This window comes from Streptomyces sp. NPDC048650 (genome assembly GCF_043199095.1).
Lineage (GTDB): Bacteria > Actinomycetota > Actinomycetes > Streptomycetales > Streptomycetaceae > Streptomyces.
Genome location: NZ_JBICVM010000007.1, coordinates 225446 through 281703 on the forward strand (window position 1 = coordinate 225446; position 56258 = coordinate 281703).

A 56258-nucleotide genomic window follows, 5' to 3' on the forward strand; every position below is an offset into this window, starting at 1 on the left:
GATCTTCGCGTAGCCGCCGGCGTTGCCCGAGGGGATCTCTTCGTACTTCACCTTGATGTCGCGGTGGGTGGCGTTGAAGGCCCGCACGGTCTGCTCGGTGCCCTTGGTCCAGCCCCAGTACGTGATCGTCACGGGCCCGCCGTCGCCGCCCGCTCCGTCGCCGCCGCCACCGCAGGCCGCGAGCAGGGCGAGGGCGGTGGCGGCGGCGACGGTCGCGACGGTGGTTCTGCTCCAACTGGGGCTCATGGCAAGGCTCCTGAGTGGACGGCCTGACAGGCGGAAGGGAAGCGCGAAGCGATGGCGGCGATCCTTGGGCCCGTCCTGATCGAAGTCAAGAGCGAATGACTGAATGATCGAAAAAAGAACAAACTAGGAGTGCTCACGACCCGTGGCCCCGGTGGCCTCGGTGGCCTCCACGGCCCCGGCCGCCCCGCAGGAAGCCCGTACCTGCAACCGAGGAAGCAGCGTCAGGTGCCGTCGCGGTGCCGACCCCGTCCCGCCCCCCGCGCCGCCGGCTCCCACCGGGCCCGATCCCCGGCCCAACCGCTCCAGCAGCAACTCGGCCGCCAGTCGCCCCACTTCGCGCTTGGGTGGGGCCACCGCCGTCAGCGGCGTGTCGGCCAGCGCCGCCACCTCGTCGTCGTACGCGATCAGGGCCAGCTCGCCCGGCACCCGTACGCCGAGCTCGGCCAGTCGCTGCACCAGCTGGATCGCGTCCACGTCGTTGTGCACCAGCGCCGCCGACGCCCGCCCCGAGGTCACCGCCGTCCACAGGGCCTGGACGCCGATCTCGAAGCCCTCCGGGTCGCGGTTGACCGGTGCGTCGATCACCGGGTGCGGCCGCTCCAGGCCCAGGGCGCACAGCGCCCGGTCGTAGCCGGCGCGCACCGCCAGCGCCGTCGGGCTGTCCGTACGCGCCACCAGCAGCGGCGCCGGATGGCCCTGCTCGACCAGGTGGCGCAGCGCCAGCAGCACCCCGTGGCCGTGGTCGGACGACACCCGGTCCAGTCCCGCCAGCGGGCCGCCCGGATCGGCCTCGCGCTCCAACAGGACGACGGGCACCGGGAGTTCGGCCAGCCAACCGCCGTGCTCCGCCGGGTCCGCGCGGCCCCGCCAGCCCGGCGCGACCAGCAGCCCCTCGGCACCGGCCGCCAGCAGCCCCTCGGCGCGCGCCCGGTCCTCCGCGGGCCGGTAGTCGGAGATCCGCAGCACCAGTCGCGCCCCGGCCCGCGCCGCCGCCTCGTGCGCGCCGTGGATGACCTCGGAGAAGTAGTACGTGGCCGACGGCGCGAGCAGCCCGATGACGGGGGCCGTGCCGCCGGCGGCCGGCTTCCCCGTGCGCGGCCGGGGCCACGACACCGACCCGTGCGCCCGGTCGACGAGCCCCTTGCGGGTCAGCGCCTCCACATCCCGCCGCACGGTCACCGGCGAGACCCCGAGCCGGGTGGCGAGGTCGGCGATGCGGGCCGTGCCGCTCTCCCGTACCAGGGCCAGTAGGCGGTCGTGGCGTTGCACTGCACTCTCGCGCACGGCGGCAGTCCCCCTCGCATGTGGCGGCCGGGCGGCCGGGCCTCCCGGATGGCCGCCGAGCCTAGATCAGCGGTCCGAAGTTCCTCCACCCCACCCGGTCGAACGCACAGCGATCGATCACTCGATCACTTGTGACGGCCGGTCGGTCTTGACGGTCGACCGCCCGCGGTTGAAGGATTCCCGCGTCGCCCGGCCGCCGCCCACTCCAGGGGGAGCCCATGCCCGACCCGAGCACCGGCCCCGACCCGAGCACCGACCCGGGGGCCGCCCGCGCCCCGTTCCCGCTGCCGGCCGAGGACCGCCGACGCAGCCCGTACACCGGCTGGACGCGCGCCCACTGGGAGGCCGCGGCCGACGCCCTGCTGCGCGCCACCGCCCCGTACGCCTCCCCGCGCCACGCCCTGATCGCCCTCCCCGGTGCCCGCCCCAGCTCCTCCGGCCCCCGCTCGGATGCGCTCGAAGGCTTCGCCCGCACCTTCCTGCTGGCCGCCCTGCGCACGGCGGGCAGCGCCGGACACGCCCCCGCCGCCCGCCTGGAACGCTATGCCGAGGGGCTCGTCGTGGGCACCGAAAACCCCACCACCGAGAGGGCGTTGAGCCGGCGGCGGCCCGACTCCTGGCCTCGTGTCGAGGCGGTCCGCCAGGCCCGCGTGGAAGCCGCCTCCATCGCCCTCGGGCTCCGGCTGACCCGCCCCTGGCTCTGGGACACCCTCGACGACCGGGCCCGCACCCGCCTCGTCGACTGGCTCCTCCCCGCGCTCACGCCGTCCCCCGTGGACAACAACTGGTGGCTCTTCGGCCTCACGGTCGGCGGCTTCCTCCTCGACGCCGGCATCGAGACCGCCCGCGCCCGCGCCGCCGTCGACCGCGCCCTGACCCGCATCGAGGACTGGTACGTGGGCGACGGCTGGTACTCCGACGGCGACAACCGCGCCTTCGACCACTACAACGCCTGGGCCCTGCACTTCTACCCCGTCCTGCACGCCCACCTCAGTGCCGACGAGGAGCTGCTGGCCGTCCACGGTCACCGTCTGCGGGCCCAACTCGACTCCTACACCCGCCTCTTCGACGCCAACGGCGCACCACTCGCCTTCGGCCGTTCCCTCACCTACCGGTTCGCCGCCACCGCGGCCCCCTGGCTGGGCGCGCTCACCGGCCACACCCCGCTCACCCCCGGCGCCACCCGCCGCCTGGCCTCCGGAACGCTGCGCCACTTCGTCGACCACGGCGCGGTGACCGAGGAAGGGCTGCTGCCCCTCGGCTGGTACGGCCCCTACACCCCGATGCTCCAGACCTACTCCGGCCCGGCCTCCCCCTACTGGGCGTCCAAGGGATTCCTCGGCCTGCTCCTGCCCCCCGGCCACCCGGTCTGGACGGACCCCGAGGAGCCCCTCCCCGCCGAGACCCGGAACGCGGCCACACCCCTGGGCCCCACCGGCCTGCTCCTCCACTCCACCGCGTCCGACGGCCTGGTACGGCTCCACAACCACGGCAGCAACTCCACCGGCACCGGCCCCGACCCGTACTACGCCCGCTACGCCTACTCCACCCGCACCGGCCCCACCGCAGACGGCCCCGAGGCCCTCCCCGACAACCACTTCGCGCTGCTCGTCGACGGTCGCCCCACCGCCCGCGGCCCCGCCACGGCGTGCGGCTCGGGCCCCGGCTGGGCCGCCTCCGCCCACACCCCACGTGACGCCGACGGCACCGAACTCCCGGGCATCCGCATCCTGTCCACCACCGCGGTCCACGGCCGCACCGAACTCCGCGCCCATCTGGTCACCGGCGCAGCTCCCGGCACCCCCGTACGCCAGACCGGCTGGGCCACCACCCCCGGCGGCCCCACCGCCCAACTCCATCCCGTCCACGGATTCGCCGGGCCACCCCGGGAAATCCCCACGGGCAGCAGCCCGTTCGGCCCCCGCACCCGCACCGCCGTCCTGGAGGGGACCGTCACCCGGGCCCCCCACGGCGCCCTGTTCCTCTCTCTGGCATCCCTCACCGGGGACCCCGACCCCGCCCCCGTCCACACCCAGGCCACCGCCACCGTCACGGACCACGCGGTCCACCTCACCTGGCACGCCGACGGCACCACCACCGTCCTCCCGCTCGCCCCGGGGAGCGAGCAGCCGCCGGGCCCCGGCGGCGGAGCCTGACAGACCGGCGCCGCCGCGGCCCCTCGACGGCCGGGTCCGAAGCCCCGCCGGGTCCGAAGCCCCGCCGGGCCCCGCCGGGCCCCGCGGGCTCGCGGGCTCACGGCACTAGCGCGGGCCGTACTTCCGCCCCGTGCGGGAGGTGAGTCCCCCCAGCACCCCACGGGGCGCCAGCTTCACGGCGCCCATGAGCGCCTTGTACCGCGGATCGGGAATGGACAGCGACTTCCCCCGCGTCAGATCCTTCATCGCCGCGCCCACCAACTTGTCCGCATCCAGCCACATCCAGTCGGGGATGCTCTCCGTCCCCATCCCGGCCCGCTGATGGAACTCGGTCCGGACGAACCCGGGACACAGCGCCATCAGCCGCACCCCGCTGCCCGCCAGATCCCGCGCCGCGCCCTGCGTGAACTGGACCACCCACGCCTTGCTCGCCCCATACGTCCCCCGCGGCACGAACGCCGCCACCGACGCCACATTGACCACCGCGCCCCGTCGCCGGTCACGCATCCCGCGCACCGCGGCCGAGGTCAGCCGGAGCACCGCCTCGCAGTGCACCTTCAGCATCGTCAGTTCGTCGGCCATCGGCACGTCGAGGTAGTCGCCCTTGTTGCCGAAGCCCGCGTTGTTCACCAGCACGTCCACCGGGTGCCGGGACTCTCCGAGCCGCGTCTCGACGGCCCCGATGCCCTCCTCGGTCGCCAGGTCGGCGACCAGCACCTCCGCCTCGATGCCGTGCCGGTCGTGCAGCTCGGTGGCCTGTTCGCGCAGCCGCTTCTCGTTGCGTGCCACCAGCACCAGGTTGTGGCCGTCGCTCGCGAGCCGTCGGGCGAACGCCGCCCCGATGCCCGCCGTCGCTCCCGTGATCAATGCAGTCGTCATACGGGCACGCTATCCGCCCCCGATGCGCCGCCCCCACCCCGGACGGATGCTCAATCGGCCACCCGCGCCGCCCGTTTCACCTGCTTCAGCGCCTTGGCCCGCGCCTCCGGATGCAGTGCCTCGCCCGCGTCCAGCAGCCGTGGCAGCAGCTCCGGCCGCGTCGTCAGCGCCCGGAACGTCAGGGCGACGGTCACCTCATGACCCGGCCGGTGCGCCACCCGCACCGCGTCCCCGGCGCGGATCTCGCCCGGTTCGAGCACCCGCAGATACGCGCCGGGCACCGCGGCCTGGGTGAAGCGCTTGATCCAGCCGTTCTCACCGAGCCACTCCTGGAACATCCGGCACGGAATGCGCGGCGAGGCCACCTCCAGCAGCAGCCGCGGCCCGACCCGCCAGCGTTCACCGATCAGGGCGCCGGTGACCTCGACGCCGGAGGTGGTGAGGTTCTCGCCGAAGGCGCCGTTGGCCAGGGTGCGGCCCAGCTCGCGCTCCCAGTCGTCCAGGTCCTCGCGGGCATAGGCGTAGACGGCCTGGTCGTCGCCGCCGTGATGGCGGACGTTGACGACCGCGTCCCCGGCGAGCCCGCTCCCGCCGACGCCCTTCGGCCCCGGGGCGTCGACCGCGACCGGGCCGTCGGCCGGCCGCTTGTCGATGCCGGTGGCGCCGGTGTGCGTGTGCGCCGACGGCCCGGGCCGTCCCACATTCACGGTCAGCAGCTGCATGTCGCGCTCCCTACGCCGCACCGTCCGTGGTCGACATCGTGACGCAAGGCCGTCCACGCGGCCACCGCGTCCCCCGTCGCCGCGACCCCGAACCGCCTGGCCGCACCCCAAAGACCGTGGCCGGTTTTTCGCACTCTCCCCAAGTCTCTCTTATGCTTGACTCATGATCGAGGCCCGCCATCTCCGCGTCCTGCGCGCCGTCGCCAGGACCGGCTCCTTCTCGGCCGCCGCCCGGGAACTCGGCTGCACCCAGCCCGCCGTCAGCCAGCAGATGAAGGCCCTGGAGCAGGCGGCCGGCACTCCCCTTCTGCTCCGTACGGGCCGTGAGACCCGGCTGACCCAGGCGGGCGACGCCCTGGTGCGGCACGCCGTCGGCATCCTGGCCGGGCTCACCGCCGCCGAGGAGGAGGTCGCGGCCATCGCGGGACTGCGGGCGGGGCGGGTGCGGCTGGTGTCGTTCCCGTCCGGGAGCTCGACGCTGGTCCCGAGTGCGCTGGCCAAGATGCGCGCCGCGCACCCCGGCACCCGGGTCTCCCTCGTCGAGGCCGAGCCGCCGCGCTCGATCGAGATGCTGCGCAACGGCGACTGCGAGATCGCGCTGGCCTTCCGATATCCGGAGGTGCGCGGCGCGGATCCGGCGGCCGGGGCGGAGTGGGACGACCTGGTCGTCCGGCCGATCCTCAAGGACCGGCTGATCGGGTTGGTGCCGGCCGGTCACCGGCTGGCCGGTGCCGAGGCGGCGGGCTTCGCCGAGCTGGCCGACGAACCGTGGATCGCGGGCTGCCCGCGCTGTCGCGGCCATCTCGTCGAGGTCTGCGAGTCGGCGGGCTTCACGCCCCGAATCGACTTCGCGACGGACGACTATCCGGCGGTGATCGGCCTGGTCGGCGCGGGCCTGGGGGTCGCCGCGCTGCCGGAGCTCACCTTGGCGTCGGTACGTCCCAAGGGGGCGGTGCGGGTGCGGATGGAGCCTGCCGTGCACCGGGAGATCGTCGCCCTCACGCTGCCGGATCTGGCGCGGGTGCCGGCGGTCGCGGCGATGCTCGATCAGCTGGTGGGCGCCGCGGGGGACGAGCGCTGACGCCGTGCGTGGGCCGACAGCGCGCAGGCGTGACGGCCACCGACGGGGCGTCGTACCGGGCCCGTCGGCTCATACAGGGGTGCCGGTTCTGTGCAGGAACGTTTCTCTGGACGTGCTCCGCCCCGGGTGATCAGGTACCGCCCATGCCTGCCCGGCCGGTCAGGGAGGTCGCGGGGATCAGCCGGTGACGGGCCCGGCCCATGAGCTCCTCGCGTTCGTCCTCGGTCAGTCCGCCCCAGACGCCGTAGGGCTCGCGGACCGCCAGAGCATGCGCCGCGCACTCGGCCCGTACCGGGCAGCGCATGCAGACCTCCTTCGCCGATGTCTCACGCGCGCTGCGGGCCGCTCCGCGCTCACCTTCGGGGTGGAAGAAGAGCGAACTGTCCACGCCGCGGCAGGCGGCGAGGAGCTGCCAGTCCCAGAGGTCTGCGTTCGGGCCCGGGAGGCGGGAGAAATCTGCCATTGCTTGTCCCCTCGAAGCGATGCTGATTCGGGCTCGGTGCTCAAGACCGTACATCTACTGTCTAAGTAGATGTAAATATGACTCATTGCGAATCTAGTCGCAGACTCCACGAAAATGGAAGCAAGAGAGCCAAATAGGGCATAGGGTGCACGCGCGGCTGCCGGTCGCACGGTGTGCCGTCTGCGTATCCGCCTCCTCACAGAGCGTGCTGAAGACGGTCATCGAAGCCGTAACTCTTTCGAGTGACCGTCGTTGAGTGTGCGGAGGCGATTGGCAGAGGTAGTCCTCGGGCAGGTGTCCGAGGGCCGTCAATCGCACAGGTGACGATACGTACCAGCCTGGAGGCTCAAGGTGACGCGCATCAGCTGCGGAGGGCGGTCATGACATCCGTCCTCGTCTGCGACGACTCCCCGCTTGCCCGAGAGGCGCTCCGACGGGCGGTTGCGACCGTGCCCGGCGTCGAGCGCGTGACGACCGCGGCCAACGGCGAGGAAGTCCTCCGCCGCTGGGGCGCCGATCGCTCGGACCTGATTCTGATGGACGTGCGGATGCCCGGACTCGGCGGTGTCGAGACCGTGCGCCGACTGCTGTCCGCCGACCCCGGCGCCCGGATCATCATGCTCACGGTGGCCGAGGACCTCGACGGTGTCGCGCTCGCGGTCGCCGCCGGTGCCCGCGGCTATCTGCACAAGGACGCCTCGCGCGCCGAACTGCGGGCGACGGTGACCCAGGCGCTGGCCGACCCGACGTGGCGGCTCGCCCCGCGCCGGCTGCGGTCCGCGGAGATGGGTGCCGCCCCGACGCTGACCGCCCGGGAGATCCAGGTGCTGGAGGGCATGAGTCACGGCCGCTCCAACGCGGAGATCGGGCGTGAGCTGTTTCTCTCCGAGGACACGGTCAAGACCCACGCCCGGCGCCTTTTCAAGAAACTCGGCGCCTCGGACCGCGCGCATGCGGTGGCGCTGGGTTTCCGCTGGGGACTGGTCCGTTAAGGCATTGTGACGTGCAGCGATGCGGGGGCGCGAAGATCCCCGCCCGCCCTGTGGCGGGCGGGGCGGCATGGTGCCCCGCAGCCCGCCGGCGTACGGCGGCGGCCCGTTTCGCGGCGCGGTGCCGCATCCTGGAGGTATGGAGTTCCTCGGGGACGGGTCGGTCGGGCACGAGGGGAGGGCGCAGGAGATGACAGCCGGCGCACCTGCCGCGCATAACGCTTCAGTGCACAAGTACGGCCCTGGTGCCGCGGACCGGGCGGCGTCAAGGCACCATGGACCGATGCGCGATGACGGGAATCAGGAGATCGGCGATCTCGTCGCACGCGCCGTCGAGGGTGATCAGCGGGCCACGCACGACCTTCTGGCCCATGTCCACCCCCTGGCCCTGCGCTACTGCCGTACCCGTCTGTCGCGGCTGCCGGGTGATGCCCGGCACTTCGTCGAGGACCTGGCACAGGAGGTCTGTGTCGCGGTGCTCTGCGCGCTGCCGCGCTACCGCGACACCGGCAAGCCCTTCGAGGCGTTCGTCTTCGCCATCGCCGGCCACAAGGTCGCCGATCTCCAGCGGGCCGCGATGCGGCATCCGGGCAGTACGGCCGTGCCGTCCGACGAGATGCCCGAGCAGCCGGACAACTCCCTGGGCCCCGAGGAGCGGGCGCTGCTGAGCAGCGACGCCGAGTGGGCCAAGAAGCTGCTGGCCAATCTGCCGGAGAACCAGCGTGAGCTGGTGCTGCTGCGGGTCGCCGTGGGCCTGACGGCCGAGGAGACCGGGCAGATGCTCGGGATGTCGCCCGGTGCGGTGCGCGTCGCCCAGCACCGGGCGCTGAGCAGGCTGCGGGCCCTCGCCGAGCAGTAGGGGTGCCCACTCGGCGCGACGCGTTGTCGCCGTAGAAACCCACAAGTGATGAGGCCCTCATCCGCCGTGGAATCTGCCACCTCTCCTGGCCGTTAGCATGGGAGTCCGCGCTGAGGCAAGAGCATTGGGGAAGGTGTCATGAGTGACAACGTCGACGGTATGCCCGCCAAATTCGCCATGCTCGGGCTGACATACGACGACGTCCTGCTGCTGCCCGGCGCATCGGAGGTGCTGCCGAACTCGGTGAGCACCGCCTCCCGGGTCTCGCGGAACGTCACGGTGAACATCCCGCTGCTGTCCGCCGCCATGGACAAGGTCACCGAGGCGCGGACGGCCATCGCCATGGCGCGTCAGGGCGGCGCCGGTGTGCTGCATCGGAACCTGTCCATCGAGGACCAGGCCAATCAGGTCGATCTGGTCAAGCGCTCCGAGTCCGGCATGGTCACCGACCCGATCACGGTCCGCCCGGACGCCACGCTCGCCGAGGCGGACGCGCTGTGTGCCAAGTTCCGTATCAGCGGTGTCCCGGTGACGGATGCGGCCGGCAAGCTGCTGGGCATCGTCACCAACCGCGACATGGCCTTCGAGATGGACCGCGGCCGTCAGGTCCGCGAGGTCATGACGCCGATGCCGCTGGTCACCGGCAAGGTCGGGATCTCCGGCGAGGACGCCATCGAGCTGCTGCGCCGCCACAAGATCGAGAAGCTGCCGCTGGTCGACGACGCGGGCGTGCTCAAGGGCCTGATCACCGTCAAGGACTTCGTCAAGGCGGAGAAGTACCCGAACGCCGCCAAGGACGCCGAGGGCCGGCTGGTCGTCGGTGCCGCGGTGGGTGTCGGCGACGCGGCGTACGACCGGGCGCAGGCGCTGGTCGAGGCCGGGGCGGACTTCCTCGTCATCGACAGCGCGCACGGCCACAGCCGCGGCATCCTCGACATGATCGCCAAGGTCAAGTCCAACGTCACCGTCGACGTGGTCGGCGGCAACGTCGCCACCCGCGACGGCGCGCAGGCGCTGATCGACGCGGGTGTGGACGGCATCAAGGTCGGTGTCGGCCCCGGCTCCATCTGCACCACGCGGGTCGTCGCCGGTGTCGGCGTGCCGCAGGTCACCGCGATCTACGAGGCCGCGCAGGCCGCGCACGCCGCGGGCGTACCGCTGATCGGCGACGGCGGACTGCAGTTCTCCGGCGACATCGCCAAGGCCATCGCGGCCGGTGCGGACACCGTCATGCTGGGCTCGCTGCTGGCCGGCTGCGAGGAGTCGCCGGGCGAGATGGTCTTCATCAACGGCAAGCAGTTCAAGTCGTACCGGGGCATGGGCTCGCTGGGTGCGATGCAGTCCCGCGGCCAGGCGCGTTCCTTCTCCAAGGACCGCTACTTCCAGGACAACGTCCTCTCCGAGGACAAGCTGGTCCCCGAGGGCATCGAGGGCCAGGTTCCCTACCGCGGCCCGCTGGCCTCGGTCGCGCACCAGCTCATCGGCGGCCTGCGCGCTTCCATGGGGTACGTCGGCTCGGCCGACATCCCCGAGCTCAAGGAGAAGGGCCGGTTCGTCCGGATCACCTCGGCGGGTCTGAAGGAGAGCCACCCGCACGACGTGCAGATGATCACCGAGGCGCCGAACTACGCGCGCGGCTGAGAGCGGCAAACGGGGGTTCTGACGGGACCCGCGACCGGGAGGTCGCGGGTCCCGTCGTGTCGGGGATACTGGGGGCGTAATCCGTATGGAAGGGCCTGACAGTGACTGAGATCGAGATCGGACGCGGCAAGCGCGGCCGCCGGGCGTATGCCTTCGACGACATTGCCGTCGTACCGAGTCGCCGCACCCGCGACCCGAAGGAGGTCTCGATCGCCTGGCAGATCGACGCCTACCGTTTCGAGCTGCCGTTCCTGGCGGCTCCGATGGACTCCGTGGTCTCCCCGCAGACCGCGATCCGCATCGGCGAGCTGGGCGGCCTGGGCGTCCTCAACCTCGAGGGTCTGTGGACCCGTTACGAGGACCCGGAGCCGCTGCTCGCGGAGATCGCGGAGCTGGACGGCGCCGCGGCCACCAAGCGGCTGCAGGAGATCTACGCCGCGCCGATCAAGGAAGAGCTGATCGGGCAGCGCATCAAGGAGGTGCGCGACTCGGGTGTCGTCACCGCCGCCGCGCTTTCGCCGCAGCGGACCGCGCAGTTCTCCAAGGCGGTCGTGGACGCGGGCGTGGACATCTTCGTGATCCGCGGGACGACGGTCTCGGCGGAGCACGTCTCCTCCGCCGCCGAGCCGCTGAACCTCAAGCAGTTCATCTACGAACTGGACGTTCCGGTCATCGTCGGCGGCTGCGCCACCTACACCGCCGCGCTGCACCTGATGCGTACCGGCGCGGCCGGCGTGCTGGTCGGCTTCGGCGGCGGCGCCGCGCACACCACCCGCAACGTCCTCGGCATCCAGGTGCCGATGGCGACCGCGGTGGCCGATGTCGCGGCCGCGCGCCGGGACTACATGGACGAGTCCGGCGGTCGGTACGTCCACGTCATCGCGGACGGCGGCGTGGGCTGGTCCGGCGACCTGCCGAAGGCGATCGCGTGCGGCGCGGACGCGGTGATGATGGGCTCCCCGCTCGCCCGCGCGACGGACGCGCCGGGCCGCGGTCACCACTGGGGCATGGAGGCCGTCCACGAGGACGTGCCGCGCGGCAAGCGGATGGACCTCGGTGCGGTCGGTACGACCGAGGAGATCCTGTGCGGTCCCTCGAACACGCCGGACGGCTCGATGAACTTCTTCGGTGCGCTGCGCCGGGCGATGGCCACCACCGGGTACTCCGAACTGAAGGAGTTCCAGCGGGTGGAGGTCACGGTCGCGCCCTCGCAGCACGACAACCGCTGATCCACGAAGTCCCGAAGGGCCCGGACCGCAGCTGCGGTCCGGGCCCTTCGGCGTGCGGGTGCGGTCAGCCGGCCGTCTTCTTGGTGGTGCTGAAGCCGCCGACGGCGGCCAGGACGTAGAAGAGCGCGTCGATCGGCCCGAGGTATTCCTTCCAGAGGGTGTTGACCACGTCGATGTGCTGGAAGACGACCGTGCCGAGGGAGGCGTGCGCGACGTCGGAGAAGATGAGGGCCATGCCGAAGAGTTGGCCGAGGTAGAAGGCGACCAGGCCGAGGACCGCGGAGATCACCGGCAGGGCGGCGTTGCGGCCGCCGAGCTTGCCGACGGTGGCGCCGACCAGCGCGCCGACGATCAGGCCCGCATAGCCGATCGAGGCGCCGTCGGTGGCCTTGAGGATCGCGCCGTAGACGCCCGCCACCACCAGGGCGACGACGATGCCGGCGACGACGGCGAGTCCCGCGTTTCCGGTCCGGGCCGGCGCCGGGACGCCCGGGGCGGGAGCGCCGAACTGCGGCTGCGGGGCATCGAACTGGGGCTGCTGCGGCTGCTGAGGTGAAGGCGGCATGGACTGGCTCATAGTGGTCCCCCGAGGAAGAAAAGCGTGGATGAGGGGCCAAAGTAACAGCGTGACCTGGCATGTTCACAGCGGCTTTATGGACCGTGACCTGTTCGATGCCTTCGATGCCTTCGATGCCTTCGGTGCCGCCCGGGTCACAACCGGTGGGCGGCCCCCGTGGGGGTGGCGCCGCGGGTGTCCAGGAGGAGCTGCGCCTTCACGGACAGGCCCTGGAGGTCGTAGGTGCGGTGCGGCTGGAGCAGCACCGTCAGGTCGGCGGCGGCCGCGGCCTCGTAGAGGGAGTCCGCGCGGGGAACGGGGCGGTCGAGGACGTTCCACTGGGGGACGTAGGGGTCGTGGTAGGTCAGGTTCGCGCCCAGTTCCATCAGGCGGGAGGCGATCTCGCGGGCCGGGGCCGCCTCCTGGTCGCCGATGTCCGGTTTGTAGGTGACGCCCAGGAGCAGGATGCGGGCGCCGCGGGCGGACTTGCCGTGCTCGTTGAGGAGGGTGGCGCAGCGCTGGATGACGTAGCGCGGCATACGGCCGTTGACCTCCTGGGCGAGTTCGACCATGCGGAGCGGGTAGCCCAGCGAACGACCTTTGTAGGAAAGGTAGTTGGGGTCGATGGGGGCGGCGTGGCCGCCGACCCCGGGGCCCGGGCGGAAGGTCTGGAAGCCGAACGGCTTGGTCTCGGCGCAGCGGATGACGTCCCACAGGTCGACGCCGATGTCGTGGCAGAAGACCGCCATCTCGTTCATCAGGGCGATGTTGATGTGGCGGTAGTTGGTCTCCAGCACCTTGCTGGTCTCCGCCTCGCGGGGGCCGCGGGCGCGGACGACCTTGTCGGCGATCCGGCCGTAGAACGCCGCCGCGGCCTCCGTGCAGGCGGGGGTGAGGCCGCCGATGACCTTGGGGATGTTGCGGTAGCGGTGGGTGCGGTTGCCGGGGTCGTGGCGGCTGGGGGAGCAGGCGAGGTGGAAGTCGCGTCCCGCGGTCAGTCCGGAGCCCTCTTCGAGGAGCGGGCGCAGGAATTCCTCGGTGGTGCCCGGGTAGGCGGTCGATTCGAGGATGACGGTGGTGTGCGGGCGCAGCCGCGGGGCGAGTGCCCGTGCCGCGTCGGCGATGCCGCTCAGGTCCAGGGCGCGGTCCTCGCCGAGCGGGGTGGCCGCGCAGATCACGGCCGTGCGGACCTTGCCGAGGGCGGCGGGGTCGGCGGTGGTGCGGAAGCCCGCCGCGAGCAGGCGGCGGATCTCGGTCGCGGACAGCGGCCCGTCGGCGCCGGAGGGGACGGCGGCGTGCGGGTCGGGGTCGTAGCCGATGGTGCTGATACCGGCGGCGGTGGCGGCCTGCGCGAGAGGGAGGCCGATGTGACCGAGTCCGATGACGGCCAGGTCTGCGGGCATGGCTGCTGCCGTCCTTCCCGAGTGATTCCGGATGGCGCATAAATAGACTAAGCGGACATTTGATCCAGAATAGGGATTGATGGATCAAGAGGGCGGGGGTGTTGCCGAAGCGGGGAGAGCGGGGATACCGGCATGTAGCGCGGTCAGAAACCACGGATCGTTGGCGTGGCACCGATCACAGCGGGAGGCACTGGTGAAGACAGCGACACTGGGACCGGCGCAGCGTGCCGAGGCGCTCGCTCGAATGGCGGAGCAGGAGCTGGACATTCTGGTGGTCGGCAGCGGCGTCGTCGGCGCCGGTACGGCACTGGACGCGGCGACGCGCGGACTGGCCACCGGCCTGGTCGAGGCGCGCGACTGGGCCTCGGGCACGTCGAGCCGGTCGAGCAAGCTCATCCACGGCGGTCTGCGCTATCTGGAGATGCTGGACTTCGCGCTGGTGCGGGAGGCGCTCAAGGAGCGTGGCCTGCTGCTGGAGCGCCTGGCGCCGCATCTGGTCAAGCCCGTGCCGTTCCTCTACCCCCTCCAGCACAAGGGGTGGGAGCGCTGGTACGCGGGCTCCGGCGTGGCGCTCTACGACGCGATGTCCCTCTCCTCGGGCCATGGCCGCGGGCTGCCCGTGCACCGCCATCTCTCGCACCGGCGGGCCCTGCGGGTGGCGCCCTGCCTGAAGAAGGACGCGCTGGTCGGCGCGCTGCAGTACTACGACGCCCAGATGGACGACGCGCGCTATGTGGCGACGATGGTGCGCACCGCCGCGGCCTACGGCGCCCAGGTCGCCAACCGGGCGCGGGTGGTGGGATTCCTCCGCGAGGGCGAGCGGGTGGTCGGCGCGCGAGTGCAGGACGTCGAGGCGGGCGGCGAGTACGCCGTCCGGGCCCGGCAGGTCGTCAACGCGACCGGGGTGTGGACCGATGACACCCAGGCGATGATCGGCGAGCGCGGACAGTTCCACGTCCGCGCCTCGAAGGGTATTCACCTGGTGGTCCCCAAGGACCGGATCCATTCGACGACGGGGCTCATCCTCCGTACGGAGAAGAGCGTGCTGTTCGTCATCCCGTGGGGGAGGCACTGGATCATCGGGACGACGGACACCGACTGGGACCTGGACAAGACCCACCCGGCGGCCTCCAGCGCCGATATCGACTATCTGCTGGAGCATGTGAACTCCGTCCTCGCCATACCGCTGACCAGGGACGACGTGGAAGGCGTATACGCCGGCCTGCGGCCTTTGCTGGCCGGGGAGTCGGACGCCACCAGCAAGCTGTCGCGCGAGCACACCGTCGCGCATCCGGTGCCGGGGTTGGTCGTGGTGGCCGGCGGCAAGTACACGACGTACCGGGTGATGGCCAAGGACGCCGTGGACGAGGCGGTGCACGGGCTGGACCAGCGGGTCGCGGAGTGTGTGACGGAGGACGTGCCGCTGGTCGGCGCCGAGGGCTACAAGGCGCTGTGGAACGCGCGGGCCCGGATCGCGGCGCGCACCGGCCTGCACGTCGCCCGGATCGAGCACCTCCTCAACCGCTACGGCGCGCTCGCCGAGGAGCTGCTGGAGCTCGTGGTGGCCGACCCCTCACTGGGCGCACCGCTCGGCGGCGCGGACGACTACCTGCGCGCCGAGGCGGTCTACGCCTGTACCCACGAGGGCGCGCGGCATCTCGATGACGTCCTGACACGCCGCACCCGCATCTCCATCGAGACCTTCGACCGCGGCACCCGCAGCGCCCGTGAGGTGGCCGAGCTGATGGCGCCCGCGCTCGGCTGGGACAGCGCCCAGATCGAGAAGGAGATCACGCACTACGAGAAGCGGGTCGAGGCGGAGCGCGAATCGCAGCGGCAGCCGGACGATCTGACGGCCGATGCGGCCCGGCTGGGCGCGCCGGACATCGTGCCGCTGTAGCCCGTCGCCGGGCACTGTCCGCACCGTGCCGTCCCGCCCCCGCGGGTGACGGGCGGCACGGGACGGGCGCCGCCCCGTGCCGCCCGCCCGGGGCAGAACTCCGCCGCCAGCAGGGCCGCCCCGTCCGCCGGTTCGGCCAGCGCGTCGGTGTTCACCCGGTAGCTGAGGAGGTGCCGCCCGTCGGCGGTGCCCGCGGTCTCGACGTACGAGCCGTTGATGTCGCCGCTGTGGCCCCAGACCGTGACGCCGCAGGGCAGCTCGGTCGCGTACAGGCCGAGGCCGTAGGCGCCGTCGGTGGCCTTCTCGTCGCGCAGCTGGGCCATCTGGCGCGGTGCCAGGAACTCGCCGCTGAGCAGCGCGGAGAAGAAGCGGTTGAGGTCGCCGAGCGTGCTGACCATCTCGCCCGCGGCCCCGGCCAGGCTCGGGTCCAGGGAGGTGGCGTCCACCCGCCGGCCGCCGATCTGCGCATACGCGCGGCCGTGCGGCTTCGGCAGCACCGGGTCCGTGCCGGGGAAGGAGGTGTGGTCCAGCCCCGCGGGGACGAGGAGGCGCCGGCGGATCTCCGTGGCGTACGAGTGGCCGGTCACCCCCTGGATGATCAGGCCGAGGACCAGGTAGTTGGTGTTGGCGTAGGCGTAGCGGGTGCCCGGCGCGGCCACCGGGCGGTGGTCGAGGGCGATCCGCAGCAGCTGGCCGGCGGGGTGGGTGTCGTAGCGGTGCGTACCGAAGCCCCCGCCGGTCAGCTGCTCGGCCAGCCGCGGGTCGTCGGTGTAGTTGAACAAACCACTCGTATGGTCGAGCAGCTGGCGGACGGTCACCTTCCGCAGATCGCCCCCGCCGGCCGTCCCCTTGGCCGGGACGCCCGCCGGGAGGTGGGCGGCGGCGGTGTCGTGCAGCGTCAGTTTGTGCTCGGCGACGAGTTGCAGGATCACCGTGGCGACCAGAGGCTTGGTGAGGCTGCCGGCCCGGAAGTGGTCGGACCGGTCCATCCTGCGGCCGGTGCGCAGATCGGCGACGCCGGCCGTGGAGAAGCGCGAGCCCCAGAACCGGCCCTCGCGCGTGGTCAGGGAGGCGGCGCCCGGTGCCCCGTGGTCCACCAGGCGGTGCAGCGCCGGAACGGTCGTGGCGGGCGGGCGGCTGACCTCCGCGGACGGGACGGGGACGGAGTGCGTCAGACCACTACAGGCAGTCAGGACCACGGTGGTCAGCGCGAGCAGGGCGGCCAGTGCGGCTCGGTGGGGCGAGCGCATCGTCATCGGTACTCCCGTTCGTCGGTGCCATCATGACGGGTGAGCGGTGTCCTCCCGGAACGACCCGGGCCTTCCCCACGGCCGTGGATGAGGGAGAATGAAGGCTCCGCCAGGGTGGGTTGTCCGAGTTGGGTCAGTTTGGCGATCAACATGGGTTTCGACATGGGGTCGCGGTGCCAACTCGGCTGGATTGCAGAGGGGTTTCCGTGGGCGACGAGGTCGAGATGGACGGCAAGGAGGGCAGGCTGCTCGCCGGCCGGTACCGGCTCGCCGATGTTCTCGGCCGGGGTGGCATGGGCACCGTCTGGCGGGCACGCGACGAGGTCCTGGGCCGGACGGTCGCAGTCAAGGAACTGCGCTTCCCCGGCGGGGTCGAGGAGGACGAGAAGCGCCGTCTGATCACCCGTACGCTGCGCGAGGCCAAGGCGATCGCCCGGATCCGCAACAACGGCGCGGTGACCGTCTACGACGTGGTGGACGAGGACGACCGGCCGTGGATCGTGATGGAGCTGGTCGAGGGCCGCTCGTTGGCCGAGGTGGTGCGCGACGACGGCGCGCTCACCCCGCACCGCGCCGCCGAGGTCGGCCTCGCCGTCCTGGACGTGCTGCGCGCCGCGCACAAGGAAGGCATCCTGCACCGCGACGTGAAGCCGTCCAACGTCCTGATGTCCGACGACGGCCGGGTCGTGCTCACCGACTTCGGCATCGCCCAGGTCGAGGGCGACCCCTCCGTCACCTCTACCGGCATGCTCGTCGGCGCCCCCTCCTACATCTCCCCCGAGCGCGCCCGCGGCCAGAAGCCGGGCCCGCCGGCCGACATGTGGTCGCTGGGCGGCCTGCTGTACGCCTGCGTCGAGGGCCACCCGCCCTATGACAAGGGTTCGGCGATCGCCACCCTCACCGCGGTGATGACCGAGCCGATCGAACCGCCCAAGAGCGCCGGCGTCCTGGAAGACGTCATCTACGGCCTGCTGGTGAAGGACCCGGCGGCCCGGCTGGACGACGCCGGCGCGCGGGCGCTGCTGCGCGAGGCCGTCAACGGCCCCAAGGAGCCCGAGCCCCCGATGGACGCGACGCGGGCGATGACGCTGCCCACGGTGCCCGCGGAGCGGGAGTCCGCCGCGGCCAAGGCCGCGCCGAAGCCGAAGCCGAAGGCGGAGCCCAGGACCAAGGCCGCGCCCAAGCCCAAGGAGGCGCGGAAGGCGAAGGCGAGGCCCGAGTCCGGGGCCCGCAGCGCCGCGGTGGGTGCCGGTGCCGCCGGCAGGGCCGCCGCCGCGTCCGCCCCGGCCGCCTCCGCGCCCGCCGCCTCCACCGCCGCGAAGAGCGCGCCGAAGAAGACCGGCCGCGCCGCGGAGCCGGCCGGATCCGCCGACACCTCCGCCGACGGCGCCGCCGGGCGCCCGGACTCCGCCGCAGCCGAGGCCGCGCCGACCACCGATCGCCCCGCGGCCCGCCCCGGCTTCGACGCCGACGCCGCCAAGGAGCGGATGCGCGCGGCCCTGCAGTCGGTACGCAACGCGGCCGCGGCCCGCAGCGAGTCCAGACCCGGCGACGGGAGCCGGCCCGTCCCCCGGGCCTCGGTGACCGATGTCGTACCCCGCCGCACGCTGATCATCGCCGCCGTGGTCGTGGCACTCCTGGTACTGGGCACGATCCTGGCCCTGGCGCTCAGCGGCGGGGACGACGCGAACAGCGCCTCGGGCAAGAAGGACGGCAAGGCCGTCACCGGGCACGCCAAGCCGTCGAAGGACGGCAAGAAGACGCCGGAGCAGGACGCCGCGAGCAAGTCGGGCGACGAGCAGACCGGCCCGTCGGGCGACGGGTCGCCGGGCTCCGGCTCCGCCGACGACAAGGGCGACGACCAGGGCGGCAAGGGCGGCAAGGGCGGTAAGGGCGACAAGGCGCTGCCGGACGGCTTCGCGCCGGTCTCCAACGGCCGGTTCCACTTCACCGCGGCGATGCCCGCGGGCTTCAAGCAGACCGCCACGGCGGGGCAGGGCTCCGGCGCCATATACAGCGCCTCGGGCGGGTTCCCGCGCATCCAGATCGACTACAACGCCAAGCCCGGCACCGACGCGGCGGCCTCCTGGCGCGAGCTGGAGCCGGCCGTGGCCCGCTCCACCCCCGGCTACCACCTCATCGGCATCAAGTCCGTCAAGTGGCGGGACTATCCGACGGTCGCCGACTGGTCGTTCACCCGTCAGCAGAGCGGTGAGAAGGTACGGGTCCTCGACCGCGGCTTCAAGGCCGACGACAAGCACGGCTTCGCGATCATGATCACGTGCAAGGCCGACGCCTGGTCGGACGAGGAGTGCCGGCAGCTGCGCGAGACGGCGTTCCGCACTTTCGCGGTGAAGGACTGACGCGCGCGGAGCCGGGGCGCCGGTTCCGGGGCCGGTTCCGGGGCCGGCGCGCCGAACGGCCGGTGCGGTGAACGACTGACGCGGCGCGGTCCGGTGTCGGTCCCGGCACGTATCGTGAGAGCGAGCAGTCCGTACGCGTGAACGCCGTACGGCTGAGCGCTGTTGGGGAGGCGTCGTGGACGAGTACGCGGGAAGGGTGCTCGCCGAGCGATACCGCCTGCCGCTGCGGCCCGCGGGCGACGAGGACTTCGCCGAGACCCGCGCGTTCGACACCTACAGCGGGCAGGAGGTGCTGCTCCGTCAGGTGCCGCTGCCGGAGGTCGTCGAGGCGGAGGTCGTCGGTGACCCCGGCTTCTCCGGTGCCGCGCCCGGGGCCGCGGGCGCGCGGACGGCCGACCGCAGCCCGCGCGATCCGGCCGTACGCCGCGCCCTGGACGCCGTCACGGCGGCCGCGCAGGTGCCCGACCACCCGCTGCTGGACCAGGTCTTCGACGCCTTCGCCCAGGACGGCAGCCTGTGGATCGCCGGCGAGCTCATCCCCGCCCGTCCGCTGTCCGCGCTCCTCGCCGAGGAGCCGCTCGACCCGTACCGCGCCGCGGAGATCGCCGCCGACGTCCTCACCGCCCTGCGCGCCCTCCATGCGCACGGCCGGCTGCACCGCAACATCACCGCCCGCACGGTCCTGGTCTGCGACGACGGCCGGGCGATCCTGAGCGGCCTGGCGGTCGGCGCGGCGCAGGAGGCGCTGTGCGGCTACGAAGCGGCGCCGCGGGAGACGGCGCCGCAGGACGGCACGACGAAGGACGGCACGCCGCAGGACGGCACGACGAAGGACGGCACGACGAAGGACGGCACGCCGCAGGACGGCACGACGAAGGACGGCACGACGAAGGACGCGGCGCCGGCCTCCCGCCGCGAGCCGGCCGGAGCCGCCGGGAGCACTCACGAAGCCGTCGCCCGGGCGGCGTTCGACCCGTACAGCGATCACCTCGACCCGGGGGAACTGCCCGCGCCACGGCGCGAGTCGGCTCCGGAGGACGGCAAGGTCCTGCTCGTCAAGGCCCCGCACGCGTCCTCGTACGGACGCCCGACCGCCGGGTTGGCCGCGGAGCGGGCGTGGCAGGCGCGCCTCCAGACCGTCGGCCCGGTCACCGAACGCTGGGCTCCGGAGCAGGCCGAACCGCCGCAGGAGAGCGGTGGGGCGACCGCCGTGCCGGGTCCCGCCACGGATCTCTGGGCGGTCGGCGCGCTGCTCTTCCGTACCGTCCAGGGCCACCCCCCGTTTCCCGAGGAGAATTCCGCCGAGCTGGCGGAGCTGGTCCGCTCGCAGCCGCCCGCCGAGGCCGGGGAGTGCGGCGAGGAGCTGAGCAGCCTCGTCGCCTCGCTGCTCCGCCGGGACCCCGCCGGGCGGCCGGACGCCGAGGAGGTGCGCGGCCGGCTGCGCGAGCTGATCCGCACGGCGCCGGAACCGGACATCGGCCGCCGGCTGGTGACGGTCCCGGCGCTGGGGCAGGGCACCGACGGCCGTCGGCTGCCGATCGTGCGGCGCCGCGGTGAGCTGGTCCGCAAGGGGCGGCACAAGAAGCAGCGGGCGCGTGGGGGGCGGCAGTCGCGCCCGGTGCCGCCCGCGGCCGCCGCGTCGCCCGCCGCCGCGCCGGCGTCGCCGGTGGTCCCCGTGCCCCGCCCGCCCCGCCCGCCGAAGCAGCCGAAGCCACTCCATCAGCCCCGTTCCGCCAAGCCGCCCAGGCCCGCCAGGGCCGCCACCGGTGCCGGCCCGTCGGCCGCCGAGCAGCCGCACGACGAACAGCAGCTGCTCGTCCAGGTCGGTCTCGACACGGCACCGCGGCCGGCCCGCGACCGGGACGCCGAGCGGGCACCGGGCGGGCGCGGCCCGCGGCATCTGGGCCGGCTGCTGCTGGCTCTGGTGCTGCTGCTGCTCGTGGGCGCGGTCGTCTACGCCATGGTGTTCATGCCGAAGTCCGGTGCCGAGGCCGGGGCGGGCGGCGCCGAGGGCACGGGCGTGGCGGGCGCGGCATCCGGCGGCAGTCCGGCCCCCACCGAGGGCCGGGACGGCGGTCCGGGGCAGAGCGGGGAACAGGGCGGCGGCCAGGCGCCGCAGCCCACCGAGCCCGCGCACCTCGCCAAGGGCTTCCGGCTCCTGCGCGACCCCGAGGGCTTCCAGGTCGCCGTCCACCAGGGCTGGCAGCGGCGCGGCCGAAACGACCGCGGCCAGGTCCGTTACGTCGACGGCGACTACGAGCTCCTGATCGTGCCCGGCCGCGACACCACCGCCCACTTCGGCACGGACCCGATGGCCTATCAGCAGGACAAGGAGGGCGAGTTGGCCCCGTACCGCGGCTCCGGCTGGTCCTCGGCGTCCGGTCTGCGGCGGATCGACGTCGGGAAGACGGCGATGGCCGAGGGCACGTTCACCTGGAAGGACAGCAGCGGACGCCAGGTGTATGTGCGCAACCTCGCGATGATCCACAACGGCCGCTACCACCTGGTCCTGGTCATCGGCCCCGACACCGGCCGCCGCACGGTGGACACGCTGTACGCGCAGGCGACGAGCACGTACAGCCCCCGGTGACGGAGGACGTCCCGGCCGGACGGTTCGGTCCGGAGTCCCGCCCGGCCCGCGGGCCCACGGGGAGCGCATCCGCACTCCCCCCTCCGGCGGACGACGGGACGTCAGGCGCACTCACCTAGGCGCTCAACTCCCGCTCCAGCGGCGTCCGGAAGCGCGGTGTGACGCGCACGTCGCCCACCCACCGTGCCAGCCGCGCCGCTTCGGTCTCCACCGCCGAGGCGGCCTCGCCGCCGCCGTCGTCCGTCAGCAGCCGCCACACGACCTCGCCGTCCGCGCGCTGGGCCCAGCCGCCGATGATCCGGCCGTTCCACCACACCGTCGGCCCGACGTTGCCGCTGCGGTCGAAGAGCGGGGGTACGTGGTCCGGATCGAGGTACCAGTCGCGGGACTTCCAGCCCATGGCCGTGGGGTCGAGGGCGGGGAGGAGGGCGGCCCAGGGTTCGGGGGCGGGGGCCGGGCCGAGGTCGTCGGGCAGTGCCAGTGCACTCACGCCGTCGTCCAGGGTCACCTCGACGGCATCGGTGGCGGCCACCGCCCGCCGGGTGTCGGTCAGTGTCCAGCCCGTCCACCACTTGAGGTCCGCGACGGTGGCCGGGCCGTACGCGGCGAGCCAGCGGCGGGCGAGGGCGGCGCGTGCCTCGGCGGCCGGCGGCGCGGGCAGGTCGGCGAACGCGGTGCCGGGTGTCCAACGGTAGGAGCTGCTGGTCCAGCTGCCCCGCGGCCGGCCGCGGCGGATCCTTCCCTCGGCGGCCAGTACGCGCAGGATCCGGCTGGAGACGGCGACCGTGGCCTCGTACGACTTGCCGGGCGAGACCACGATCGTGTCGCGCAGGGCGGGCACGTCGGCGGCGAGTTCGGCGGCCGTCGCCTCGCCTCGCGCGGCCAGTGCGGCGAGTGTCTTCGCCTCCACCTCGGCCAGCCGCCGCTCGTCCCACCCCGGGGCGCCCTCGGTGATCCACTTGACCATGCCGGCCCGCTCCCTGGCTGCGATCGCCCGGCCCGTGGAGGAGGCGACGACCGGCGTGAGCTCGGCGCCGACCGCGAAGAGCGTGCGCCGCATGCACAGCAGCCGGACCAGCGAGCGATCGTCGTAGAGTGCCCGCTCCACATCCGCCGGGCCGGGTGCGGCCAGCCGGGCGCAGGCCGCCAGATGGACGGTGGCCGGGTCGCTGGCATGCAGTCCCACGAGCGCGTCGGCGACCTCTTCGGTGCGGGCCGCCCGACGGGCGGTCGCCAGCAGATGGCGCCGCCCGAGGCGGGCCCGGCGTCCGGCGGTGTCGATGTGGGGGCGGGTGCGGTTCATGGGGGCGACCGTACGGGGCGAGGAGGACAGGGGGTGTCCTACACGCTGGGCTCCCCGGTGCCCCCGAAGCGTTCTCGCAGCTCCTGTTTGAGGACCTTGCGCAGGGTCGCTCCCCGTGGCAGCGCCGCCAGGACCTCCAGCCGCTCCGGGATCTTGTGCGGCGCCAGCCCTTGCGCACGCAGGTGCGCGACGATGTCGGGGAGCGTCAACTCCCTTGTGTTGGCGTGTTGTTCGATCACCGCGCAGACCCGCTCGCCGCGCCTGGGATCCGGCAGTCCGATGACCGCCGCGTCGGCGACGTCCGGATGCCGATGGAGCAGTTCCTCGATCTCCTGGGCGGAGATGTTCTCGCCCTTGCGGATGATGATGTCCTTGAGGCGGCCGGTGATGACGAGGTGGCCGGTGGGGGTGAGGCGGCCGAGGTCGCCGGTGGGGAGAAAGCCGTCGGCGTCGAAGGGGGCGGGCTCGTCCAGGTAGCCGCGGCAGACGGCGGGGCCGCGCAGTCGTATCTCCCCGCTTCCGGGCGCGATCCGGATCTCCATCCCGGCGGGCGGCCGGCCGTCGGTGGCGGCGAGGTGTCCGGGGTGGTCGTCGGGGTCGCCCATGGTCACCATCGGGGCCTCGGTCATGGCGTAGCCATGGGTGAGCTGACAGCCCAGCTCGGCGGTGACCTCGTGGTACAGCGAGGGGGGTTTGGGCGCGCCGCCGCCGGCCAGCAGGCGCAGGTCGGGCAGGAGACGGCGGCCGGGCGGCAGGGTGCGCTGCTCCGCGAGGAAGAGGGCGTAGAAGGCGGTGGACCCGCCCGCGACGGTGACGCGGTGGCGGCGGTAGGCGGCCAGCGACGCCGGTAGCGCGAAGTGTTCCAGCAGGACGGCGGGGATGCCGTGCCGCAGGAGCATGACGGTGTAGTCGGGCCCGGCGACATGGGCGTAGGGGAAGGCCATCGAGCCGATGTCGGACGGGCCCAGGCGCAGCGCGTCGGCCAGGCAGCGGCCGGCGGTCAGCAGGCTGCGGTCGGTGTGCAGGACGCCCTTGGGGGCGGCGGTGGTGCCGGACGTCCAGTAGATCCAGCGGACCTCGTCGGGGTCGGCGGGCGGTGGCGGCAGGACGTCGGGGTCCCCGTCCGGGAGGGTTCCGCACGTCGCGTCGTACGCCTCGACGACGGTGAGCGGTCCGGGCAGTGCGGCGGCCAGGCGGTGGGCCATCGCGGTGTGGTCGAAGCCGCGCCAGGTGCCGGGGGTGACGAGGAAGGCGGCGCGGGTGCGGCGCAGCACCTGGCCGACCTCGTGGTCGCGGTAGAGCGGGACGACCGGGCTCTGGACGGCGCCGATCCGGGTCAGCGCGAGGCTGACCAGCACCGTCTCGATGCGGGTCGGCAGCTGCCAGACGACCCGGCTGCCGGGGCGTACGCCCCGTTCGTACAGGCCGGCGGCGACCCGCTCGGCCCGCCGGTGCAGCGCCCCGAAGGTGATCCGCCGCTCGTGCCGGGCGGACTCGGCGCCCTGGACGAGGGCGGGTGCGTCGGGGGTGCGGGCGGCACGCCAGGCGACCAGGTCCCAGAAGGTGGCGCCGGTCGGCAGGGACATCTGCGCAGACCTCCTGGGGGACAGCATGAATTGACGGAGTGTCAGGTTTCTTGGGTGAGGTTAGAGGTCGGCGTCTTGTCGGTCCAGAGTGCGCCGGGCTAGCCTATTTCTGACGGAGCATCAGGTGCGCCATCGGATACGCCGGTGCGCGCCGGCCGGCACCAGGGCGAGGGGAAACGATGGGCAACCCGGCAGGGCCACCGCGCATCATCGGCATCGACGGCCAGGTGAGCGAACCCGCAAGCCGCTTCGCGACCCGGCTGCCGCTCGGCCTCGACCTCGCACGCGGCCCCGAACGCGGCCCCGAACGCGGCCCCGAACGCGGCCTCGGCCACGCGTAGCCGCCGCCCCATGGACCTCACGTACACGGCGGAAGAGGAAGAGTTCCGGGCGCGGCTCCGCGCCTGGCTCGGCGAGGTGCTGCCCAAGGTCCCGGCCCGACCCGCCCCGGCAGACTGGCCCGGGCGGCGGGCCCACGACGCCGCCTGGCAGCGGATGCTGTACGACGCCGGATACGCCGGACTGCACTGGCCCCGCGACGCCGGCGGGCAGGGCGCCACCCCCACCCAGCACCTGATCTTCCTGGAGGAGACGGAACTGGCCGGTGCGCCCTATGTCGGCGCGGGCTTCGTCGGGCTGCTGCACGCCGGCCCGACCATCGCCGCCGAGGGCACCGCCGGGCAGCGCGCCCGCTGGCTGCCGCCGATCCTGCGCGGCGACGAGATCTGGTGCCAGGGCTTCAGCGAACCGGACGCCGGCTCGGACCTCGCCGCGCTGCGCACGAAGGCGGTACGGGACGGCGACACCTATGTCGTCACCGGCTCCAAGATCTGGACCTCGCACGCCGAGGTCGCCGACTGGTGCGAACTCCTGGTGCGTACGGATCCCCGGGCGCCCAGGCACCGCGGGATCAGCTGGCTCGCGATGCCCATGGACGCGCCGGGTGTCACGGTCCGGCCGCTGCGCACCCTCGCCGGCTCGACGGAGTTCGCCGAGATGTTCCTCGACGAGGTAAGGGTGCCGGCCGCCAACCGTGTCGGGGCGGAGAACGACGGCTGGCGGGTGACCATGGTGACGCTCTCCTTCGAGCGCGGCACCGCCTTCGTCGGCGAGGTGGTGGCCTGCCGCCGGGTGCTCGGCGCCCTCGCCCGCGCGGCGCGGGCCAACGGCCGCTGGGACGACGCCGTGCTGCGCCGCCGGCTCGGCCGGCTGAACGCGGAGTTCACGGCGCTCTGGCGGCTCACCCAGTGGAACGTCAGTGAGGCACAGCGCGGTGGCGGGGTCCCCGGGGCCGGCGGTTCCGTCTTCAAGCTGCGCTATTCGCACGCCCGCCAGGAGCTGTACGACGCGGCGGCGCAGGTGCTGGGCGCCGGTGCGCTGGACGCGGACCGGGAATGGGTCGCCGACCGGCTGTCCGCCCTCGCGTACACCATCGCCGCCGGTACCTCGCAGATCCAGCGGAACATCGTCGCCGAGCGCATCCTCGGCCTGCCGAAGGGGCGGTGAACCGTCCGGTGGACTTCCAACTCGATGCGGAGCAGGAGGCGTTGCAGGGCGGCATGCGGGAGCTGCTGGCCGGTCGGTACGGCCGTGAGCGGCTCCGGGCGGCCGTGGACGACCCCGCGCCGGACCGCGCGCTGTGGCGGGAGCTGGGCGCGGCCGGCGTCTTCGCGCTGCGGCTGCCGGAGTCGGACGGCGGGGTGGGGCTCGGGCTGCCCGAGGCGGTCCTGCTCTTCGAGGAGGCGGGGCGGGCGCTGCTGCCGGGCCCGCTGGTCGCCTGCCACCTGCTGGCCGGGGTGGTGGACGGCGTCGCGACCGGCGAGCGGATCGCCGCGCTGGTCGACGTGACGGCGGGTCCGGGGCTGTGGGAACACCCCGCGGACTGCGACGTGTTGATCGCCCTCGCGGGCGCACCGGGGGCGGAATCGAGGCGCGTAGGGCGCGAGGAGAGGGCGTATCGAAGTGCACCCGCCGAGGCAGTCTGCGCCCCGTTTGCCTCCGTTGATCCGCTCACCCCGCTCGCCCGACTGACGGACGTTCCCCGTCATGACCCCCTCCCTCTGGACGTGCCCCGGCTGCGCCGTGAGGCGGCGCTGCTGACCGCCGCCCTGCAACTGGGCAGCGCGGCCCGCACGGTCGAGATGGCCGTCGCGTACGCACGAGAACGCGAGCAGTTCGGCGCCCCGATCGGCTCCTTCCAGGCGGTCAAGCACCTGTGCGCGCAGATGCTCGTACGAGCCGAAATCGCCCGAAGTGCGGTGTATGCGTCATCGGTCACGGAGAGTGGTCTCGAGGTGGCGGGCGCGAAACTGCTCGCCGACGAGGCTGCGGTGCGTAACGCCCGGGACTGCCTGCAGGTTCACGGTGGCATGGGGTTCACCTGGGAGGCGGATGTGCATCTGCATCTGAAGCGGGCCTGGCTGCGAGCCGAGTGCTGGGGTGGCGCCGGCGAGGCGGAAGAAGCGCTGGCGGCGGGCCTGATCGCCGGACGGTGACCGAGGGGGCGGAGTGCCGCGTGAGCGGCGAAGCCGGATTCCGACGGTCGACGCGTGAAATGTCGGACACCGTACGCACAAGCGGTCACGCAGGGTCGATATCGGGTTGTGTCCTACGCGTGACTCGTCACAGGCGGGAGTCGGCGTTCCGCTCGGGTACGCTCCCTTGGGTGCGAGTGGTTCTGTGGCGCAACGGTCGCGGTGCCGTCGAAATGACGGCTCCGGGGTACGGACTGCACACCGCTCGCCTCGGGCTGGAGCCCGAGAATTCCCCTTGTTCGACTCCCCGCAAAGTGCGTCGCACAGTATGCAGCACGCATACTCCCTTGCGCTGGAATATGCCTGAAGCGCTTGTTGGGGTGACTGAACGTCAACCATGCTGTGCTTCACCGGGGTCACGCACCGTGATCCTGTGGAGGCGCGAGGCGATGTTTCCGCCGGTTCGGATGGTGTGAGCGGTGCAGGTGCTTCAGGTTCAGTTGGAAGTGCGGCCCGACCCCGCAGAGGTCGGTCGGGCCAGGCAGTGGGCCCGGTCTCGGCTGCTGGGCTCCGGCATAGAGGCCGATGAGCCGCTGGCCGAGACGTTGATCTTGTTGATCTCCGAGCTCGTCACCAATGCCGTGGTGCACACCGGCTCGGCGGCCAAGGTGCGGATCTGCTTCTCGGGATCGGGCGCGGCGGTGGGGACCGTGCGGGTCGAAGTGCTGGATGCCAGCGCCCGCCCGCCACGCCAGCGCCATGCCGACGGCGAGGACACCAACGGCCGTGGCCTGGAGCTGGTCGACGGCCTCGCCGACCGCTGGGGCTGGCAGCAGGAAGGCGTCGGCAAGCGAATCTGGTGCGAGGTGGACCGCTGCCAGTCGCTGCTGGTGCCGGCGGGCGGCGAGCCCATGACGTACGAATCACCTTGTGTCGTCACCAATCGGGCGTGATTCCCCCGCGCCCCGGTCGATCGGGTGGCGGGTAATAAGTCCAGACCAGGTGTTGACGTGACGTGGTCCATTGATCACTCTAGGGTGAGTGATTCGCCGCGAGGGGACGCCGAGGTCGTGGGGGGAGCCGGGATTTCGGTCCGGGGCCTTGGCGAGTGCGGGTCGCGGTCCGGTGGGGGGTGCCCCGGCGGTAGCCGGGGAGGGTGGCGGTCCGCGGTGCCGCGCTCGGGGCGCGCATGGGCGCACCGCCACCTGGCCGGCCGGGCGGGGGCCCGGCGGGAGATTCAAAGGACCGCCACGGGAGCCACCGGTGTCCCGGTGCCGCCGACGAACGGCTCGGCCATGGCCGACAGTAGGAACGCATAGCGCCCTTCTGCCGCGCACAGCGTGCTCAGCTCCTCCAGATTCCAGTTCTGACCCTGCAGCATGCCCATCTCCACCAGGTCGAGGGCGTGCACCGGCATCCACAGGTCCTCGATCTCCGGCGGGAAGATCTCGAAGGTCAGGGTGTCGTTGGCGACGGCGGCGACGTCGCGGGCGTGGAACCACTCGGGGGTGCGCAGCGAGAGTCCCGGCGAGGGGAAGGCGTAGCTCTGCCGGTCGCCCGCGAGGTAGTGCCGGATCTGCCCGGTCCGGATCAGGACGACGTCTCCGGGGCGGACGCGCGTGCCCGCCAACTCCTCCGCCGCGTCGAGGTCTTCGGGGGTGACGGCGTGTCCGCCCGGCAGGCGCTCGGCGCCGTGTGCGCGGGCCACGTCCAGGAGGACGCCGCGGGAGACGACCGGGGTGGCCTTCTCGATGCCGAGGCAGGTCGCGCCACCGTGCGCGGTGACGGAGTCGGCGGGGCGGTTGTTGTAGAGCCGGCCGGAGTGGGAGACGTGGGTGAGGCCGTCCCAGTGGGTGGCCGCCTGGAGGCCCATGGTGACGGCGTCGTCGGAGGTGGCGACGGTGCCGGGCCCGAAGATCTCCTGATTGATCGCGACCATGGTGTGCAGCGGGTTGACCCGCCCCGGGATCAGGCCGGTCTGCACGCCGTCCTGGCGCAGCGGCAGGGCGAGGGGGACGCGGTGGCCGGTGCGGACGGTGGCGGCGGCCTCCCGTACGGCCTGGGCGGTGATCAGGTTGAGGGTGCCGATCTCGTCCCCGGCCCCCCAGCGTCCCCAGTTGTTCACGCGTTCGGCGATGTCGTGGAACTCCTGCGGCAGGGGCATGGGGGCCTCCTTGGGTGAGGGCCTGCCGTGTGGATCGGGTCGGGTTCGTGCCCGATCCGCACGGCAGGCCGGGGCCGGGGGGTTGTGTTCGTACCGTGTCTGCTCAAAAATCTAACGGTCCGTCAGAAACTGCGGGAAGGGGCGCGGCATGGGGAACGCGGGGAACTTCTTGGTCGGCAAGGTGATCGCCGTCACGGGGGCCGGGCGCGGTATCGGGCGGGCGGTCGCACTCGCCTGTGCGGAGCACGGAGCGAAGGTCGTCGTCAACGACTACGGGGTCTCCGTCGCGGGCGGCGAACCGAGCAGCGAGGTCGCGGAGTCGGTGGTGAAGGAGATCGAGGCGGCCGGGGGAGCGGCCACGGCGGTCGCCGACGACGTCTCCACGATGGCGGGCGGCCAGCGGATCGTGGACACCGCGCTGGCGCGGTACGGGCGGATCGACGGCGTGGTGTGCGTGGCCGGGATCCTGCGGGAACGCATGCTCTTCAACATGTCCGAGGAGGAGTGGGACCCGGTCGTCGCCACGCACCTGAAGGGGACGTTCACGGTGTTCCGGGCGGCGGCGGCCGTGATGCGGCGGCAGGGGTCGGGCACCCTGGTGGGCTTCGCCAGCGGAAATCACCAGGGCTCGGTGTCGCAGGCCAACTACGCGTCCGCGAAGGGCGGCATCATCTCCCTGGTGCGGAGCGCGGCGCTGGGGCTGCACAAGTACGGGGTGACCGCCAATGCGGTGGCGCCCGTCGCGCGGACGCGGATGTCGGCGAACGTGCCGATGGAGCTCAAGGAGATCGGGGAGCCGGCGGATGTGGCGGCGTTCGTGGTGTACCTCCTGAGCGAGCGGGCGCGGGAGGTCACCGGACAGGTCTACACCGTGGCCGGGCCGAAGGTCGCGGTATGGGCCCAGCCCCGGGAGCTGCGCTCGGTCCATGTCGAGGGTGGCTGGACACCGGAGAAGGCCGCCGATGCGGTGGAGGGGCCGGTCGGCACCGATCCGATGCCGATGCTGGCGCAGCTGACGGCGATGGCCGAGGCCGCGGCGGCGAAGGCACGGCCCAACCAGTAGACGGGGTGCGGGTGTTGTGGGGCGGCCGGTCCAGGGTGGGCGGCCGGGTGGGTGGGCGTAGGAGGGTGGCGTGGACTTCGGTTTCGGAAGTGCGGATGAGGAGTTCCGGCAGGAGGCCCGCGACTGGCTGGCGCGCCATCTCGTGGGCGGCTACGCCGAGTTGGCGGGCCGGGGTGGACCAGGCAGCGAGCACGAGGGGGCCGCGGAGCGACGGGCCTGGGAGCGGGAGCTGGGGGCCGGCGGGTGGATCGGGCTCGGGTGGGACCGGGCGGAGGAGGCGTACGGCAACCGGACGGCGACGCTGACCCAGCAGGTCGTATGGGCCGAGGAGTACGCGCGGGCCGGGGCCCCCGGGCGGGTGGGGCACATCGGGGAGAACCTGCTGGCGCCGACGCTGATCGCCCATGGCGACGAGGCGCAGCAAAAGCGCTTCCTGCCGGGGATCGCGCGGGGGGAGGAGCTGTGGTGCCAGGGCTACAGCGAGCCCGGTGCGGGGTCGGATCTGGCGGGGCTGCGGACGGTCGCCGTACGGGACGGCGACGACTACCGGATCAGTGGGCAGAAGGTCTGGACGTCGTCGGCGCGCGCGGCCGACTGGTGTTTCGTGCTGGCCAGGACGGATCCGGGGGAGCGGCGGCACCGGGGGCTGTCCTTTCTGCTGGTGCCGATGGACCAGCCGGGGCGGATCGAGGTGCGGCCGATCCGGCAGATGTCGGGGACGTCGGAGTTCCACGAGGTGTTCTTCGACGGGGCGGTGGCCCGGGGCGGGCATGTGGTGGGCGGCGAAGGGGCCGGCTGGCGGGTGGCGATGGGGCTGCTGGCCCGCGAGCGGGGAGTGTCCACGCTGGTCCAGCAGATCGGGTTCGCGGGCGAGCTGGCCACGGTGGTGGGCGAGGCGGTCGCCGGCGGGGCGGTGGCGGACCCCGTACTGCGTGAGCAACTGATCCGGCAGTGGGCCGAGTTGCGGGTCATGCGCTGGAATGCGCTGCGCACCCTGGGGGCCGAAGCGGACGACGGCGCGCCCAGTGTGGCGAAGCTGCTGTGGGGCGGATGGCACCAACGGCTGGGCGAGCTGGCCATGCGGGTGCGGGGGGCCGCGGCCGGGCTGGGGCCCGGTGACTGGTCCGTGCGGGCGCCGTACGAACTGGACGCTGCGCAACGGATGTTCCTGTTCACCCGGGCCGACACGATCTACGGCGGCTCGGACGAGATCCAGCGCAACATCATCGCCGAGCGCGTGCTCGGCCTGCCCAGAGGGGAGCGGTGATGAGAGGCGTCATCTTCGACGGCGAGCAGACCCGGGTCGTGGACGACCTGGAGGTACGGGACCCGGGGCCGGGGGAGGTGCTGGTCGGGATCCGGGCCGCCGGACTCTGCCACAGCGACCTGTCGGTGATCGACGGGACCATCCCCTTTCCGGTGCCGGTGGTGCTGGGCCACGAGGGGGCGGGAGTCGTCGAGGCGGTGGGTGCGGGCGTGACGCACGTGGCGCCCGGCGACCATGTCGCGCTGTCGACACTGGCCAACTGCGGGGCGTGCGCGGAGTGCGACCGGGGGCGGCCGACGATGTGCCGGTCGGCGATCGGGATGCCGGGGAAGCCGTTCCGGCGGGGCGGTACCGAGCTGTTCCACTTCGCTTCGAACTCGGCGTTCGCGGAGCGTACGGTCGTCAAGGCGGTGCAGGCCGTGAAGATCGCCGAGGATATTCCGATGACGTCCGCCGCGCTGATCGGTTGCGGGGTGCTGACCGGGGTCGGGGCCGTGCTCAACCGCGCGAAGGTGGACCGCGGGGACTCGGTGGTGGTCATCGGTGCCGGTGGCATCGGGCTCAACGTCCTCCAGGGCGCGCGGATCGCCGGGGCGTCGACCATCGTGGCGGTGGACGCCAACCCGGCGAAGGAGGCGGCGGCACGGCAGTTCGGCGCGACGCACTTCATCGATGCGTCGGCGGTGGACGGCGTCAAGGCGGTGAAGGAGATCCTGCCGACCGGCGCCGACCATGCCTTCGAGTGTGTGGGCAGCACCCGGCTGATCCGGCAGGCGATCGACCTGCTGGGCCGGCACGGCCAGGCGGTGCTGCTCGGGGTGCCGCCGGCCACCGCCGAGGCGTCGTTCCTGGTGTCGTCGATGTACCTGGACAAGTCGATCCTGGGCTGCCGCTACGGGTCCTCCCGCCCGCAGCGGGACATCGCCCTCTATGCCCGGCTCTACCGCGAAGGACGTCTGCTGCTCGACGAGTTGGTGACCAGGACATATCCGGTGGAGGACTTCGCGAAGGCGGCGGACGACGCCCATCATGGGCGGGTGGCACGGGGGGTGCTGACGCTCGGGTAGCGGCTTCCCGCGTGGCCCTGGCCCGATCCTGGCGAACCCTGACCTTCTGGCCACTCGTTCCGGCCGGGGCCGGGCGACGAAGCTGCTCCGGTGACCCAGACACCCGAACTGCACCTCCGTACGGCGGCCGCCGCCCCTGACCCCGCACCCCGCCGCCGGCGCCCGCACCGGGCCTGGTCCGTCGCCGCGGTCACCTTCCTCACGATCATCGGCGCGGCCGGTTTCGCCTCCCTGCCCGGTCTGCTCATCGACCCGCTGCACGCCGAGTTCCACTGGTCGCGCGGCACCATCGGCTTCGCGGTGTCCGTCAACCTCGCGCTCTACGGGCTGACGGCGCCGTTCGCCGCTGCCCTGATGGACCGCATCGGGATCCGGCGGGTGGTCGCCGCCGCCCTGACGCTGATCGCGGTCGGCGCCGGGTCGACCGTCTTCATGACGACCAGCCGGCAACTCGTCCTGCTGTGGGGTGTGCTGGTCGGCCTGGGGAGCGGCTCGATGGCGCTGGCCTTCGCCGCCACGGTCACCGGGCGCTGGTTCACCGAGCGGCGGGGGCTGGTCACCGGCATCCTCACCGCGGCCGGCGCCTCCGGGCAGCTGGTCTTCCTCCCGCTGCTGTCCTGGATAGTGGACCGCAACGGCTGGCGGCCGGCCGCCGTCACCGTCGCGCTCGGCGCACTCGCCGTCGTCCCCCTGGTGTGGCTGTTGCTGCGCGACCACCCGGCGGACGTGGGCCTCGCGCCGTACGGGGCGAAGGCGTTCGTGCCCAAGCCGCCGCCGCAGCGGGGCGCGGCCCGGCGCGCGGTGCGGGCGCTCCTGTCGGCAGCCCTGCCGCACTCTCGGCTCCGCTCGGGCGGTGGGACCCCCGCGGGCCCGTTCTGGCTGCTGGCCGGCACCTTCGCGATCTGCGGCGCCACGACGAACGGCCTGGTCAAGACCCACTTTGTACCCGCCGCACACGACCACGGGATGCCGATGACGGCCGCCGCCTCCCTGCTCGCGGTGATCGGCGTCTTCGACATCGCCGGGACCGTGGCGTCGGGCTGGTTCACCGACCGCTTCGACACCCGCCGGCTGCTCGCCGTCTACTACGGCCTGCGGGGCGTGTCCTTGATGTTCCTGCCGCTGCTGCTCGCGGACACCGTTCACCCGCCGATGGTCTTCTTCATCGTCTTCTACGGCCTGGACTGGGTCGCGACGGTGCCGCCGACCATCGCCCTGTGCCGCGAGTACTACGGCGAGGACGGCGCGATCGTCTTCGGCTGGGTGCTGGCCGCCCACCAGGTGGGCGCCGCCGTGATCGCGTTCGTGGGCGGCCTGGCGCGGGACGCCTTCGGCACCTACGACCCGGTCTGGTACGCCTCCGGGGCGCTGTGCGCGGTCGCCGCGCTGATGGCGCTGGTCATCCGGCGGGGGAAGGCCGCTTAGGGCTGTCGTGCGGAGCCGCCGGGCTCGCGGGGCCGGCACGCACGCGGCGCCGTCGCTCGCCGTGCCCCGTTGCCCGATCCGCCCCCCGCCCCACGACCGGCCCTGCCCGACCCCGGCGGCGGGCCGCCCGCGCGGCAGGCGCATCATCCTGGTGGGGAGGGGTGATGCGAGATGAGCATGACCAGGGGTGGGGACGTCGGCGGTGTCTTCTGGAGCTGGCCGGCCGTGGCGGCCTCGATGGCCGCGCTGCTGGGTGAGGCGCTGGTCGCGGGGGCCGCGGCGGTGATGTACGACCTCACCCAGGAACCGGACGGGCCGGGCGGCATCGCGATCCTGCTGCCGTTCATGCTGCTCGTCGGGTTCGCACTGGGGGCCGTCCCGGGTTTCGCGGTGACGGTCACGCTGGTCCTGCCGACACTCTGGCTCGCGGGGTGGGCGCACCGGTGGGGCGGTCGGACGGGCCGGCCCGCGTGGTGGTGCACCGCGGCCGCGGCGCCCTTCTCGGCGGCCGGCGCGACCGTGCTGTACGGCATGACCTGTGCGCTGTTCACATGGAGCCTGTTTCCGCCGACGGCATATCTGGTGCTCTGGCTGGTGCTCACACCGGCCGCCGCACTCGCCGCGCTGCCGGCCGCGCACGCCGCCTGGCTCCCCGACGCCAAGCGCGCCCTGCGGCTGACCCTCATCGTCGCGGCATCCGGGATCGGTGCCGCGGTCGGGGTGTTCCTGCTGTGCGCGGGGGCCTTCGCCACCGGGTTGCTGACGGAGTACCGGGCACCGCACCTGGCGCGTGCCGCGGTCGTCGGGGTCTGGACGGACGGCTCCGGCGGCACCTTGCGCCTGCGTTCCGGCGGGGCGGTGCGCGCGTCCGGGCTGCGCGGCGAGGAGATCTGCAACGGCACCGGCGAGTGGCGGCTGGCGACGACCCCGACGGGCTACGCGGAGACGGTGGAGGTGAGCGGCGACGACTGCGCGCAGGAGTGGATCGTCGGCGGTACGGCCGGGGCGCCGACCCTCTACGCCTTCGTGGGTGACCCGGACGACGGCGAGCGGCGGGTGCTGACGCGGCAGGGCGGCGCCGGGCGGTGAAGCGGCCGGCTTCGGTCAGCCGGTGGCGGGGCCGAACCCGCCGAAGGCGCCCCGGTGGAAGAGCAGCGGGCCGGCCTCGGCGGCGACCGGGTCCGTGCCGAGCGCCGCCACCCGGCCGACCACGATCAGGTGGTCGCCGCCGGTGTGCACGGCCTGGATCGTGCAGTCGATCCAGGCGGGCACCCGCGCCAGCCGGGGCGAACCGGTGGCCGGAGCCGCGGTGTAGGAGACTCCCGCGAACTTGTCGCCGCCGCTGACCGCGAATCCGCGGCACAGCTCGCCCTGTCCGGCGCCGAGGACGTTGACGCAGAAGACCCCGGCGCGGGCGATCCGCGGCCAGGTGGTCGACGTGCGCGCCACCATGAACGTCACCAGCGGCGGGTCGAGGGAGAGCGACGCGAACGACTGGCAGGCGAAACCCGCCGGGCCCGCGTCCCCCGGTGCCGTGATGACGGTGACGCCGCTGGCGAAGTGCCCCAGGGCGGAACGGAATTCGGCCGGGTCCAGCGGCGCCCTTTCGTCCTCGCGCACGGCGCGCAGGGCGGGGCGTGGGAGGGGGCCGGCCGAGCTCTCCGCGGCCGGTGCCGAGGCGGCGGTCGGCGCGCCGACCGAACGCAGGTACCGCACCGCGGTGGCCGCCATTCCCGCATGTCCCATCATGCCCGTATTGAATCTGATGCAGCGTCAGATGGAAACCCCCTGGGCGGATGGGCTGCGGGCTTTCCGGCCGGTGGGCGCCTGCTGCCCCGGAGGCTGGGCCCGGCCGCGGCCGGGGCGTCGAAGGCGCCACCCTCAGGGGTGGTTTGCTCCGCCTCGAGGGTGGTCTAGGCGGTAATCAGCGGAGATCGGGTGGTGAAGCCTGATTGGCTGCCTCCTGCACGAGTGGCCGCCGGCTCGGCCGCCACCCGTAGCCCAGCGCGGGGGAGTTCCGGTACATGGTCGAAGCGACGCCGTCGTCACCCTCGTCCACGACGACACCCACGTTCGACGAGCTCTTCTGCGGGCTGCTGCCCCGGCTCTACCGCCGTGCGGTGATGCTGGCCGGATCGAGACAGTCCGCGGAGGACGTGGTGCACGAGGCCTATCTCAAGCTCGCCGCCCGCCCGCAGCGCTTCCTCGCGCATCCGGAGCCGTACGCCTATGCCTTCACCGCCGTCCTCAACGTCGCCCGCGACGTCTACCGCAAGGAGCGGCGCCAGGTGCTGGTCGATGCGCTGGACGGCGTCGAGGACGTCGGAGCGGGCGGTCCTGCCGCGCAGACGGGCGGGGGCTGGGACGGCGGAATGGAGCGGCGGCATGCCGAGCTCGAAGCGGTGCGTCTGTTGGGGCGGCTGTCGCAGCGCCAGGCCGGGATCGTCATCCTCGTGGACCTCGACGGCTACACCATCGACCAGGCCGCGGAGATCATGAAGGTGCACCGCGGCACCGCCGCCCGGCACCGCGCCCGAGCCCTGGACAGATTGCGTTCCTACCTCGTCGACTCCGAACACGGGCGGGCCGGGAGGTGAGCGGCACGATGGGCACCGGGACCGGCTACGACGACGGCGCACACGGTGACGGCGGCCCCGGGGGCGGCGCGGGCCGGGGACGCGGCGGCGGTGCGGGCGACGACGTCGAGGCGCTGCTGCGCGACCGGCTGCGGCACGCGGACGAGCGGATCGAGACGCCGCCCGGCCTGTGGGCCCGTATCCAGGCGTCCGGACCGGCGCCGGTGCCCGCGTCGGCGACCTCTCTGGGCGGCCGGTCCGCGCCGTCGCGCCGGCGGACGTACGCCCTCGCGCTGACGGTCGCGGCCACGGTGGCAGCCGTGGCGGTGGGCGTGGGGTGGCTGGTGCGTCCCGGCGCCGAGCCGCGGCCGGCCGCAGCGGTGCGGGCGGTGCCGGTCACCGTCTACAACAGCGAGTCGGCCTGCCGGCGGGTCCGCTCCCTGGAGTGCGCGCTGCGGCTGGCCAGGAATCCGCACGCCAGATACGCCGCTCCGGACAATGCCGCGGGCCGCGTCTGGCACGGCGACGTGGTGGCCGCGCACTGCGTGGTCATCGACGGGCGGATGGTGCGTGACGAGGAGGGCGTGACGTCCACCCGCTGGTATCTGGTGACCGGCACGAAGGGCGAGACGGGTTGGCTGCCGGGGGTGCGCACCCGCAATACGCGAGAGGTCCCGGACTGTTCGCGCGACGTGATTTAGGGCCTGATCCAAACGACAGGCCCCGGCCCCGCCCTCCGGGCGAACGGCGGGACGTCGGGCTCACTCGGCTATCTGCCCCGGTACACCGGGCCGCGACGCTCGACGAAGGACGCGACGCCCTCCTGCGCGTCCGCCGTGGTCATGTTGATCTCCTGGGCGGCGGCCTCGGCGGCGAAGGACGCGGCCCGGTCGGCGTCGAAGGAGGCGTTGACCAGTTGCTTGGTCAGGGCCAGCGCACGGGTCGGCCCGGCCGCCAGCCGCTCGGCCCACTCCCGCGCGGTCTTCCCCAACTCGTCGTCCGGCACCACCCGGTTGACCAGTCCCAGCCGCTCGGCCTCGGCGGCCGGTACGGCGTCACCGAAGAACATCAGCTCCTTGGCGCGCTGCGGGCCGATCAGCCGCGGCAGGAGGTAGGCGCCGCCGCCGTCCGGCACCAGGCCGCGGCGTACGAACACCTCGATGAAGCGGGCCGATTCGGCGGCCAGTACGAGGTCGCACGCGAGCGCGAGATGCGCGCCGATCCCGGCCGCGGTGCCGTTGACGGCGGCGAGTACCGGCTTCTCGCAGTCCAGTACGGCGCCGATGAAGCGCTGCGCACCGCGCCGGATGAGCCGGGCGACGTCGCCCGCGACGCGCGGCTCGCTTGCCGACGGCGACCCGCGCAGATCGGCGCCGGCGCAGAAGCCCTTGCCGGTCGCGGTGATCACCACGGCCCGTACGTCCGGGTCGGCCGAGGCGTCCGCGAGCAGCTCGATGATCCGTTCGCGCTGGTCCCAGGTGAGCGCGTTCATCGCCGCGGGCCGGTTGAGGGTGATCCGCGCGACGCCGTTGTCAGTGGCGTGGAGTATCAAGGGAGATGCGGAGGGTGAGGGTTCGGGCTGTGCGGGGTCCTCGGCGGTGCCGGGGGAGCGGGGGGAGGGTGTCATGGGGGAGCGGCTCCAGAGGGTGCGGTGGGCGTGCCTGCGGGCGGGGGTGCGGGCGATGGCGGCGGCGCTGCCGGGGCGCCGGGGGTGGTGCCGGATGCGCCGCCGGCCGGGCCCGCGGGGCGGCCTACTCGCGGACCTCGCCGGAGCCGTGGCAGACGGCGAGCGCGTCGAGAGCCACGGCGCCCTGGCCGCGCTCCAGGACGACCAGCGGGTTGATGTCCAACTCGGCGAGGTCCGGGCCGAGTTCGAGGGCCATCCGCTGCACCCGCAGGACGACCTCGACCAGCGCGTCCACATCCGCCGGCGGCGCGCCGCGCACCCCTTGCAGGAGGGCGTGGCCGCGCAGCTCGCCGAGCATCGCGCGCGCCTGGTCCTCCCCGAAGGGCGGCACCCCCACCGCGACGTCCCGCAGCACCTCCACCAGCACCCCGCCCAGCCCGACCGTGACCGTCGGCCCGAAGAGGCTGTCGTGGGTGACCCCGACGACCATCTCCACGCCCCGTTCGATCATCTGGCAGACCAGCACACCGTCCAGGGTGACGTCCTCGTAGCGGGCGATGTCGGTGAGTTCGCGGTAGGCGTCCCGCACCTGGCTGGCGGAGGTCAGGCCCACCTTGACGAGGCCGAGGTCGCTCTTGTGGGCCAGCTGCGGTCCGGAGGCCTTCATGACCACCGGATAGCCGACCTGACTGGCCGCCCGGACGGCCGCCGCCGCGCTGGTCACCAGCTGTTCGCGCGGCACGCGGATGCCGTAGGCGCGCAGCAGCTGCTTGGCCGCGTGTTCGCTGAGCTGCTGTCCCGGACACAGCAGGGCCTGCGCCTTGCGCGCGGAGGGGGAGGCCGTGCGCGGGGCGTCGTCGAACGGCGAGCGGTAGCCCGCGACGAACCGGTGGTGGTCGCGCCAGGCGCGTACGGCGGTGATGCAGTTGGCGAAGGTGCGGAAGGTCGCCACGCGCGAGGAGCCGAGGAGGGTGTGGCGGTAGGCGTCCTCGGTGCCGACCGGCGATCCCCACACCACACACACCAGCTTGTCCGTCTGTTCTGCCGCGTCCACCAGATCCTGCGCGAGCTTGTCGCTCATGGGCGGGAAGGGGCCGGTGATCGGGCAGATGAGTGCGCCCACCGAGGGGTCGGCGAGGATCGCGTCGATGATCTTGCGGCCGCGCCAGTCGCCGACGGGGTGCCCGCCGTTGTCGACGGGGTTGGTGACGTCGAGGTAGTCCGGTATCCACTGGTGCAGTTCGGCCTGCTTGGTGGCGTCGAGGGGCGGCAGCCGCAGGCCCGCCGCGGTCGCCAGGTCCGCGAAGTGCGCCCCGGTGCCACCGGAGATGGAGTACACCGCGACGCCGTCGGCCGTGGGCGGCTTGGCCCGGGCCAGCAGTGCCGCGGTGTCCTGAAGCTCGTCGAGCCCGTCCACCCGGATCACGCCGAACTGCCGCATCGCGGCGTCCACGACCCCGTCCGCACCGGTCAGCTTGCCGGTGTGCGAGGCGGCCGTGCGGGCGCCGGTCTCGGTGCGGCCGACCTTGACGGCGACGACCGGCACCTTGTTGCGGGCGGCCCGGTCGGCGGCGAGCAGGAAGCTGCGGCCGTCCTTGAGTCCTTCGATGTACGCGGCGATGGCGCCGACCTCGGGTCGGGAGGCGAAGTAGGAGAGGAAGTCCGCGACCTCGAGATCGGCTTCGTTGCCGGTGGGGGCCCAGTGGGAGAGGCGGATGCCCAGTTCCTGGAGGGTGAAGACGGGGCGGCCCTGGTGGCCCGACTGCGTGATGAGGGCGATGGCCGGACCGTCCAGGTCCTCGCGGAACGCCTCGAAGGCGTTGAGGTTGGTGTTCGGGCCGAGCAGCCGCAGGCCGGAACGCTCGACGACGTCGGCCAGCCGGGCCTGTGCCGCCGCGCCCTCCGCCCCCGTCTCCGCGAACCCGGAGGCGAAGGCGACCGCGAACTTCACTTTGGCGTCGCCCAGTTGCTCGATGACCGGAATCGGGTCGGCGACCAGCAGGACGGCGAGGTCGACGGGTTCGGGCAGGTCCGCCACGGTGGCGTGACAGGGGCGCCCGAAGACCTGCCGGCGCCCCGGGTTGACGGCGTGGAGCCGCGCGCCGACCCGGTCCGCCCAGCCGATCAGCTGGCGCGTGATGCCGGTGTTCGGGCGGCCCTCGCTGTCCGAGGCGCCGATCACCGCCACGGACCCGGGCCGGAAGAAGCGGTCCAGGTCGAGCGCCTCGGCGTGCAGCGGCCGTCCGCTGACGTCCCGGTCGGCCGCCCCGCCGGGGCGCTGCCCCCCGCCGCGCGCCCGGGCCGCGCCGTGGACGGCGGGTGGTGGTTGCTCCCCGCAGGCCACGACGCGGGCCGGTCGGGAGTGAGTGGTGAGGGTGCCGTGAGTCGATCCAAGCATCGCAGACGCCCGCTCCTGTGTGACGGCTCTCGTTACCTGACGCACAGTCAGATTACTGAACTGACGCCATGTCAGGAATGGGGCTGCACGGTAAAGCTTCGAAGTGGCGGGATCTTGCGGGCGCGCGTGGCGCCGGTCGCCGCGAGGCGCGCAGCCTTCACCGTGCGGGAACGACCGGGGCTGCGAGCGGCCCCGCACCGGCCGCCGCCGAGTTCCCGTTCCCGTTCCCGTTCCCCGGACAGGGTGCAGCACGCCCAGGCCGGTCGAGTGGCGCGCGGCTAGCTTGGAGCGCATGACCACGGAGAACGACCTCGGAGACTTCCTGCGGGCCCGCCGCGACCTCGTCTCGCCGGAGGAGGCGGGCCTGCGGTCCCACACCGTGCGGAAGGTGAAGGGGCTGCGGCGCGAGGAGGTGGCGCTGCTCGCGGGCGTCAGCACCGACTACTACACCCGGCTCGAACAGGGCCGGGAACGGCACCCTTCCGAGCAGGTCCTGGACGCCGTCGCCCGCGCCCTGCGCCTCGACGTCGACGCGGCCGAGCACCTCTTCCGGCTGGCCCGGCCGGCGCCGTCCGCAGCCGCCTCCCATGCGGTGCGGACCGTCAGGCCGGAGCTGGTGCGGCTGATGGACCACTTCCTGGGGGTGCCGGCCTGTGTCGTCAACCCGGCGATGGACATCCTCGTCGCCAACGCGGCGGCAGAGGCGTTCTACGGCGGGTTCGCCCGTCGCGACAACCTGCTGCGGATGATCTTCCTCGACCCTGCCGCGCGACGGTTCTACGGCGACTGGGACCACGCCGCGCGGGGGGTGGTCGGCAACCTCCGCGCACTGTCCGCCCCGTTCCCGCGGGATCCGCGCATCGCGGAGATCATCGGGGAGGTGTCCCTGCACAGCCCGGCGTTCGCCGCGCTGTGGTCCCGGTACGAGGTACGGCCCCGCACCAGCGAGGACAAACACATCCGGCATCCACGGGTCGGTGAGATGCACCTGCACTACGAGGCGTTCACGGTCACCGGCGCACCCGGCCAGCAGCTCTTCGTCTACTCCGCCGAACCCGGCACCCCCAGCGCCGACGCCCTGATCCTGCTGCGGACCCTCGCCGACGGGCGCGATGGGCGCGATGGGCGCGATGGGCGCGATGGGCGCGACGGAAGTGACGGGCGCGACGGAGGCGACCGGTCGCACCGGTCGCTCCGGAGCACGACATGAGCACCTCCGCCTCCACTCCCCGGGCCCAGGCCCGGCCCCGCTGTCTCCTCCCCCCCCCGTCACAGCGCCCACCGAGAGGAACTCATGTCACACACCACCGCTGTACCCGCCTTCTGGGCCGGTGCCCCGGTCAGGACGTCACGCCGTGGACACTTCTGGGTACCGGGCGAGCGCATCACCGAGAAGGGGAAGACGTACCAGCGGGGGCCGATGTTCGTGGCCTGGGAGGCGCCGGAGCGCGTGACACAGCCGTACCCGGTCGTGCTGGTGCACGGCGGAACCCTGCAGGGCACCGAGTGGCTCGACACCCCCGACAGCCGCCCCGGTTGGGCCCAACGCCTCGTCGAGGCCGGATACGCGGTCCTCGTCGTCGACCGTCCGGGGCACGGCCGCTCGCCGTACCACCCCGACGTCCTCGGTCCTATGGGCCCGCCCTTCCCCTACGAGGAGGGCCGGCATGTCTTCTTCCCGTCCTCGGCCGCCGACGCCCAGACCCAGTGGCCCTTCGACCCGGCCGACGCCGACGCACTCGACGCGTTCATCGCACCGTTCGGGCCGTTGCCCGCCGACCTCGCCGCCTCGCAGGAGATGGACGCGGACCGCCTCGCCCGCCTCCTGGATCGGATCGGCCCCGCGATCGTGATGACGCATTCGGCCTCCGGCCCCGACGGCTGGCTCCTGGCGGACCGACGGCCCGACCTCGTCACCGCGATCGTCAGCATCGAACCCATGGGGCCCCCGTTCGCCCACACGCCCGGCATCGGCACCCTGCACTGGGGGCTGACCGCCGCGCCCCTCACCTACGACCCCCCACGCGCCACCCCCGACGAAGCGCGCGCCGCCGATCCCTCCACCCTGCGCATCCCCGCACTGGCCGGGATCCCCGTCGCCGTGGTCACCGGCGAAACCGCCGTCTTCGCCGCTTTCGCCCCCGCCGTCGTCGACTTCCTCACCGCGGCGGGCGCGGCCGCCGAACATCTCCACCTACCCGACCACGGCATCCTCGGCAACGGCCATGGCCTGATCTACGAGACCAACTCCGACCAGGCCCTCCAACCGGTCCTGCACTGGCTCGCCGAACACACCGAGGCGGACTGATGCCCGAGACCTGCGCCAGCGCCGTGATCCCGGCCGACCCCGCATCGGTATGGCACGTCGTCAGGAACTTCGACGGCCTTCCGGCCTGGCAACCCGGCGTCACCCACAGCGCCCTGGGCGAGGGCGATGCCGGCGACCGCGTCGGTGGCACACGCACTCTGCGGCTCGCCGACCGCAGCACCGTCACGGAGTCACTCGTCGCCCTCGACGATCACCGACGGTCGCTGACCTACGAGATCGTCGAGAGCCCCTACCCCGTCCGCTCCTACCGTTCGACGATCCGCGTGCTGCCCCTCACCACGACCGGTGAGTCCTTCGTCCTGTGGTCACTGAGGTTCGACTGCGACGCCCGCGACGCCGAGCGCCTGACCGCGTCCTTCTGCGACGGCGTCCTCACCCTCGGACTCCATGGCTTGGCCGACCACTTCACTCGCGCCGGAGACTGAGCCCGGACGGTCTTCCGGGCGTGCGACCCCCTTGCGCGCCGAGCGCCCGTCCGCTGAACTGACGTAGCGTCAGATGGCAGTGTCAGATGGCTGGACCGGCAGAAGGGCGTACGGATGCAGACGAGATGGCTCGGCGGGGCCGCACGGTCGGCCGCGCTCCGCACCGGCCTCGACCCGAGGCGGCCGGAGAGCCGGCGACACAAGGACGGACGGACCGGGCGGGCCAGGCGGACCGGGTGGACCGGGCGGGCCGGGCGGGCCGGGCAGGTGCCGCTCGCGGTGAGCCCGCGGATGCGGCCGCTGGATGCGGCGCTGCCGGGGATGTTCCGGTGAGCCCGGAAGCCGGGGCGGCGCGGGGTGCGCGATGCGATCTGCCGGAGGTGGACGCGTTCACCCGGCCGTACTGGGACGCGGCCGCGGAGGGCCGGCTGCTGCTGCGTCGCTGCCGCGCGGAAGCCGGCGGGTGCGGGGCCGTCCACCACTATCCGCGCGAGTTCTGTCCGCACTGCTGGAGCGAGGCCGTCGAGTGGGAGCCGGCCGGCGGCCGCGCCACCCTCTACACCTGGTCCGTGGTGCACCGTAACGACCTCCCGCCGTTCGGCGAGCGGGTGCCGTACGTCGCGGCCGTGGTCGACCTGGCGGAGGGACCCCGGATGATGACCGAGGTCGTGGGCTGCCCGGCCGCGGAGCTGCGGATCGGGATGCCGCTCCGGGTGGACTTCCGGGCGGAGCGGATCCCCGCGGGCGGGGAGGGGGGCGGAGGCGGTGCGGGAGACGGCGGTGCGGGAGCCGGCGGACGGCTCGCCGTGCCGGTCTTCCGGCCCGCCTGAGCCCGCCTGAGCCCGCCTGAGCCCGCCTGAGCCCGTCTGAGCCCGCGGACCGTGCGGAACCCGGTGGCACACCCGCCGCCGTCGCGCCATCCTGTCCTCGTGCTGATACGTGAGGCGACCGCGGCGGACTGGCCCGCCATCTGGCCCTTCTTCCATGCCATCGTGGCGGCGGGGGAGACCTACCCCTACCCGACCGACCTCGACGTCGCGGCCGGCCGCGAGATCTGGCTGCTCCGGCCGCCGGGCCGTACGGTCGTCGCCGTCGACGAGGACGGCACCGTGCTGGGGTCGGCCAAGATGAACCCCAACCAGACCGGCGCGGGTGCGCACATCGCCTCCGCCAGCTTCATGGTCGACCCGCGCCACGGCGGCCGCGGCGTCGGACGGGCGCTGGGTGAACACGTGCTGGCCTGGGCGCGCGCCGAGGGGTACCGCGGGATCCAGTTCAACTCGGTCGTCGAGACCAACACCGCCGCCGTCGCGCTCTGGAAGTCCCTCGGCTTCACGGTCATGACCACCATTCCCGGCGGGTTCCGGCATCCCACCAAGGGCTATGTGGGGTTCCACATCATGTATCAGCAGCTGACCGACGGGTGACGGCGCCGGGGCAGGCCCGCGGCCCGGCGCCGTGCCGTCCGCGGTGCCGCTACGGCCAGAGCAGTTCCCGTTCCCAGCTCCCGCCCGTGCGGCGGTAGTTGAGGCGTACGTGGCGGCGTTGTGCGTCGCCCTGGAAGAACTCCACCTCTTCGGCGCGCAGCACGTACAGGGTCCAGCTGGGCGCGGGGGCGTCCGGTTCGCGCAGGGCCCGTTCCCAGGCGGCCTGCGACGCGCGGGCCAGCTCCTCGACCGAGCCGAGGACCTCGCTCTGCCGGCCGACCAGCGCCGCGGCCAGCGCACCCGGCGAGCGGCGGTGCAGATCGGCCGCACTCTCGTCGGGGCCCGCCGCCGTCACCGGCCCGCGGACGCGCACCTGGCGTCCGACCGCCGGCCAGTAGAAGCCGAGCGCGGCGCGTGGCCGGGCAGCCAGCTCGCGGCCCTTGCGGCTGCCGTGGTGCGAGCCGAAGTGCCAGCCGCGCTCGTCGGCGTCGTGCAGCATCAGGGTCCGTACGGACGGGTCGCCGGCCGCGTCCGCCGTGGCGAGCGTCATGGTGTGCGGCTCCGGTACACCGGCCTCGGCGGCCTCCCGCAGCCATCGCCGGAAGAGCGGCAGCGGGTCGTCCGGGGCCTGTGCCGGGTCGAACGACGGCAGGGCGGTCTCCCATACGCGCAGCCCGCGCAGCAGGTCCCGGAACGCGCGGGCGTCGTCGTCGCAGGGGCGTCGGCCGGCGGGGCCGTCCGGGGTGTCCGGGTGTGCAGCGTGTTCGGCCATGTCAGGCAGCGTACGGGGGGTGTGCCGGGGCCGCCGCGGGGTGGTGTTCCGGCGTTGGGCGTGGCGGTTTCCCTCACGTGGAGGGGAACCAGTGGCGATCCGCCGCTATCCCGTCCCCAGGACCACCGTTCCCGACGAGCAGAACCAGCCGCCCGTGCCGGAGGCGACGGCGAGCTGCGGGAGCCGGCCGTCGGCCTTGCGGACCTGGCGGTCGGGCCCGGCCTCGCCGCGGAGCTGTCGTACGGCCTCGACCAGCAGGAACAGGCCCCGCATCCCCGGGTGGCAGGCGGCCAGGCCGCCGCCGTCGGTGTTGACCGGCAGCCCGCCGTCCCGCAGCAGACGCCCCTTCTCGACGAACGCGCCGCCCTCGCCCTTGGCGCAGAAGCCCAGGTCCTCCAGCGTCACCAGGGTCATGTAGGTGAAGGCGTCGTAGATCTCGGCGAGATCGATCTCCGACGGGCGGACGCCGGCCCGCTCGAAGGCGAGGCGGCCGGAGGTCGCGGCGGGCGAGACGGTGAAATCGTCCCACTCGGACATCGCTGCGTGCGAGACGCAGGTGCCGGAACCGAGCACCCAGACCGGGGGTTCGGCCAGGTCGGGGACGCGGTCCTCGGCGACGAGCAGTACCGCGCAACCGCCGTCGGAGCGGATGCAGCAGTGCAGTTTGGTGAACGGATCGGCGATCATCGGCCCGGAGAGGACCTCGTCGACGGTGACGGGGGTGCGGTACATGGCGTCCGGGTTCGCCACCGCGTTGGCCCGCGCCTGGACCGCGATCTCGGCCAACTGCTCCGGAGTGGTGCCGTACTGGTGCATATGGCGCCGCGCCGCCATGGCGTACTTGGCGATCAGGGTGTGCCCGTAGGGGGCCTCGAACTGCAGCGGACCGCGGGCGCCGAAGGAGAGATCGGCGGTGCGGCGCCGCGCCTTGAGGTCGGCGCGTGCGGTGGAGCCGTAGACCAGGAGGACGGCGTCGGCGTGGCCGGCGGCGATCGCGTCGGCGGCGTGGGCGGCCATGACCTCCCAGGTGGAGCCGCCGACGGAGGTGGAGTCGACCCAGGTGGGGCGCAGGCCCAGGTACTCGGCGACCTCCACGGGGGCCAGGGTGCCCAGTCCGGCCGAGGCGAAGCCGTCGATCGCCGACCGGTCCAGGCCGCTGTCGGCGAGCGCCCGGCGGGCGGCCTGGGCGTGCAGGGCGTAGGGGGTGGCGTCGTCCACGCGCCCGCAGTCGGACAGGGCGACTCCGGCGACGGCGACCTTGCGATGGCGATACCCGGCAGGGGTCCCTGAAGTCATGAATCTGACGGTACATCAGATTCCCGGGGGCGGGCAGGGCCCGCGAAGCACCCGGCGGTGAGCGGTCCCGCTGCCGGGGTGCGCGCCGCCCGGGTGCGCGGCACCGGAGTGCGGCACCGGGGTGCGCGGACCTAGGAAACTCGGCCCCCCGTCCCTACTATGACGGCCCGTCAGTTCACCTGCGGGGCCCCTCGGACCCGATGGGCGCCTTCGCAGGCCGGGAGGAGCCCGCCGATGGATGCCGCGTTCACCGAGGAGCAGGACGAGATCCGCCGCACGCTGCGCGGACTGCTGCACAAGCGCTGCGGACCCGACGAGATCAGGTCGGCGGTACGCACCGAGCCCGGACACGACGAAGCCCTGTGGCGGCAGCTCGCCGAGCAGCTCGGGCTGCCCGGACTCGCCCTGCCCACGGCATACGGCGGCGCCGGCTGCGGGCCCACCGAACTCGCCCTGGCCTGCGAGGAGACCGGCCGCATCCTGCTCCCCTCGCCGCTGATCGCGACCGCCGTGCTCGCCGCGCCGCTGATCCTCTCCCTGGGCACGGAGGCGCAGCGGGCCGCACTCCTGCCGGCCCTCGCCACCGGGAAGCTGACCGCCGCCCTCGCCGTGCCGGGCGGCAAGCTGGCCACCGCGCTGGCACTGACCGGCCCGAACACCGGGGACTGGGCGGGCGGCGGCCGGGCGGGCGGCATCCAGGCGCGGGAGCGGGCCGGGTCCTGGCGGCTCTACGGGGAGGCCGCGCAGGTCCTGGACGGCCACACCGCGCAGGTGCTTCTGGTGGCCGCGCACACCGGCGGGTTCGCGCGCAGCCGCACCCGGCTCTTCCTCGTCCGGGCCGACGCCGCCGGGCTGCTGGCGGTCCGGCAGACCACGATGGACGAGACCCGGCCGCAGGCCCGCCTCGAACTGCGTGACGTGCCCGCCGAGTTGCTGGGGGAGCGGGCGGACGGGGAGGCGGTCGTGGCGGCCGCGCTCGCCGCCACCGGGGCCGAGGCGGCCGCGGTGCTGGCCGCCGAGGCGGTCGGTGCGGCCGACGCCGCGCTCGCGCGTACCGTCGCCCACGTCACGACCCGCGAGCAGTTCGGCCGGCCCATCGGCGCCTTCCAGGCGGTGCAGCACCGCCTCGCCGACCTGTACGTGGCGGTGCAGGCGGCCCGCTCCGCGGCGTACTACGCGGCCTGGTCGGCGGGCGGCGCCCGGTCCGGGGTGCCGCGCCCGGCCGAGCCGGGGGTGGCCGCGCTGGCGCTCGCCCAGGCCCTGGAGGCGCTGCGCACGGTGGCCGCCGAGGCGGTGCAGCTGCACGGCGGCATCGGCTTCACCTGGGAGCACGACGCACACCTCTACTTCAAACGCGCCGCGTGCGACGAACTGCTGCTGGGGCCGGTGCACCGGCTGCGGGCCCGCGCCGCCGAGGAGGCCGGCCTGTTCGCGGCCGCGGCACCCGGAGCGCGAGAGGCGGTCGACGCCTGATGGGCGCCGGTGAGCGGCTGGTGCAGAAGGTCGCCGCCACCCGGACGTTCGCGCGGATCGCCCCGCGCTTCATCCCTGCGCTGGACCGTGCGGTACACCGGCTGACCCGTGGAAAGGTCCTGCTCAGCGCCCGGATGCTGCCCGGTGTGATCCTGACCGCGACCGGCGCGCGAAGCGGGCTGCCGCGGCGTATCCCGCTGGCGTGCATGCCGCAGGAGGGCGGCGGCTGGCTCCTGATCGGCAGCAACTTCGGGCGGCCCGGGCACCCCGCGTGGACCGGGAATCTGCTCAAGCATCCTGATGCGGAGGTCAATTGGCGGGGCGCGGACGTTCCCGTGCGGGCTCGGCTGCTCACCGGGGCGGAGCGGGAGCGGGCCTGGCGGTCGGCGCTCGCCTTCTGGCCGCCGTATGCGGCCTATCAGGCGCGGGTGGCACGGGAGATCCGGCTGTTCCGGCTGGAGCGGCGCTGAGAAACGGACAGCGGGTGCCGCAGGCTCCCTGGGGAACGGACGGCACCCGCTGTCGGTGCAGCTGTACTGCTATGGCAGGACGGACACAGGACGGATGCGGGGCCGGCCGCGAACCGGCCCGACGGCTGTTCGCGCCGGACGGGCGCGCCGGCTACTTCGTCGGCTTCTTACCGGTGACGCCGAAGTGCACCAGCAGCGCCAGATTGGGCTTGAGCTCGGTCTGCTTGACGCCCCAGCTCTGGAAGCCCTTCTGGTGTCCGGCGACCGCCGCCAGCATCGCCACGATGGAGCCGGCCATGGCCGCGGGGCTGACGTCCTTGTCGACCTTGTTCTTGCTCTGGAGCTCCTTGATGGAGTCCGTAAGGGAGTTGGTGACGGCATTGAGGATCTTCATGCGGATCTTGTAGAACCGCTTGTCGCCCTCGGCCGCCCCAAGATCCACGACGCGCAGAATCGCGTCGTTCTTGCGCCAGAACGAGAGGAAGCCGTCGACGAGCTCCTCCGCCGTCTGCCAGCCGGACTTGCCCACCCAGGAGCGTCCGGCGACAAGATCGGTCAGACTTGCGCCCTCTTTGGCCATCTCGTCGGCGATTTCGAGAACGGCGCCCTCGACGTCGGGGAAGTACTGATAGAACGTTGCGGGTGAAGTCCCCGCTTTTCGGGCCACATCGATGACTTTGACGTCCCGGTAGGGGGACGAACTGAGCATTTCGCTGAGGCAGTCGAGCAGCTTTTGCCGCGTCGCCTGTCCGCGGCGGCCGGCAACTCTGCCGTCGACGGTTCGCACTTGTCCTGTCATGCCGTCAGCTTACCGAGGGGTGATCGGAGCGCGATTTGGCTGCCTGCAAATGGGGATGGGGGAGTTAGGGGCGCTTGGCCCCGGTTGCCGCCCCCGTCGCGGCCTCGTACGCGGCTCCGGATCCGCAGGGCGGCGCTTGGCCCAAACCGGTGAATGCTCTTATCAACAGCCTGTGGACAACTTTGGTGGACAAGCGTCCGCACGGGCGGTGGCAAGTGCGGTCGGGGAGCGGTCCGTTGTCCGTCGGGTCGCGGATGACCTGCGTCAATCCGGAAATTGATCGACCACACGTTCGAGTACTCGTCGGGCGGGGCGCGGATACCGGCGCTAGCTTTGACGTGTGACCGCGCGCACGGGCGCCGCGGCCCGTACGTGAAGGGCGGTGGGCGGGCCACCCGAGGCGGGGTCCCGGCTCCCGGCCCGGAGGCTCAGCCGTGGCGGACTGGCGGGGTGGGCGGTCCGAAGCGGTCCCGGACGGTCCGTTTACTGCCCTCGGGGACAACCAAAGGTGCAACCTTTGGCGTCCTAGGACCGAAGTGGCCCTCACGCCCGCAGAATTGGGCCGACGCGGAGAGCCTTCACGGAGGGGGAAGAGGTGGCGGTGCGGGGGAATGCACGGGATGCGCACGGTGCTGCACGGTGTACACGGGCGAAGGCGGGGGTGACATGACCGACAGGGGGCGGGCGCGCGGCGGGCTGTTGCGGCGGCGAGCGGGTGGCGCCGGCGGCCCTCTGTGGGGCGGAATACCGAAATCCGGGGCGCGGGCAACCGGCCGGTAACCCTTCGGTCGCCACTCTTCGCCGGATGTATCGGCGCACGTCGGGCGGGTGTTGGTTACGCCTGGTAACGGGCGTGGCGGGTGTGACGGGGCGTGATCCTTGACACGACGCACGGCCCCCGGGTTCGCACCGGACGGCCCGGCCAGGAAGAATCACCACGCGTACGGCCGTTTCGGCCAGGCGGTGAGACGCTGCACGGGGCAGTGGCTCTCGGCGGCTCGTGGCTATGGAGAGTCTCTTATTTACGCCCCACGGGGAGGTGGCAGGCAAGTGGTGGAGCAGCTGAAGCAGCTGACGCAGCACGATCCCCGGCGGATCGGCCCGTTCGAGGTGCTCGGCCGTCTCGGGGCCGGTGGCATGGGATTGGTCTATCTGGCGCGCTCGGCGTCCGGCCGGCGCGTGGCGATCAAGACAGTGCGGACCGAGCTCGCCGAGGACCAGCTGTTCCGGGTCCGCTTCACACGCGAGGTCGAGGCCGCCCGCGCGGTCAGCGGCTTCTACACCGCGGCGGTGGTGGACGCCGATCCGCGGGCGGCGGTGCCGTGGCTGGCGACGGCCTATGTCCCCGCCCCCTCCCTCGAGGAAATAGTCAATGAGTGCGGGCCCCTGCCCGCTCAGGCGGTGCGCTGGCTGGCGGCCGGGATCGCCGAGGCGCTGCAGTCCATCCACGGCGCCGGCCTGGTGCACCGCGACCTGAAGCCGTCGAACGTCCTGGTGGTCGAGGACGGCCCCCGGGTCATCGACTTCGGCATCGCCTCCGGGGTGTCCAACACCCGGCTGACGATGACCAACGTGGCCGTGGGGACCCCGGCCTACATGTCGCCCGAGCAGGCCCGCGACTCCCGCAGCGTGACCGGCGCCAGCGATGTCTTCTCCCTCGGCTCGACGCTGGTCTTCGCCGCCACCGGGCACGCCCCCTTCCACGGCGCCAACCCGGTCGAGACCGTCTTCATGCTGCTGCGCGAGGGCCCCGACCTGGCCGGACTGCCGGACGAGCTGCGGTCGCTGATGGAGTCCTGTATGCAGATGGAGGCGACCCACCGGCCGTCCCCGGCCGATCTGCAGTCCCAGCTGGCGCCGCATCTGTTCGGCTCCGGCAGCGACGACAGCGGTACGGCCTCGGCCTGGCTGCCGCCCGGCGCGGTCGCGCTCATCGAGCAGCGGCGCGGTGGCCGGTCCACCCTCCCCAGGAGCGCCGCCCCCGCCCGCGCCGCGTCCGGCCGCAGCTCGGGCCGCCAGGCGCCCGCCGCGCCCCCGCCCGCCCAGCCCCCCGTGGTGGCGCCGCCACGCCCCGAGAGCGCACCGGTGGGCGGCGCCGCGCCCGAGTCCGGCTGGCCCGGTCGGGTCGGTGCCGGCCCCGGTGCACACCGCGGCGGCGACCCCCGCTCCGCCGGTCCCGGTCCGATGCCGCAGGCCGCGGCGTTGGGTCCGGACGTCCCGACGGCCCGAACCACCCCGGTCTCCGCGCCCCCGCCCGTCACGCCGGAGGGCGGCCCGGTACGCCTCGGTGGCTCGCCCGCCCCGATAGGGCCGGGCCCGCGGGCCGGCGAGGCGCGCGACCCGCAGCCGCACGGGCAGGCCGGTGCCGGCACGCACTGGGTCCGGCCGCCCGGTGGCGGACCGGCCGCCGGTGTGCCGCAACAGGGCCCGACGGGCGCCGCAGCCCAGGCCGCCGGGCCTCCGCCGCCCGAGGCGCCGCCCGCCGGGCCGGGCCGCTGGCGCCCCTGGCGATTCCGCATGTCGAACGACGTGTGGGGCACCCCCGCCGTCTCCGGCGATCTGCTCTACGTCACGTCCTTCGAGGTGCACGCCCTCGATGTGGGCAGCGGGCGGCGCAAGTTCAAGACCCGCGATGTGGCCTGGGCGATGGCCGTGGCCGACGGCCGCATCCACGCCTCGGACGGCCCGAGCCTGTACGCCCTGGACGCCGACGACGGCACCGAGCTCTGGCGGGTCACCACCGAAGGCTGGGTGTACGCCCTCAAGGTGGACCGCGGCACGGTCGTCACCAGCACCCGTGGTGGCGGCGTCCAGGCGTGGGAGGCGGCCAACGGCGAGCTGCTGTGGGAGACCGGCGGCGTCCAGACCGACTTCGAGACCCCCGAGGCCGGGCCCGTGGTGCACGACGGCACGGTGTTCGTGTGGGCCGACGCCCGGCTGAAGGCTCTGGAGGCGCGGACGGGCGCCGAGCGCTGGTCGTATCCGGTGGGCGACGCGGCGTCCTGCGGCGGTGTGCCGATGCGGCTGCTGCCCGCGTCCGACGGCGTCGTCTACGTCGTCGCCGGCGCCCGGGTGCTGGCGCTGGACATCGCGCGCGGCGAGGTGCGCTGGCACTTCGAGGCGCCCGCGGTGTTCGTCAGCCCGCCGGCCTTCGCCCCCGGCCCCGCGGTCACCGGCGGTGGGGTCTATCTGGCCGACTACCTCGGCACGGTGTACGCCCTGGACCCTGCGGACGGCCGCGACCGCTGGCGGATCGCCACCGAGGCGCGCCAGTCCACCGAGCCGGTACTGGTCGCCCACGGCGCCGTCCACCTGGGCAGCGGCAAGGCGCTCTACACCCTGGACGCCGTGACCGGCACCCCGCGCTGGCGCTTCCAGGCCGGCGCGGACGTGGTCGGCGCTCCGGCCGTCGCCGAGGGCCGGGTGCACTTCGGCTCCGCCGACCACTGCCTGTACACGCTGGACGCGATGGGCGGGCAGCTGCGCTGGAAGCTGGAGACCGGCGGCGAGATCACCGGGTCGCTGGTGGCGGTCGGCGGTGTGGTCTACGCATGCAGCAAGGACCGTTGTGTGTACGCGCTGGATGCGGCGAAGGGCACGGGCCAGGCCCGCCGGCCGTAACGGTCCTGCGCCGGGTCCGCCGTAACGCTCCTGCGCCGGGTCGCGGGTCCGCCGGCGACCCCGCGACGTACGCGGTCCGCGCTCCGTTCCCCGACGCGGTCCGCGCTCCGTTCCCCGACACGGTCCGCGGTCCGTTCCCTGGCGCGGTCCGCGCTGCGCTCCCTGACGGGCCGTCCGGCGCCCGGTGGGCTGCACGGACGTCACGGACGTCTACTCCCGTTCCTCCGGGGGCCGTTGCGCGCCCTGCCGGCCGTGGTTCTTGCCCCACTCCACCGGCGGCGTGGGCGGCTGGGGCTGCCCCTGGTGGTTCGGTGGCGGCGGAGGCGGAGGCGGAGGCGGAGGCGGGGGCGGCGGCGCCGGCCGGGGCCATGGTTCGGTGGACGGCTCCCGCGGCGGTCGGCCACCGCCTTCCGGGCCACCGCCTTCCGGGCCGATGCCGGGGCGGGTGAGCGGACGGGTGGCGGGCCCTTCGGCAGGCGGCTCGCTCCCACCGGTGTGCGGTTCCCCACCGGTGGGCGGCCCCTCCCGCGGGTACCGCTGCGGGGACCACTCCTGGCTCGGGGTCCACTCCTGGGTGGCCCGGTCGTCGTGGGGCATCGGCCGGCTCCGCTCCCATGGTTCGGGCTCCGTCGGGGGAGCCGCGGCGGGCTCGTCGTAACGGCCGTACCCGTCGTCGTCCCGCCGGGCTGCCCGCCGACCGCGGACCCGGCCTCGACGGCCGCTCATCACCAGGGAGCCGAGCAGCAGCAGCGCACCGCCGCCGAGGGCGTTGGGCACGCCCACCCCGAGGCCGTGGACGCCCGCGGTGAGTTCGCCCGCGACCTGCCCCTGGCGGACCATCCACAGGACGGTGAAGCCCAGCACGACCAGCCCGGCGAGCGCAACCAGCGCCCGCGAGCGCAGCGCGATGCCGAACAGCGTCAGCAGGCCGGCGACGGCCATGGGGAGGAGGAGGGAGCCGAAGAGCGGGGCACCGTTGTCGGTGATGGTGTGGAAGAGGTCCTCGATGCGGAAGTTGTTTCCGCGACGGCCGTCGTACCAGGGACGGAAGGGGCTCCAGACGGCGGCCGTCGCTCCGATGAGGGCTATCAGGGATCCGATGACGTTGCGCACCACTGGCGTCGCCTCGCTTCGAGTCGTCCTGAGGTCCTCCGTCACAGACGCTACGCCTGACCGCCTTGACCCGCGATTTCTCCGGTGCTTCCGGGGCCGGTGGGGGTTGTCACCCGCGCTTGCTAGGGTCTCGTGCACGCGTCGGCCCACGCACGACGCGGCCAAGACGTCTTCACGGGGGATGGGCACAGGGCATGAAGCAGCGCACGCGCATACGCATCGGCAGGCGTACGGTCACCCGCGCGGCCGCGGCCGGGCTCGCGGTGGCCTCGATCGCGACGGTCGGCGGCTGTGCCTTCGGCGGCCCTCGCGTCCACGGTCCTACCGCGCCCCCGAGCCCCACGAGCAGCGGGTACGACCCGAACGACCCGACTCCGTCCGAGGACTCGACGTACGACACGTACTCGCCCTCGCCCTCGCCGACCGAGGAGACCTACGACCCCGACGGCCGGTCCGACGTCCGGGGCAGCAGCTGTGACTTCTCGGAGTCGCTGCACAAGTTCACGTACACGCTCTCCATCACCAACCCGTCGTCGTCCGACTCGTTCTCGTACGACATGGACATCCGCTGGATGAAGGCCAAGCCGGCCGACGGCAAGATGTACGGGGAGCACAAGCGCTCCATCATCGTGGGCCCCAGTGACACCGAGACCTATACCGCCGAGTACACGGTCAACCAGTCCTCCTTCGCGCGGTTCTGGTTCACCTGTGAGATCTCGCAGGCGGAGAAGTCCCGTATGTAGCCATCGGTGACCGGGGTGCGCCGGGGCACCCGCTCAGCGCAGCCGGTGGTCCCGCCCGCGGGTCGCGAACAGCTCCGCCTGGCGCTCCGGCGGCGCGTTCCCGAGGGCGATGAGATGCGGCGCGCCCGCCAGCGCCTGGGTGCGCGCCGCCTCGCGCGCCGACCACACCGCCCGTACGGTCCCCTGGACGCCTGCCGTCGGATACCCGGCGAGGACCGCGGCCGCCCGCAGGGCCGCGGCGGCCGCCTCCCCGTCCGGTACGACCTCCGACACCAGGCCGGTCTGGTACGCCCGCGCGGCCGTCAGCCGCTCCGCCGTCCCCATCAGCGACATCCGCGCGACCTCACCGAACGGCATCCGCTGTGCCATCCCGATCGCCTCGTACGCGCTGACCATGCCGTATGTCGTATGCGGGTCGAAGAAGGTGGCCGAGGCGTCGGCGACCAGGAACTCGCACTCGCCCAGCAGATAGAAGGCGCCGCCGCAGGCCATGCCGTTGACGGCCGCGACGACCGGCTTCCACAGGTCGTTGGCCTTGGGGCCGACCGTCAGCAGCGGGTCGTCCATGGCGTACGGGGAGGAGGGTTGCGGCACGGCCGCCGACCGGTCGATGCCGGTGCAAAAGGCGCGGTCGCCCGCTCCGGTGAGGACCACGGCCCGGATCCGGTCGTCGGCGCGGATCGCCCGCCAGGTGGCCGCCAGTTCCGCGGCGGTCTCCAGGTCGATGGCGTTGTGCCGCTCGGGCCGGTCGATCGTCACCAGTGCGACGCCGTCGTCCCCGGGGCATGTGCGGCGGATGCTCATGGCCGCTCCAGGAGCCAGCGGGGGACGGTCACGCCTCCGGGCAGGGTGTGGAAGGCGGCCTTGACCGGGGCGCCGATGCGCAGCCGCGCCGGGTCGACGGAGTTGAGCGGGGCGTCGGCGGCGGTGACGAGGTTGCCGACCAGCCGGATCCGCGGGGCGTCGGCCAGCTCCACCACGATGGCGTTGTAGCCGGGCCGGGCGGCGTAGGCGGGCAGCAGTGGCGGATGGGGCAGCACGAAGGACCAGATGCGGCCGCGGCCGCTCATCTTCTGCCAGTGGGCCGCGAAGGACTGGCAGTGCGGGCAGCAGGGGCGGGGCGGGAAGCGCAGTTCGTTGCAGTCGGAGCAGGTCTGGACGCGCAGTTCGCCGCGGGCGGTGTATGCCCAGAAGGGGGCGCCGTCGTCGTCGAGGACGGGAAGCAGCAG

The 56258-nt window shown here is 73.3% G+C and carries 49 protein-coding genes (2 of these 49 running past the window's edge); 28 read left to right on the forward strand and 21 right to left on the reverse strand.

All coding sequences use genetic code 11. The features are described from left to right. Both ACGFML_RS21605 and ACGFML_RS21610 read right to left on the reverse strand, forming a co-directional pair. Positions 1-246, reverse strand: partial view of an ABC transporter substrate-binding protein gene (locus ACGFML_RS21605; protein WP_393545953.1) — the start only. The gene continues 1071 nt to the left of window position 1, outside the view; the window shows 246 of its 1317 coding nt (coding positions 1-246); its start codon is at positions 244-246; its stop codon lies beyond the left edge, outside the window. A gap of 123 nt (positions 247-369) precedes the next feature. Continuing rightward, the gene (locus ACGFML_RS21610) at positions 370-1530 is read right to left on the reverse strand and encodes a substrate-binding domain-containing protein (protein WP_393545955.1); all 1161 of its coding nucleotides are present in this window, start codon (positions 1528-1530) and stop codon (positions 370-372) included. 218 nt (positions 1531-1748) lie between these two features. On the opposite strand from ACGFML_RS21610, the gene ACGFML_RS21615 reads away from it, so the two are divergent. Continuing rightward, entirely contained in the window at positions 1749-3686 is a 1938-nt protein-coding gene (locus tag ACGFML_RS21615) for a DUF2264 domain-containing protein (RefSeq protein WP_393545957.1), read from the forward strand. 105 nt (positions 3687-3791) lie between these two features. Here the strand turns inward: ACGFML_RS21615 and ACGFML_RS21620 are convergent, their stop codons facing one another. Next, positions 3792-4565 (reverse strand): SDR family NAD(P)-dependent oxidoreductase, encoded by a 774-nt coding sequence (locus ACGFML_RS21620; protein WP_393545959.1) that lies wholly within the window; start codon positions 4563-4565, stop codon positions 3792-3794. A 50-nt stretch (positions 4566-4615) separates the two neighbouring features. Further along, positions 4616-5287, reverse strand: a complete 672-nt coding sequence (locus ACGFML_RS21625; protein ID WP_393545961.1) for an MOSC domain-containing protein — start codon at positions 5285-5287, stop codon at positions 4616-4618. A gap of 163 nt (positions 5288-5450) precedes the next feature. On the opposite strand from ACGFML_RS21625, the gene ACGFML_RS21630 reads away from it, so the two are divergent. Continuing rightward, positions 5451-6368: a LysR family transcriptional regulator gene (locus tag ACGFML_RS21630; RefSeq protein ID WP_393545963.1), complete on the forward strand. Its 918-nt coding sequence runs from the start codon at positions 5451-5453 to the stop codon at positions 6366-6368. 130 nt (positions 6369-6498) lie between these two features. Here the strand turns inward: ACGFML_RS21630 and ACGFML_RS21635 are convergent, their stop codons facing one another. Next, complete coding sequence (locus ACGFML_RS21635; protein WP_393545964.1) at positions 6499-6831, reverse strand: WhiB family transcriptional regulator; 333 nt, start codon at positions 6829-6831, stop codon at positions 6499-6501. Between the two features lie 380 nt (positions 6832-7211). On the opposite strand from ACGFML_RS21635, the gene ACGFML_RS21640 reads away from it, so the two are divergent. From ACGFML_RS21640 to ACGFML_RS21655, 4 genes are all read left to right on the forward strand, one after another. Then, a complete protein-coding gene (locus ACGFML_RS21640; RefSeq protein WP_003948568.1) occupies positions 7212-7823 on the forward strand; it encodes a response regulator transcription factor in 612 nt (203 codons plus the stop codon). Positions 7824-8103: 280 nt separating this feature from the next. After that, complete coding sequence (locus ACGFML_RS21645; RefSeq protein WP_393545966.1) at positions 8104-8679, forward strand: sigma-70 family RNA polymerase sigma factor; 576 nt, start codon at positions 8104-8106, stop codon at positions 8677-8679. Positions 8680-8817: 138 nt separating this feature from the next. Further along, positions 8818-10320 carry an IMP dehydrogenase gene (gene guaB / locus ACGFML_RS21650; protein WP_393545968.1) on the forward strand — a complete coding sequence of 501 codons (1503 nt, stop codon included), beginning with the start codon at positions 8818-8820 and terminating at the stop codon, positions 10318-10320. Positions 10321-10421: 101 nt separating this feature from the next. Next, positions 10422-11549: a GuaB3 family IMP dehydrogenase-related protein gene (locus tag ACGFML_RS21655; RefSeq protein ID WP_393545970.1), complete on the forward strand. Its 1128-nt coding sequence runs from the start codon at positions 10422-10424 to the stop codon at positions 11547-11549. A gap of 64 nt (positions 11550-11613) precedes the next feature. Here the strand turns inward: ACGFML_RS21655 and ACGFML_RS21660 are convergent, their stop codons facing one another. Together ACGFML_RS21660 and ACGFML_RS21665 are read right to left on the reverse strand one after the other, a co-directional pair. Then, complete coding sequence (locus tag ACGFML_RS21660; RefSeq protein WP_393545972.1) at positions 11614-12114, reverse strand: hypothetical protein; 501 nt, start codon at positions 12112-12114, stop codon at positions 11614-11616. A 146-nt stretch (positions 12115-12260) separates the two neighbouring features. Then, the gene (locus ACGFML_RS21665) at positions 12261-13508 is read right to left on the reverse strand and encodes a nucleotide sugar dehydrogenase (RefSeq protein ID WP_393545974.1); all 1248 of its coding nucleotides are present in this window, start codon (positions 13506-13508) and stop codon (positions 12261-12263) included. A gap of 193 nt (positions 13509-13701) precedes the next feature. Here ACGFML_RS21665 and ACGFML_RS21670 point away from each other — a divergent pair, with 193 nt between their 5' ends. Continuing rightward, a complete protein-coding gene (locus tag ACGFML_RS21670) occupies positions 13702-15408 on the forward strand; it encodes a glycerol-3-phosphate dehydrogenase/oxidase (protein WP_393545975.1) in 1707 nt (568 codons plus the stop codon). Here ACGFML_RS21670 and ACGFML_RS21675 read toward each other — a convergent pair. Beyond that, on the reverse strand, positions 15306-16664 hold the full coding sequence (locus ACGFML_RS21675) for a serine hydrolase domain-containing protein (protein WP_393545976.1): 1359 nt from the start codon (positions 16662-16664) through the stop codon (positions 15306-15308). The genes ACGFML_RS21670 and ACGFML_RS21675 overlap by 103 nt on opposite strands. A gap of 218 nt (positions 16665-16882) precedes the next feature. Here ACGFML_RS21675 and ACGFML_RS21680 point away from each other — a divergent pair, with 218 nt between their 5' ends. Continuing rightward, positions 16883-19021 (forward strand): protein kinase, encoded by a 2139-nt coding sequence (locus ACGFML_RS21680; protein WP_393546400.1) that lies wholly within the window; start codon positions 16883-16885, stop codon positions 19019-19021. Here ACGFML_RS21680 and ACGFML_RS21685 read toward each other — a convergent pair. From ACGFML_RS21685 to ACGFML_RS21695, 3 genes are read right to left on the reverse strand one after another with little or no spacing between them, the layout of a single operon-like run. Continuing rightward, on the reverse strand, positions 18936-21680 hold the full coding sequence (locus ACGFML_RS21685; RefSeq protein WP_393546402.1) for a pentapeptide repeat-containing protein: 2745 nt from the start codon (positions 21678-21680) through the stop codon (positions 18936-18938). The genes ACGFML_RS21680 and ACGFML_RS21685 overlap by 86 nt on opposite strands. A gap of 46 nt (positions 21681-21726) precedes the next feature. Beyond that, positions 21727-22914, reverse strand: coding sequence for a winged helix DNA-binding domain-containing protein (locus ACGFML_RS21690; protein WP_393545977.1), 1188 nt, complete (start codon positions 22912-22914; stop codon positions 21727-21729). A 38-nt stretch (positions 22915-22952) separates the two neighbouring features. Beyond that, positions 22953-24500 (reverse strand): AMP-binding protein, encoded by a 1548-nt coding sequence (locus tag ACGFML_RS21695; protein WP_393545979.1) that lies wholly within the window; start codon positions 24498-24500, stop codon positions 22953-22955. 179 nt (positions 24501-24679) lie between these two features. On the opposite strand from ACGFML_RS21695, the gene ACGFML_RS21700 reads away from it, so the two are divergent. The 4 genes from ACGFML_RS21700 to ACGFML_RS21715 all read left to right on the forward strand — a co-directional run bounded on the left by ACGFML_RS21700 (position 24680) and on the right by ACGFML_RS21715 (position 27927). Continuing rightward, positions 24680-24841, forward strand: coding sequence for a hypothetical protein (locus tag ACGFML_RS21700; protein WP_393545981.1), 162 nt, complete (start codon positions 24680-24682; stop codon positions 24839-24841). 10 nt (positions 24842-24851) lie between these two features. Beyond that, positions 24852-26006: an acyl-CoA dehydrogenase family protein gene (locus ACGFML_RS21705; RefSeq protein WP_393545983.1), complete on the forward strand. Its 1155-nt coding sequence runs from the start codon at positions 24852-24854 to the stop codon at positions 26004-26006. An 8-nt stretch (positions 26007-26014) separates the two neighbouring features. Continuing rightward, positions 26015-26995, forward strand: a complete 981-nt coding sequence (locus ACGFML_RS21710; RefSeq protein ID WP_393546404.1) for an acyl-CoA dehydrogenase family protein — start codon at positions 26015-26017, stop codon at positions 26993-26995. A 458-nt stretch (positions 26996-27453) separates the two neighbouring features. Beyond that, positions 27454-27927 carry an ATP-binding protein gene (locus ACGFML_RS21715; RefSeq protein ID WP_393545985.1) on the forward strand — a complete coding sequence of 158 codons (474 nt, stop codon included), beginning with the start codon at positions 27454-27456 and terminating at the stop codon, positions 27925-27927. Between the two features lie 284 nt (positions 27928-28211). Here the strand turns inward: ACGFML_RS21715 and ACGFML_RS21720 are convergent, their stop codons facing one another. Continuing rightward, the gene (locus ACGFML_RS21720; RefSeq protein ID WP_393545986.1) at positions 28212-29138 is read right to left on the reverse strand and encodes a cyclase family protein; all 927 of its coding nucleotides are present in this window, start codon (positions 29136-29138) and stop codon (positions 28212-28214) included. Between the two features lie 148 nt (positions 29139-29286). Here ACGFML_RS21720 and ACGFML_RS21725 point away from each other — a divergent pair, with 148 nt between their 5' ends. The 5 genes from ACGFML_RS21725 to ACGFML_RS21745 all read left to right on the forward strand — a co-directional run bounded on the left by ACGFML_RS21725 (position 29287) and on the right by ACGFML_RS21745 (position 35049). Then, the gene (locus ACGFML_RS21725; protein ID WP_393545988.1) at positions 29287-30201 is read left to right on the forward strand and encodes an SDR family oxidoreductase; all 915 of its coding nucleotides are present in this window, start codon (positions 29287-29289) and stop codon (positions 30199-30201) included. Positions 30202-30271: 70 nt separating this feature from the next. Then, positions 30272-31468: an acyl-CoA dehydrogenase family protein gene (locus ACGFML_RS21730; protein WP_393545990.1), complete on the forward strand. Its 1197-nt coding sequence runs from the start codon at positions 30272-30274 to the stop codon at positions 31466-31468. Next, positions 31468-32535, forward strand: a complete 1068-nt coding sequence (locus tag ACGFML_RS21735; RefSeq protein ID WP_393545992.1) for a Zn-dependent alcohol dehydrogenase — start codon at positions 31468-31470, stop codon at positions 32533-32535. Before ACGFML_RS21730 ends, ACGFML_RS21735 begins: the two co-directional genes overlap by 1 nt. A 90-nt stretch (positions 32536-32625) precedes the next feature. Beyond that, positions 32626-33960: an MFS transporter gene (locus ACGFML_RS21740; RefSeq protein ID WP_393545994.1), complete on the forward strand. Its 1335-nt coding sequence runs from the start codon at positions 32626-32628 to the stop codon at positions 33958-33960. 171 nt (positions 33961-34131) lie between these two features. Next, a complete protein-coding gene (locus ACGFML_RS21745; protein ID WP_393545996.1) occupies positions 34132-35049 on the forward strand; it encodes a hypothetical protein in 918 nt (305 codons plus the stop codon). Positions 35050-35064: 15 nt separating this feature from the next. On the opposite strand, the gene ACGFML_RS21750 is transcribed toward ACGFML_RS21745, so the two are convergent. Further along, a complete protein-coding gene (locus ACGFML_RS21750; protein WP_393545998.1) occupies positions 35065-35709 on the reverse strand; it encodes a flavin reductase family protein in 645 nt (214 codons plus the stop codon). A gap of 275 nt (positions 35710-35984) precedes the next feature. Here ACGFML_RS21750 and ACGFML_RS21755 point away from each other — a divergent pair, with 275 nt between their 5' ends. Together ACGFML_RS21755 and ACGFML_RS21760 are read left to right on the forward strand one after the other, a co-directional pair. Beyond that, positions 35985-36557: an RNA polymerase sigma factor gene (locus tag ACGFML_RS21755; protein ID WP_393546000.1), complete on the forward strand. Its 573-nt coding sequence runs from the start codon at positions 35985-35987 to the stop codon at positions 36555-36557. An 8-nt stretch (positions 36558-36565) separates the two neighbouring features. Then, entirely contained in the window at positions 36566-37237 is a 672-nt protein-coding gene (locus tag ACGFML_RS21760; RefSeq protein ID WP_393546002.1) for a hypothetical protein, read from the forward strand. Positions 37238-37305: 68 nt separating this feature from the next. On the opposite strand, the gene ACGFML_RS21765 is transcribed toward ACGFML_RS21760, so the two are convergent. Next, positions 37306-38163 carry an enoyl-CoA hydratase/isomerase family protein gene (locus ACGFML_RS21765; protein WP_393546004.1) on the reverse strand — a complete coding sequence of 286 codons (858 nt, stop codon included), beginning with the start codon at positions 38161-38163 and terminating at the stop codon, positions 37306-37308. Between the two features lie 124 nt (positions 38164-38287). Then, a complete protein-coding gene (locus ACGFML_RS21770) occupies positions 38288-40561 on the reverse strand; it encodes an acetate--CoA ligase family protein (protein WP_393546005.1) in 2274 nt (757 codons plus the stop codon). 292 nt (positions 40562-40853) lie between these two features. Here ACGFML_RS21770 and ACGFML_RS21775 point away from each other — a divergent pair, with 292 nt between their 5' ends. The 5 genes from ACGFML_RS21775 to ACGFML_RS21795 all read left to right on the forward strand — a co-directional run bounded on the left by ACGFML_RS21775 (position 40854) and on the right by ACGFML_RS21795 (position 44742). After that, positions 40854-41771 (forward strand): helix-turn-helix domain-containing protein, encoded by a 918-nt coding sequence (locus tag ACGFML_RS21775; RefSeq protein WP_393546007.1) that lies wholly within the window; start codon positions 40854-40856, stop codon positions 41769-41771. 84 nt (positions 41772-41855) lie between these two features. Next, positions 41856-42869, forward strand: coding sequence for an alpha/beta fold hydrolase (locus tag ACGFML_RS21780; protein WP_393546009.1), 1014 nt, complete (start codon positions 41856-41858; stop codon positions 42867-42869). Then, positions 42869-43315 carry an SRPBCC family protein gene (locus tag ACGFML_RS21785; RefSeq protein WP_393546011.1) on the forward strand — a complete coding sequence of 149 codons (447 nt, stop codon included), beginning with the start codon at positions 42869-42871 and terminating at the stop codon, positions 43313-43315. The genes ACGFML_RS21780 and ACGFML_RS21785 overlap by 1 nt, the downstream gene beginning before the upstream one ends. A gap of 329 nt (positions 43316-43644) precedes the next feature. Further along, complete coding sequence (locus ACGFML_RS21790) at positions 43645-44145, forward strand: Zn-ribbon domain-containing OB-fold protein (RefSeq protein ID WP_393546013.1); 501 nt, start codon at positions 43645-43647, stop codon at positions 44143-44145. Between the two features lie 99 nt (positions 44146-44244). Continuing rightward, positions 44245-44742, forward strand: coding sequence for a GNAT family N-acetyltransferase (locus ACGFML_RS21795; RefSeq protein WP_393546015.1), 498 nt, complete (start codon positions 44245-44247; stop codon positions 44740-44742). 49 nt (positions 44743-44791) lie between these two features. On the opposite strand, the gene ACGFML_RS21800 is transcribed toward ACGFML_RS21795, so the two are convergent. Both ACGFML_RS21800 and ACGFML_RS21805 read right to left on the reverse strand, forming a co-directional pair. Then, positions 44792-45514 carry a pyridoxal 5'-phosphate synthase gene (locus ACGFML_RS21800; RefSeq protein WP_393546017.1) on the reverse strand — a complete coding sequence of 241 codons (723 nt, stop codon included), beginning with the start codon at positions 45512-45514 and terminating at the stop codon, positions 44792-44794. 105 nt (positions 45515-45619) lie between these two features. Next, positions 45620-46810, reverse strand: a complete 1191-nt coding sequence (locus tag ACGFML_RS21805; RefSeq protein ID WP_393546018.1) for an acetyl-CoA acetyltransferase — start codon at positions 46808-46810, stop codon at positions 45620-45622. Positions 46811-47044: 234 nt separating this feature from the next. On the opposite strand from ACGFML_RS21805, the gene ACGFML_RS21810 reads away from it, so the two are divergent. Continuing rightward, positions 47045-48283 (forward strand): acyl-CoA dehydrogenase family protein, encoded by a 1239-nt coding sequence (locus ACGFML_RS21810; protein ID WP_393546020.1) that lies wholly within the window; start codon positions 47045-47047, stop codon positions 48281-48283. Beyond that, positions 48283-48753 carry a nitroreductase family deazaflavin-dependent oxidoreductase gene (locus tag ACGFML_RS21815; protein WP_393546021.1) on the forward strand — a complete coding sequence of 157 codons (471 nt, stop codon included), beginning with the start codon at positions 48283-48285 and terminating at the stop codon, positions 48751-48753. Before ACGFML_RS21810 ends, ACGFML_RS21815 begins: the two co-directional genes overlap by 1 nt. Before the next feature lie 151 nt (positions 48754-48904). Here ACGFML_RS21815 and ACGFML_RS21820 read toward each other — a convergent pair whose 3' ends face one another. After that, the gene (locus tag ACGFML_RS21820) at positions 48905-49552 is read right to left on the reverse strand and encodes a TetR family transcriptional regulator (RefSeq protein ID WP_393546023.1); all 648 of its coding nucleotides are present in this window, start codon (positions 49550-49552) and stop codon (positions 48905-48907) included. A 1050-nt stretch (positions 49553-50602) separates the two neighbouring features. On the opposite strand from ACGFML_RS21820, the gene ACGFML_RS21825 reads away from it, so the two are divergent. Next, positions 50603-53173 (forward strand): PQQ-binding-like beta-propeller repeat protein, encoded by a 2571-nt coding sequence (locus ACGFML_RS21825; protein WP_393546025.1) that lies wholly within the window; start codon positions 50603-50605, stop codon positions 53171-53173. 210 nt (positions 53174-53383) lie between these two features. Here the strand turns inward: ACGFML_RS21825 and ACGFML_RS21830 are convergent, their stop codons facing one another. Continuing rightward, the gene (locus ACGFML_RS21830; protein WP_393546026.1) at positions 53384-54331 is read right to left on the reverse strand and encodes a hypothetical protein; all 948 of its coding nucleotides are present in this window, start codon (positions 54329-54331) and stop codon (positions 53384-53386) included. A gap of 149 nt (positions 54332-54480) precedes the next feature. Between ACGFML_RS21830 and ACGFML_RS21835 the strand changes: the two genes are divergently transcribed. Next, positions 54481-55029, forward strand: coding sequence for a hypothetical protein (locus ACGFML_RS21835; RefSeq protein ID WP_393546028.1), 549 nt, complete (start codon positions 54481-54483; stop codon positions 55027-55029). 33 nt (positions 55030-55062) lie between these two features. Here ACGFML_RS21835 and ACGFML_RS21840 read toward each other — a convergent pair whose 3' ends face one another. Together ACGFML_RS21840 and ACGFML_RS21845 are read right to left on the reverse strand one after the other, a co-directional pair. After that, complete coding sequence (locus ACGFML_RS21840; protein ID WP_393546029.1) at positions 55063-55833, reverse strand: enoyl-CoA hydratase/isomerase family protein; 771 nt, start codon at positions 55831-55833, stop codon at positions 55063-55065. Further along, on the reverse strand, positions 55830-56258 hold the 3' portion of the coding sequence (locus ACGFML_RS21845; RefSeq protein ID WP_393546406.1) for a Zn-ribbon domain-containing OB-fold protein. 45 nt of this gene lie beyond the right edge of the window; only the last 429 of its 474 coding nucleotides appear in the window; the start codon falls outside the window, past its right edge; it ends in the stop codon at positions 55830-55832. The genes ACGFML_RS21840 and ACGFML_RS21845 overlap by 4 nt, the downstream gene beginning before the upstream one ends.

Bases quoted from the DNA above. Each gene is read 5' to 3' on its own strand.
- ACGFML_RS21615 (WP_393545957.1), top strand. From the start codon at position 1,749: ATGCCCGACCCGAGCACCGGCCCCGACCCGAGCACCGACCCGGGGGCC.
- ACGFML_RS21620 (WP_393545959.1), bottom strand. From the start codon at position 4,565: ATGACGACTGCATTGATCACGGGAGCGACGGCGGGCATCGGGGCGGCG.
- ACGFML_RS21625 (WP_393545961.1), bottom strand. From the start codon at position 5,287: ATGCAGCTGCTGACCGTGAATGTGGGACGGCCCGGGCCGTCGGCGCAC.
- ACGFML_RS21630 (WP_393545963.1), top strand. From the start codon at position 5,451: ATGATCGAGGCCCGCCATCTCCGCGTCCTGCGCGCCGTCGCCAGGACC.
- ACGFML_RS21635 (WP_393545964.1), bottom strand. From the start codon at position 6,831: ATGGCAGATTTCTCCCGCCTCCCGGGCCCGAACGCAGACCTCTGGGAC.
- ACGFML_RS21640 (WP_003948568.1), top strand. From the start codon at position 7,212: ATGACATCCGTCCTCGTCTGCGACGACTCCCCGCTTGCCCGAGAGGCG.
- ACGFML_RS21645 (WP_393545966.1), top strand. From the start codon at position 8,104: ATGCGCGATGACGGGAATCAGGAGATCGGCGATCTCGTCGCACGCGCC.
- guaB (WP_393545968.1), top strand. From the start codon at position 8,818: ATGAGTGACAACGTCGACGGTATGCCCGCCAAATTCGCCATGCTCGGG.
- ACGFML_RS21660 (WP_393545972.1), bottom strand. From the start codon at position 12,114: ATGCCGCCTTCACCTCAGCAGCCGCAGCAGCCCCAGTTCGATGCCCCG.
- ACGFML_RS21665 (WP_393545974.1), bottom strand. From the start codon at position 13,508: ATGCCCGCAGACCTGGCCGTCATCGGACTCGGTCACATCGGCCTCCCT.
- ACGFML_RS21675 (WP_393545976.1), bottom strand. From the start codon at position 16,664: ATGACGATGCGCTCGCCCCACCGAGCCGCACTGGCCGCCCTGCTCGCG.
- ACGFML_RS21680 (WP_393546400.1), top strand. From the start codon at position 16,883: ATGGACGGCAAGGAGGGCAGGCTGCTCGCCGGCCGGTACCGGCTCGCC.
- ACGFML_RS21685 (WP_393546402.1), bottom strand. From the start codon at position 21,680: ATGCGCTCCCCGTGGGCCCGCGGGCCGGGCGGGACTCCGGACCGAACC.
- ACGFML_RS21690 (WP_393545977.1), bottom strand. From the start codon at position 22,914: ATGAACCGCACCCGCCCCCACATCGACACCGCCGGACGCCGGGCCCGC.
- ACGFML_RS21695 (WP_393545979.1), bottom strand. From the start codon at position 24,500: ATGTCCCTGCCGACCGGCGCCACCTTCTGGGACCTGGTCGCCTGGCGT.
- ACGFML_RS21700 (WP_393545981.1), top strand. From the start codon at position 24,680: ATGGGCAACCCGGCAGGGCCACCGCGCATCATCGGCATCGACGGCCAG.
- ACGFML_RS21705 (WP_393545983.1), top strand. From the start codon at position 24,852: ATGGACCTCACGTACACGGCGGAAGAGGAAGAGTTCCGGGCGCGGCTC.
- ACGFML_RS21720 (WP_393545986.1), bottom strand. From the start codon at position 29,138: ATGCCCCTGCCGCAGGAGTTCCACGACATCGCCGAACGCGTGAACAAC.
- ACGFML_RS21725 (WP_393545988.1), top strand. From the start codon at position 29,287: ATGGGGAACGCGGGGAACTTCTTGGTCGGCAAGGTGATCGCCGTCACG.
- ACGFML_RS21735 (WP_393545992.1), top strand. From the start codon at position 31,468: ATGAGAGGCGTCATCTTCGACGGCGAGCAGACCCGGGTCGTGGACGAC.
- ACGFML_RS21745 (WP_393545996.1), top strand. From the start codon at position 34,132: ATGAGCATGACCAGGGGTGGGGACGTCGGCGGTGTCTTCTGGAGCTGG.
- ACGFML_RS21750 (WP_393545998.1), bottom strand. From the start codon at position 35,709: ATGATGGGACATGCGGGAATGGCGGCCACCGCGGTGCGGTACCTGCGT.
- ACGFML_RS21755 (WP_393546000.1), top strand. From the start codon at position 35,985: ATGGTCGAAGCGACGCCGTCGTCACCCTCGTCCACGACGACACCCACG.
- ACGFML_RS21760 (WP_393546002.1), top strand. From the start codon at position 36,566: ATGGGCACCGGGACCGGCTACGACGACGGCGCACACGGTGACGGCGGC.
- ACGFML_RS21765 (WP_393546004.1), bottom strand. From the start codon at position 38,163: ATGACACCCTCCCCCCGCTCCCCCGGCACCGCCGAGGACCCCGCACAG.
- ACGFML_RS21770 (WP_393546005.1), bottom strand. From the start codon at position 40,561: ATGCTTGGATCGACTCACGGCACCCTCACCACTCACTCCCGACCGGCC.
- ACGFML_RS21775 (WP_393546007.1), top strand. From the start codon at position 40,854: ATGACCACGGAGAACGACCTCGGAGACTTCCTGCGGGCCCGCCGCGAC.
- ACGFML_RS21780 (WP_393546009.1), top strand. From the start codon at position 41,856: ATGTCACACACCACCGCTGTACCCGCCTTCTGGGCCGGTGCCCCGGTC.
- ACGFML_RS21785 (WP_393546011.1), top strand. From the start codon at position 42,869: ATGCCCGAGACCTGCGCCAGCGCCGTGATCCCGGCCGACCCCGCATCG.
- ACGFML_RS21800 (WP_393546017.1), bottom strand. From the start codon at position 45,514: ATGGCCGAACACGCTGCACACCCGGACACCCCGGACGGCCCCGCCGGC.
- ACGFML_RS21805 (WP_393546018.1), bottom strand. From the start codon at position 46,810: ATGACTTCAGGGACCCCTGCCGGGTATCGCCATCGCAAGGTCGCCGTC.
- ACGFML_RS21810 (WP_393546020.1), top strand. From the start codon at position 47,045: ATGGATGCCGCGTTCACCGAGGAGCAGGACGAGATCCGCCGCACGCTG.
- ACGFML_RS21815 (WP_393546021.1), top strand. From the start codon at position 48,283: ATGGGCGCCGGTGAGCGGCTGGTGCAGAAGGTCGCCGCCACCCGGACG.
- ACGFML_RS21820 (WP_393546023.1), bottom strand. From the start codon at position 49,552: ATGACAGGACAAGTGCGAACCGTCGACGGCAGAGTTGCCGGCCGCCGC.
- ACGFML_RS21835 (WP_393546028.1), top strand. From the start codon at position 54,481: ATGAAGCAGCGCACGCGCATACGCATCGGCAGGCGTACGGTCACCCGC.
- ACGFML_RS21840 (WP_393546029.1), bottom strand. From the start codon at position 55,833: ATGAGCATCCGCCGCACATGCCCCGGGGACGACGGCGTCGCACTGGTG.